The sequence below is a fragment of the Nocardiopsis sp. NPDC006198 genome, from assembly GCF_040613895.1.
Classification (GTDB): Bacteria; Actinomycetota; Actinomycetes; order Streptosporangiales; family Streptosporangiaceae; genus Nocardiopsis; species Nocardiopsis tropica.
The window spans coordinates 1-54,122 of sequence record NZ_JBEXSY010000046.1; the positions used below are offsets into that span (position 1 = coordinate 1).

Genomic DNA, 54,122 nt, shown 5'->3' on the forward strand with positions numbered 1-54,122 from the left:
CTTCAGCGACGGGAGCGGCACCGCGGGCGCCCCCTCCCTCACCCTGGTCTTCACGTCCGGCGCCGACCGCACCCCCTCGCGGAGGACGGACCCGGCCCGGGAGCTGCGCCCGGGCACTGGCCGGGGGCCCTACGGGGCCAGTGCCTCCACGACGACCTCGGTCGCCCCCGAGACCAGGGCGTTGTCGAATTCGGCGTCCTCCTGCTCACGGGTGGACATGACCGCGATGACGATGGGGTCGTCCTCGGGGGGCCAGACGACGGCGATGTCGTTGCGCGAACCGTGGCTGCCGCCGCCGGTCTTGTCACCGACACGCCAGTCCTCGGGGACCCCGGCGCGGATCAGCTCGTCGCCGGTCGTGTTGTTGAGGAGCATCTCGGTGAGCACGTCGCGCGGGCCCTCCTCCAGGACGTCCCCGAGCACGAACGCGTCCAGGCTCCCGGCCATGGCGCGCGGCGTGCTCGTGTCCCGGGTCTCGCCGGGCGGCACCTCGTTGAGCTCGGTCTCGATCCGGTCCGCCGAGATCACGTCGTCGCCGATCTCCCGCATGTCCTCCTCGAACCCCTCGGGACCGCCCAGCTCCTCGAACAGCAGGTTCGCGGCGGTGTTGTCGCTGTGGCGGACGGCGGCGTCGGCCACCTCCAGCAGGGTCATCCCCGTGTCGACGTGCTGCTCGGTGATGGGGGAGTAGTCGACCAGGTCCTCTTCGGTGTAGGTGACGACCTCCTCCAGCTCCTCGGGGGTGTTCTGCCCCAGGACCAGGGCCGCCGTGAACGCCTTGTGGGTGGAGGCGTAGCCGAACCGCTCGTCGGCGCGGTGGAAGACCTCCTCCCCGGTCCCGGTGTCCACCGCGTAGACCCCGAGACGGGCGTCGAACTCCGACTCCAGCCGCTCGAACTCACCGGAGAGGTCCTCGGCCGTCACCTCCGCGCTCGCCGGCTCCGCCTCGGCGGGCGCGGCGGAGCCGGAGCAGGCCGCGGCGGGGACGAGCGCGAGCGCGGCCAGGGCCGCGAACCCGGTCCTGCGGGCCGTGGGGAACAACATGTGCGTCTCCTCGTGGTCTGGTGCGCGCCGCCCGGAGGACCGGGCGGCGCGGAACGGACAGGGTCGGAAAGGGCGGACACGGCGGGACACGACCCGCTGCGACCTGCCCCTTTCCGGGCCCTGTCCGTAGTCTGGGCCCGGACGCCGATACCGTCCAAGACGGAAACGACCAGTCCCATGCGGAAACGACATGAACCCAGCCTGTGGCGGTCGGCCGCGGTCGGAGTCGCCCGTCCCGGCCGCCTCAGGCCTTCTCCTCCTGGCGGCGCGGGCGCTCGAACAGGGCGTGCCAGCGCCCGGCCGGGCCCAGCGGGGAGCGGATCCGGGAGCTGCGGCCGACCGGGAGCGCGGCCGCGGAGCACGCCGGCGCCTGCGTCCGCGTGGCGCACGGCACGAGCCGGAGCGTCGTGGAGGCCGCCTGGTCCCCGGTCACCGTGTCGAGGAAGGCCGCGGCGTAGTGGCCGTACTTGAGCCGGTAGGCGGCGTCGACCCGTTCACGAGTCCCGGGGTCGGCGGGCTCGAAGACGACGTTCCTGCGCAGGCCTGCGGCCCGGACCGTGCCCTTCCGGTGGATCCGCGCGCTCCGGTACCAGTCGGAGGCGTGGCCGCCCAGGGAACGGACGTAGAGGTCGTCCCCCTCGCGCACCACCCAGACCCTCCGGCCGCGCCTCAGCACACGCCTGCCGTGCGCGACCGTCAGGACGATTTCCTCGGTGGAGGAGTACAGCGTCAACTCTTCGGGAGTCCACGTCATCGGCGTCTCGTCATCTCGCTTTCCGTTCGAGGTGTCCTACAGGGGGGAATCGCATGTGCGCGGTGGCGGGGCGCGGTCCGGCGGACCGCGCACGGTCCGCGCCCCCGCGGGGCCGGTCCCCGGCCGGCCGCCCTCCCCCGCGCCGGGGTGCGGGTGAGGGCGGTACGGCGTTTCGGAGGGCGCCCGGGGGCAGGGGGCCGTGCTCCCCGCCGGGGGAGCGGTGCTGACGGCGCCCGGACCGCCCGCGCCCCTCCAGGCTAGGATCCGGGGACCCCCGGAGGGAGGCCCTGCCACACCCACCCTTGCGCCGTCCCGGCCGGGACCGGCGCACGCGCGGGGGGCGCCCGTGTGGACCCGCAGGTCACAAACACATGGACCGGCGCGTCCCGTGTTGGGATCATCGGACGGTCCGACGCCCCACGACCCGAGGGATACCCCGCCATGTCCGTGCCCGCCGACCCGACCGTGCTCCACCCGATGCCCGGGCAGCCGCGTGTGGTACTGCTCAAACCCCTGGTGACGTCCCCGCTCATCGAGGTCGGGGAGTACTCCTACTACGACGACCCCGACGACCCGACCGCGTTCGAGACGCGCAACGTGCTCTACCACTACGGGCCGGAGAAGCTGGTCATCGGCCGGTTCTGCGCGCTGGGCACCGGGACCCGGTTCATCATGAACGGCGCCAACCACCGTATGGACGGCCCCTCGACCTTCCCCTTCCCCACGATGGGCGGCTCGTGGTCGGAGCACTTCGACCTGATCACCGGGCTGCCGGGCCGGGGGGACACGGTGGTCGGCCACGACGTGTGGTTCGGCCACGGGTCGACGGTGATGCCCGGCGTGCGGATCGGCCACGGGGCGGTCATCGCCTCCGGCTCCGTCGTCACCTCCGACGTGCCCGACTACGGGATCGTCGGCGGCAACCCCGCCCGGCTCATCCGCACCCGCTTCGACGCCGGGACCGTGGACCGCCTGCTGGCGGTGGCCTGGTGGGACTGGCCCGCCGAGCACATCACCGAGCACGTGCGCACGATCATGTCGGGCAGTGTCGACGACCTGGAGGCCGCGGCGCCGGGCGGGTCCGGCGGCTGAGGCCCGGCACGGGGGCCGCTGCCGGTCGGGGGCCGGACCCCGTGCCGCGGCAGGGCACGGCCGGGGCCCACCGGTACCGCCGTTCACCGGCGCCCCGCCGGGGCGTGCGGGAGCGTTCGGCGCACCGCGGGAAGCGGCGGCCCGGCGGGCAGGGCTCTGCGCGCCGACCGGTGCAGCGGGCGGCCCGCGGGGAGGAAGCGCCGCGTCACGTGGGACGTGCCCGCCCAGGCCACAGGGGCGACCGCCGTCACGAGGGCCCACCGCCATGTAGCTTCCATGGAAGCTATAGTAGCTTCCTCGGAAGCTACACTGGGGGCATGGAGCAGTACGACCGCGTCACACGTATCCAGGCCGAGTGGGAACGCGAGCGCCCCGACCTGGACGTGTCCCCGCAGGGGGTGATCGGCAGGCTGCACCGCATCGGCTCCCACCTGAGCGACCGCCTGTGCGTCGTCTACCGCCGTCACGGGCTGAGCGAGGGAGAGTTCGAGGTCCTCGCCGCTCTGCGCCGAGCGGGAGGGCCCTGCGAGCGGGCGCCCGGCGAACTCGCCCGGTTCACGATGGTCACCACCGGGGCCATGACCAAGCGGCTCGACCGGCTGGAGGAGGCCGGACTCGTCACCCGCCGCCGGGCCGAGGGGGACGGCCGGGGCCGGACGGTCACGCTCACCGAGGCGGGCAGGACGCTCATCGACCAGGCCTTCACCGAGCACATGCAGGACGAGCGGCGCCTTCTGGAAGCCCTCACCGCCGAGGAGGCCGAGCGGCTCGAAGCGCTGCTGGCCACCTGGCTGTCGCGCATCGAGGGGACCTGAGTCCCCGCCGGGCGACCGCCACCGGCCCCGGCCGCCGCTAGGGCGCCGCGGCCGGGGGCTCCGCGCCGGGCGCCCGCTCCCCGTGGAGCGGGCCCGTCGCCACGTGCGGGGACAGGGCGCGCAGGAAGTCCGCCGCGTCGAACATCTCACCCGCGGAGGCCACACCGGTGGCGGCCCCGGTCCGCCCGGTGAGGATCCGCTCCACCGCCTCCACCGCGAGCGGCGCGGACACGGCGTAGATGTCCCGACCGGTGGCGAACGCGCGCCGCTCGGCGCCGCCCGAGCGCATGAGGACGTCCACGAGGAAGGTCTCCGCAGGCCGGCCGGGACCGTCCGCCCCGGCCGGCGTCCGCGCGGCCGGGGCCGACAGGCCCGTGGCCGCCTCGACCGTCATGTACGTGTGCACCTCGCGGACGTCCAGGTGGCGGGGGATCGTGGTGACCTCGGCCATCGTGAACTCGCCGACCACCGCACGTGTGCCCAGCGGCTCGGGGAACGCCCATTCGGCGGCCGGAGGGGCGCCGTCGCGGTACTCCAGCCTCCCGTTCGCGAAGACGACCCGCCGGCCGTCCCTCCTCCGCCGGGACACCCGCCCCGCGGCGCGGGTCCCCTCCGTGGGGGCCCAGCCGCTCAGCCCGTAGGCGACGTGCACCTCGTCGGCCCCGCCCCAGTCACCCGCCGCCGCCGTGGCCAGCAGGTCGCCGAGCCCGCCGAAGAACGCCATGGCGGGCACCACAGCGACCCCCGCCTCGCGGGCGTCCTGCTCGAAGTGCGTGAACGTGTCCCTGTTCGCCTCGATCTCGGCCGCCACGTCCACGTACGGGACGCCTGCGCGCAGCGCCGCCCCGACCACCGGCGCCGCGGTCACGGCGAAGGGCCCGGCGCAGTTGACCACGGCGTCCGCGCCTTCCAGCGCCCGGTCGAGGGAGGCCGGGTCGTCCATCGACGCCGTCCGGGCGGGCGACCCGGGGTGGTGGGACGCCCGCAGGTCCCGCAGCCTGCCCGCGTCGCGTCCGACGAGGACGGGGGTGTGGCCGCGGCGGCGCAGCTCCGCCGCCACGAACCGCCCGGTGTGCCCGGAGGCGCCGACCACCGCCACCGCGAATCCTGATCCCATCGGTTCTCCCTGGGGCTCGAACTGTCCGTCAGGAAGATCATGGCCGTGCCGGCGAACCGCCGCCAGCGTCTGTAACGCCACCATGCGTACACTTTCGGACATGCCCTCGATCGCGTTCGCCCTCACCGACGGAATGCTGCACTTCGAGCTCGCCGCCGCGTGCGAGGTCTTCGGCACCGCGCCGCCGGGCACGGCCGCCCCCTGGTACGACATCGCCCTGTGCGGCTCCGGAACGGTGCGGGCCGGACGGTTCCTGTTGGAACCGGACCACGGGCTCGACCGGCTGGCGAGTGCCGGGACGGTGGTCGTGCCCGCCCTGGCCGACGTGGACGAGCGCCCGCCGGCCGTGCTGGTCGACGCGGTGCGCGCCGCCCACAGGGCCGGAGCGCGTGTGGTCTCCCTCTGCACGGGCGCGTTCGTGCTGGCCGAGGCCGGCCTCCTCGACGGGCTGCGCGCGACCACCCACTGGGCCCACACCGGTGAGCTCGCCTCCCGGTACCCGCGGGTGGAGGTCGACCCCGCCGTGCTCTACGTCGACAACGGCAGGGTGCTCACCTCCGCGGGCAAGGCCGCGGCCGTGGACCTGTGCCTGCACCTGATCCGCGTCGATCACGGCTCGGCGGTCGCCAACGCCGCCGCCCGCCGCCTGGTCGTGCCCCCGCACCGGCCCGGGGGCCAGGCCCAGTTCGTCGCCGCCCCGGTCCCCGTGCGGGACGGCCACCCCGTCGCGGACCTGCTGCCCTGGGCGGCCGAACGGCTGGAGCTACCGCTGACGGTGGAGGACCTGGCCCGCCGGGCGAACATGAGCTCGCGCAACCTGGCGCGCCACTTCCGGTCGCTGACCGGCACCACGCCCCTGCGCTGGCTGCTGGAGCAGCGCATCCGCCGCGCCCAGGAACTGCTGGAGACCACGGACGACGGTGTCGAGCCCATCGCGGCGGCCGTGGGCATGGGCACCGCCGCGACGCTGCGCCGACACTTCCACCGCACCGTGGGCGTGCCCCCGGACGCCTACCGGCGCGCCTTCCGCGGCCGGGTCCCCCGGCGCGGCTGACGGGGCGGCCCCGGCCCCGGGGCCGCAACGGGCACAGGTGAGCCCGCCGCGGCCCTCGTGGCGGTCGTCGGCACCTTCCGCCTCGTCGGCAGGATCGGCACGGGCGGGAGGGGCGCCGTCTACGCGGTCCCGCCCGACGCCGATGCCCGAACGGGCCCCCGGCCGGACTCCCGCCGCCGGGCCGGTGATAGGACCGGATCCGAGCGCGGGCCCGCCGCCGCACCGGCGGCGGGGCCCGCGTCCCCGCCCGACCACAGGAGGAGCACCCGTGACGACGACGGCACCGCGCCCGGAGGACAGGCCGACCCCCGCACCCCATCGGACCGCGGTCGACGAGGCGCACTGGGGCGAACGCCTCCGGGTGCTCGCCGCCGAGCACGGGGTTCCCGGGGCCCAGCTCGGCATCCTGGCGCTGGGCCGCCCCTCCGATGAAGGGGAGGGGCGGGAGCCCGACCGGATCGCCCTCGCCGCCTGCGGCGTGCTCAACACGGAGACCGGCCACCCCGTGGACACGGGTTCGGTGTTCCAGATCGGGTCGATCACCAAGGTGTGGACCGCCACCGCGATCATGCGGCTGGTCGACGAGGGGCGCCTCACCCTCGACACCCCGGTGGCGGAGGTCCTGCCCGAACTGCGGCTCTCCGACCCCGCGACGACGGGGCGGCTGCTGGTGCGCCACCTGCTGACCCACACCAGCGGCATCGACGGCGACCTGTTCACCGACACCGGCAGGGGGGACGACACCCTGGAGAGGTACGTCGCCCTGCTCGCCGACGCGGCGCTGATCCACCCGCTCGGAGCGACCTTCTCCTACTGCAACTCCGGGTTCCCGGTGCTGGGCCGCGTCATCGAGAGGCTCACCGGCGGCACGTGGGACGCGGCGATGCGGGAGGCGCTGTTCGCCCCCCTCGGCCTGACGCACACCGGCACGCTCCCGGAGGACGCGCTGCTGCACGGCGCGGCCGTCGGACACGTGCGGGGGCTCCCCGACCCGGTGCGCGCCCCGGTGTGGGGGCTGCCCCGGTCGATGGGGCCGGCCGGGCTCCTCACCTCGACCGCGCGGGACGTGCTGCGCTTCGCCCGCATGCACCTGGACGGCGGACTCGCCGAGGACGGCACACGCGTCCTGAGCGAGGAGGGCGTGCGCGCCATGACGGAGTTCCAGGTCGACGTGCCCGGCGCGCACGCCCTGGGCGACTCCTGGGGGCTGGGCTGGATCCGCCACGACTGGAACGGGCACCGCCTCGTCGGCCACGACGGCAACACCATCGGGCAGTCCGCGTTCCTGCGCGTGTCCCCGGAGACCGGCCTGGCCGTGGTCCTGCTCACCAACGGCGGCCACGCGTCCGATCTGTACCACGATCTGTACCGCGAGGTCTTCCGCGACCTGGCCGGGATCGGGGTCCCCGACAGGCCGGCGCCGCCCCCGGTCCCCGCCGAGGTCGACCCCGCCCCCGTCCTGGGGACGTACGAGCACGCCGCGCTGCGCATGGAGGTGTTCGCCAGGGACGGCGACACCGTGATGCGGACCACCGTCCTGGGGCCCCTCGCCGACGTGGACCCCGAGCCCGAGCAGGAGCACGTCCTGGTCCCGGTGGAGGAGGGGTTCTACGTCGTGCGCCCCGGCGGTATGCGGTCGTGGGCCCCGGTCACCTTCTACGCCCTGCCCACGGGCGAGCGCTACGCGCACTACGGCTCCCGCGCGCTCCCGCGCCTCGAAGAACCTCGCCTTCCACCCTCAGAATCCACGATCCCCGCAACTCCCTGAGATCCAGGGTGTTGCGGGGATCGCCAGAACCCGCGAAGGGGGCGGGGCCGTCCCCGTGCCTGGAACGGGGGGACGTGAGGGGCCGCATCCCGGAGCGGTACACCGTGGTGCCCTCGCCGCCGCACCGGTCTCCCGGCGCACGCGCCCCTTTCGGGCCTGCTCGGCCCCTCCGAAAAAGGTTCTCCCCCGGTGTCGATCGGGGGAGGTCCCGTTCGACGTGTGGGTGAGGAAACAGACTGAGCAACCCTGGAGTCACCTGTGCGCACCCTGATCGTCACCGCGTTCGTGTCCGTCGACGGAGTCATGGAGGCCCCCGGCGGCGAGCCCGGCTACCGCAACGCGGGCTGGACCTTCAAGGACATCGAGACGGACGAGGCGGCCTACGGGATCAAGGCCCGCGAGCAGGAGGAGGCCACCGCCCTGCTCGTCGGCCGCCGCAGCTACGAGGCCTTCGCCCCGGTGTGGCCGACGATGGTGGAGGAGTTCGCCGGCTACAACGCCATGCCGCGGTACGTGGTCTCCACCACGCTGGAGGAGGACGACCCGCGCTGGCCCGCCACGATCCTGCGCTCGGTCGAGGACGTGGCCGCGCTGAAGGAGACCGGGGGCGGGCCGATCTCCGTCCAGGCCAGCGCCACCCTGGGCCGGGCCCTGGCCGACGCCGGGCTGGTCGACCGCTACCACCTGCTCGTCTTCCCGGTGCTGCTGGGCGCGGGCAAGCGGTTGTTCAGCGACACCGACAAGGACGCCCAGAAGCTCAGGCTGGTCGAGCACGAGGCGTACTCCAACGGCGTCCAGAAGCAGGTCTTCGACGTGGTCCGCTGAGGTCGGGCCCGGCGGGTGCGGCGCCTGGCGTCCGGGGGCGTCCGCCGGGGGACGCCCCCGGACACGGGGCAGGCGCCATCGGAACGGGCCTCTCCCACACCTCACAGCGGGGACGCCCCCCGGCGCGGGGCGGGCGCTCCGCCGTCCCGGACGCGGGCGACCGCGCGGTGGCCCGTGCCGGGGCCGGAGCGCTACGAGGAGAGCTTCTCCTCGATCAGGCGTTCGGCCTTCTCGACATCGCCGACGCCGGGGTGCTGCGAGAGCTCGTTGACGAGCATCTCCCTGCCGCTCAGGAACAGGCGCTTCTCTCCCGCGGAGACCTTCCTGGCGCGCTGCCGGTCGCTGATGCTGCGGACCAGTTCGGCGATCTGGCGCGGGTCCCCGCTGCCCAGCTTGGTCTCGTAGTTCTTGAACCGGCGCGACCAGTTGGGCGGGTCGTCCGTCGGCGGCCGGCTCAGGGTGTCGAGGATCGTCTGCAGTCCCTCGTCGTCGACGACCTTGCGCAGTCCCACCAGTTCGACGTTGGCCACCGGGATCTGGATGTCCATCGCCGAGGCGCGCACGGTCAGGGTCAGGAACTCGACGTCGCCGGCGGGGGTGGTCCGGGTCGAGCGGCCGGTGATGGTCACCAGCCCGTGGCGGGGGTGGATGAGGGCGTGCCCCACGGTCAGGTCCACCGGTTCACCACCGCCTCCCCCAGCGGTGCCCGGTCCGCCGTCCGTTCGGAGGGGAACACTGTCGCGCGCACGTCCGGAACACGAGAATGGCGCGATTCATCCTCATGGTGCCCGTTCAGTCGGTTGATCACCGGCGGAGACTATAGGAGTCTCGCGTCAGGTCAAGGTGAAATGCGGGAAACCCCGCTCCGGACGCGTCCGCCCCTCCCGTTCCACGGGTCGGACCCGGCGGGAGGACGCTCCGCCGTGCCGGGCGCCGGGCACGGCGCGTCAGCGTGCGGGGACCAGGCGGATGTCGCCGTTCTCCGTCTCGGCGGCGATCACGTGGCCGCTTCCGGGCACCACCTCCACGTCGGTCACCACCTCGCCGTTGTCGGAGGAGGACGACACGTCGTACCCCGCCTCCGGCAGCTCCACCGTCGCGGACCCGTTCGCCGTGCTCACCCGGACGTCGTCGGGCGCCCTGGCGAAGGACACGTCGATCGCTCCGTTCTCCGTGTGCGCCTCCAGGGTGGGCGAGACGATCCCGCGGGCGCGCAGCCCGCCGTTCCCGCTGCGCAGGACGAGCGGGCCGGACACGTTCTCCACCGTCACCTGCCCGTTGTCGGTGCCGATCTCCAGCGGCTCCGCGAAGCCGGTGGCCGTGGTGTCGCCGCTGCCGCCCTCCACCGTGAGCGAGGTCCCCTCGGGGACGGTCACCTCGTAGCGGGCGTCGCAGCCGGCCCTCGGGCCGCAGCGGAGCTGGAGCGACAGGGTCTCGCCGTTCAGCTCCCAGGTGGCGCGCGGCGGGCCGACGACCGCCCCGCCCGATACCCACCGCTTCACCTGGATGTCGTCCACCTCGGCGGGGACGACCTCCAGGTCCCCCCGGCCGACCGCGATGGTGAGCACGTCGGAGGACGGTGAGAAGCTGCGGTGCTGCGCCTCGGCCTCGTCGACCGTCGCGGCGGAGGCGCATCCGGACAGCAGCAGGACGGTCGCGGCGGCGCACGCCGGGGCCAGGACGGCCGGTTTCGTGTTCACTGCGGCTCCTCGCGGTCGGGCGGTGGCACGGAGGCCAGGGCTGCGATGACGGCGCCCAGCGCCCTCTCGATCGTTTCCGTGTCGACCGCCCCGGGGTCGGCCAGGTGCTCCATGGACAGGCCGTTGGTCAGGCAGTGCAGGATCAGGGCGGTGAGGCCGGGGTCGGCGCCCAGGGGCACGCCCCGGGCGGCGAACCGGGAGACGGCCTCGGCGACCGCCTCCCGCTGGGCGCGCCGCATCCGGCCGACCACGTCGCGGGTCTGCGCGTCGCGGGTCGCCCGGGCGGCGAACTCCAGGCCCAGACGGCCGCGCTCGGGGTCCTCGGTGATGCGCCGGGCCACGCCGCGGACGGTGTCCGCGACGGCGTCGGCGGGGTCGGCGGACTCGCCGATCCGTGCGAGCAGGGTGTCGATCTCTGCGTCGGAGCGCTCCCGCAGGACCGCGCCGAACAGGTCGCGCTTGCCGCCGAAGTTGGAGTAGACGGCCCCCTTGGTGAAGCCCGCCGCGTGCGCAATGTCCTCCAGGCGGCTGTCGGCGTAGCCGTGCTCGGCGAACGCGCGCACGGCGGCCGACAGCAGGCGGCGCCGTACCTCTTCGCGGGGGGTGCGGGGGACCGGGCCCCCGGGGTCGTCGGCCATGGGAGCGAGGTTAGCATACCCATGGGTATTGGATACTTTAGGTACTGAAGACTTCCGTGTCCTCCGGTCCGCCCTCGTTTTCCGGCGCGGGCCCACGGGTAGTGGGCGGGCACGGCCGCCCCCGGGGGCAGCACGGGCCCCGGGCGCCGGCGCACAGGAGGCGACACCAGGGGGAGTCATGAAGGCAGTCGTGTGGAACGGCACGAGGGACGTCAACACCGTCAACGTCCCCGATCCGCGGATCGAGGATCCCGGTGACGCCGTCATCCGCGTCACCAGCTCGGGCCTGTGCGGATCCGACCTGCACCTGTACGAGGTGCTCGGCCCCTTCATGAACCCGGGCGACGTGCTCGGCCACGAACCCCTGGGCGTCGTCGAGGAGGTCGGGCCGCAGGTCACGTCCCTGTCGGTGGGGGACCGCGTCGTCGTCCCCTTCCAGATCTCCTGCGGGCACTGCGCCATGTGCGGCACCGGCCTCCAGACCCAGTGCGAGAACACCAGGGTCGAGGAGCAGGGCATGGGCGCGCGGATCTACGGCTACAGCTCGCTGTACGGTTCCGTGCCCGGGGCACAGGCCGAGTACCTGCGGGTCCCCCGCGCGCAGAGCAACGCCATCCCGGTCCCCGCCCAGGGGGACGACGACAGGTACGTGTTCCTGTCCGACGTCCTGCCCACGGCCTGGCAGGCCGTCCGCTACGCGGACGTGCCGCAGGGCGGCTCGGTGGCGGTCCTGGGGCTGGGGCCGATCGGCGACATGTGCTGCCGGGTCGCCCGCCACCTGGGGGCGGGACAGGTGTTCGGCGTGGACCCGGTGGCCGAGCGCCGCGCACGCGCCGCCGCCCGGGGGGTGGAGGTGTTCGACTCCTCCGGCGGCACCGACGACCTGATCGGGGAGATCCGCGAGCGCACCCGCGGCGAGGGGCCGGACGCGGTCATCGACGCGGTGGGCATGGAGGCGTCCGGGCACGGGACCGCGAGGTTCGCCCAGAGGGTGGCCTCCTTCCTGCCCCAGAGCGCGGGCGCGAAGCTGATGGAGACGGCGGGGGTGGACCGGCTCTCCGCCCTGCACACCGCCATCGACCTGGTACGGCGCGGGGGGACGGTCTCGCTGATCGGCGTGTACGGGGGCATGGCCGACCCGATGCCGATGCTGACCCTCTTCGACAAGCAGATCCAGCTGCGGATGGGGCAGGCGAACGTGCGCCACTGGGCGCCCGAGATCCTCCCGCTCCTGGACGACGCCGACGTGCTGGGGGTGGAGGACTTCGCCACCCACCACCTGCCCCTGGACGACGCGCCGCACGCGTACGAGGCGTTCCAGAAGAAGGCGGAAGGCATGGTCAAGGTGGTCTTCCGGCCCTGACCGCGCGGACCGGCGGCGCGGCGCCCGCACGAGGGTCCCCGCGAACGCCGAGGACCCCGCCGTGCGAACGCACGGCGGGGTCCTCGGGGTGAGGGGCCGGCGGGGCGCCGACCGCGGGGGGCGTCAGCCCCCGAGGGCCTCCCGAAGCAGCGGGACGACCCCTTCCAGGGCGTGGGTGACGCCCAGGGTCGAGCCGCTGGAGAAGGCGTTGGCCAGCTCCGGGTCGTCCATGATCAGCAGGCGGCCGTCCTCGGCGGACGGGATGCCCTGGAGCACCGGGTCCTCCTCCAGGAAGCGGGTGGTCTCCTCGTCGCCGATGGGGAAGACGACGGTCAGGTCCGCGTCCAGGACCTCCACCAGCTCCGGGCTCAGGTCCACGTAGAACGCGCCCTCGGCCATCTCGGTGATCTCGGGCTTGTTCTCGAAGCCCAGGTCCTCCAGCAGGTCGACCCGCGCGTCCCCGGGGACGTAGGCGCCGTACTGCCCGTCGAAGTAGGCGCCGACCGCGATGGTCGTGCCCTCGAAGTCGGGGTTGTCCTCGCGCGCCTGCGCGAAGCGGCCCTCCAGCTCCCCGATGAGCTCCTCGCCCCGCGCGTCCTCGCCGAGCACCCGGGCGACCTGGCGGGTCTGCTCCTGCCAGGTGGTGCCGTAGGTGACCTCGACGCCGGGCGGCGGGCCGACCACGGGAGCGACGGGGGAGAGCAGGTCGTGGCGCTCCTGGGTGTGGTCGGAGCGGGTGTCGAGGATGACGTCGGGCTCCAGGGAGGCGACCGCCTCCAGGTTCGGCTCCATGGTGCCGATCTGCACCGGCTCCTCGTCGAACAGGTCGGCGGCCCAGGGGCCCACGCCGGCGCCGCCGTAGCCCTGCCAGTCGGCCACGCCGACGGGCTGGACGCCCAGGGCCAGCGCCGTCTCGGCGTCGGACCAGCCGAGGGCGGCGACGTTGGCCGGCCGGTCCTCGATCTCCACGTCGCCGAACAGGGTCTCGACGGTGACGGGGAAGCCCTCCGCGGCCTCGCCCGTCCCCTCCTGTCCGGCATCGGAGGTCTGGCCGCCGCAGGCGGCGAGCATCAGGATGGACAGCGCACCGGCGGCGATCGTGCCGCCGCGGGTCAGCGGACCGCGGTTCATGGGGCCTCATTCGGTCGAGGAGATGAGCTTAGGCTCACCTAAGCAAGTCTCATGGTGGAGCAGGCGGAGCCGATGCGCAAACCGGACATCACGGGTGGGGGCAGGTGTGGTCCGCGGAGGACGCCGACGGCGCGGGGGTGTCGGCGCCGCCGGAGGCCCCCGCGCCGCGCGCCGGGTGACGGGGTTCACGTCCCCCGGCCGCGGGGACGGGTCAGGCGTAGGCCTCGGCGCCCGCGCGCCAGTACCCGATGAACGCGATGTCCTCCTTGGCCACGCCCCTCTCCTTCACCAGGAACCGGCGCAGCCCGGTGGGGAGCCCGTTCTCGCCCGCCACGAAGCAGTAGGGGCGGCCCTCCGGCAGCGCGGCCCCGCTCGCCGCCTCCAGCGCCAGCTGCCCGGGGACCGTGTGCGCGCCGTCGCGCGCCAGCCAGCGCACCTCCACCCCGGCGGGGGCGTCGACCTCGCGGACGTCGGCCGAGGAGGGCACCTCCAGGAACGCCAGCCCGCGCAGGTCGCGCGGGGACTGCTCCAGGATCGAGAGGATCGCGGGCACCGCGCTCTCGTCGCCGACCAGCAGGTGCCAGTCGGCGTCCTCGGGCGGCAGGTGGTAGATGCCCTCCGCCAGCAGCCCCAGCTCGTCCCCGGGCCGCGCGCCCAGGGCCCAGGCGGACGCGGGCCCCTCGTCCCCGTGGGCGACGAACTCGATGTCCATCTCCAGGGCCTCGGGGTCGAACCGGCGGGCGGTGTAGTTGCGCACGTGGGGCCGGTGCTCCTCGGGCATCGCGCGGAACTCGGCCACCCAGCCGTCGTCGGCGGAGGCGTGAGGCAGGTGCAGCCGCTCCTGGCCCGGCCGCGCGAAGAAGATCCGCGTGCACTGGTCCAGGCCCATGAACTCGAACCCGGCCAGCTCCTCGCCCCCGACCGTCACCGTGACGAAGTTGTCGGTGGTCCGCTCGGTGCGCACCACCCTGACCCGGACCATGCTCCGTCGACTCGGATACCTGATGCGCAACGGAAAGGCCTCTCGTTCGGGGTGCGGGGTTCGCCGGGCGCGTCCGGTCCGGGCCGCTGCGGGGATTCCGGCGGCGGACGGGGTCGCCGTCACGGCGGGCGAAGGTTAGCCTAACCAAGGTTGGGTGTGCCCGGGCGGCCGGGGTCGTGTTCGGCGAGGGCGCCCGGCCTGACTAGCCTGGCCAGGCCACGACACAGCAGGGGGAACAGGACATCGGATGAGTACACGTCTGCACGGGGTCACGCACCCCGAAGAGAGAGGAAGTGCCTGGTGAGCGCCTCCACCAGCACGGTCGGCGCCCCCGACACCGCTCCTCCCGCCGCTCCGGAGGCCCCCGCCCCGCGGCCCCTCGCCGACGGGACGCCCGGGAACGCGCCGGCCCTGCGCCGGCGCACCCTGCGGCGCAACCGCCGCCACGTCTCCCTGGGTGTGGTCCTCCTCTCCCTGCACCAGGTCGCCGAGGCCCTCGTCCCCGTCGCCATCGGCCTGACCATCGACCTGGCGGTCGACACCGGGGACGTCACCGCCCTGGCCTACTGCGTCGCGGGCATCGCCCTGCTCTTCACCGTCCTGGCCTTCGCCTACCGCACCGGGGCGCGCTTCACCCTGCGGGCGGTCGAGAACGAGGCCCACCTGCTCCGGGTCGAGGCCGCGCGCCGCGCCCTCGACCCGCGCGGCGAGCGCAGCGGGCTGCGCGCGGGCGAGGTCCTGTCCGTGGCCACCTCCGACGCCGAGCAGGCGGCCGTGTACGTGCGCGCCTGGTCGGCGGCGATCGCCGTCACGGTCGCGATCGTCGTCACCACCGTCGCCCTGCTGGCGGTCGACGTCCCGCTCGGCCTCGGCGTGCTCGTCGGCGTCCCCCTGCTCATGCTGCTCCTGCGCGTCCCCGCGGCCCACATCACGCGGCGCAGCGAGGCCAAGCAGGCCACGGCCGCCGGAGCGACCGCCCTGGCCACCGACCTGGTCACCGGGCTGCGCGTCCTCATGGGGATCGGTGCCCGCCACAACGCCGCCCTCCGCTACCGCTCCGCCAGCGCCCGGGCCCTGGAGGCGTCGGTCGGCGCCGCGGCCAGCAGCGGCGTCTACCGGGGCCTGGTCACCGCGGCCGGCGCCGTGTTCCTCGCCTGCGTCGCGGGCGCGGCCGGGTGGATGGCGCTGGAGGGCCGGCTCACCGTCGGCGAACTCGTCATCGTCATCGGCCTGGCCCAGTTCCTCTCCGAGCCGGTGCAGGGCCTGGGCATGGTCGGGCAGCTCTTCGCCACGGCCCGCGCCTCCGCCGACCGGTTGGTCAGACTGCTCAACGCGCCCGACGCCGTCACCCCCGGGGACCGCTCCCCGGGCGGGAACGCGCTCGTCGAGCTGGCCGGGGTCTCCCACCGCACACTGGACGACGTCGACCTGAGGCTCGCCCCCGGCGAGTTCGTCGGCGTGCTCGCCACCGACCCGCGCGACGCCGAGGCACTGCTGGAACTGCTCTCGGGCAGGGCCGGCACGGAGGGCGTGGAGGGTTCCGTCACCGTGGGCGGGGTGCCCGTCGGCGAACTGGACCTGGACGCCCTGCGGGCCGCGGTCCTGGTGGAGGAGCACGGTTCGGCCCTGTTCGAGGGCACCCTGCGCTCCAACCTGGTCACCGGCCCCGGCGCGGACGAGGAGCGGCTGCTCGACGCCCTGCGCGCGGCCTCCGCCGAGGACCTGGTCCTCGGCCACCCCGACGGCCTGGACCGCCCCGTCTCCGACCAGGCCGCCAACCTGTCCGGCGGACAGCGCCAGCGCGTGGCCCTGGCCCGCGCCCTGGCAGCCGACCCTCCCGTGCTCGTCCTGCACGACCCCACCACGGCGGTGGACGCGGTCACCGAGGAGGCCATCGCGCGCGGCGTCGCCGCCGCGCGGAGCGGGCGCGTCGCACCCGGGGCGACCCTGGTCGTGGCCGCGAGCCCCGCCCTGCTCTCCCGCGCCGACCGGGTCGTCGTGCTCGTCGACGGCCGGGTCCACAGCACCGGAACACACGCACGACTGGTCGAGGAAGACCGGCACTACGGCGAGGCGGTGCTCCGATGAGCACGACCACTTCCACGGGCGCGACGGACACGCCGCCCGCCGAGGACACGGCGGGCGGGGAGCTGCTCCCCACCGCCGGCGCACGCAGGACCTGGGCCGTGCTCGGGGAGGGGGTGCGCGCCACCGGATGGGCCACCCCCCTCGCCCTGCTGACCGTGCTCGCGGGCAGCGGCGCCGGACTGGTCGCCCCCTGGGTGCTGGGCGCCATGGTCGACGACATCTCCGCCGGGGCGGACCTGGACGCCGTCCTGCGCTCGGCCGGGCTGATCGCCGCCGCCGCGGTGGTGGGCGGGCTGCTCGTGGGCCTGGGCGCGTGGCTGGTCAGCAGGGTCGGCGAGACCGTCCTGGCGCGGCTGCGCGAGCGGGTCATGGACCGGGTGCTGCACATGCCCGCCACACGGCTCGAGAGGGTCCGCATCGGCGACCTGCTCTCCCGGGTCGGGGACGACGTCGCCGTGGTCACCGCCAGCATCGCGCGCACCGGCCCCGACGTGGTGATCGCCCTGGCCACGGTGGTGCTCACCGCCGCGGGCATGACCGCCCTGGACTGGCGCCTGGGCCTGGCCGGGCTCTGCGCGCTGCCCGTGTACGCCATGGCCCTGCGCTGGTACCTGCCGCGCTCGGGCCCCTACTACGCCCGTGAGCGGATCGCCATGGGCGAGCGCTCGCACGCGATGATGGGCGCCCTGCGCGGGCGCGGCGCCGTGCGCGCGTACCGCCTGGAGGACGAGCACGAGGAACGGGTCGCCCGGCGGTCCCGTGCGGCCAGGGACATCACCGTCGAGGTGTTCCGCCTGTTCACCCGCTTCGGGTCGCGCCTCAACGGGGCCGAGTGCGTGGGGCTGACCGCCGTCCTGGTCACGGGGTTCTGGCTGGTGCGCGGCGACCTCGCCACGGTCGGCATGGTCACGGCGGCGGCCCTGTACTTCCACCGCCTGTTCGGGCCGATGATCTTCCTCGTCATGAACTTCAACGAGGTCCAGTCCGCCGGGGCCAGCCTGGCCCGGCTCGCCGGTGTCGTCGACCTGCCGCAGGAGCGCGACCCGGGCGCCGAGGAGGGGCCCGCGGGCTCCACCGTGCGCGTCGAGGGCGTCACCCACTCCTACGGGAACGGCGCCCCGCCCGCCCTGGAGGACGTGACCCTGGAGGTCGCGGCCGGTGAGCGCGTGGCCCTCGTGGGGGCCAGCGGCGCGGGCAAGACCACGCTGGCCGCCCTCGTGAGCGGGCTGCGCACGCCCGGCCGGGGAACGGTGTACCTGGGCGGCGTCCCCCTCGACGAGCTCGGGGAGCGCCGGGTGCGCGAGCACGTCTACCTGGTCAGCCAGGAGACCCACGTGTTCGCGGGAACCCTCCTGGAGGACCTGCGCCTGGCGCGCGCCGATGCGCAGCCGGCCGACGCGGAGCGGGCCCTGGAGGCGGTCGGCGCCCTGGAGTGGGTGCGCGCCCTGCCCGAGGGGCTGGACACGGTCGTGGGCGAGGGCGGCCACCCCCTGACCGCCGAGCAGGCCCAGCACCTGGCGCTGGCCCGCCTGGTCCTGGCCGACCCGGACGTCGCCGTCCTGGACGAGGCCACGGCCGAGGCGGGCAGCTCCGGGGCGCGGCGCCTGGAGCGGGCCGCCGTCGCGGCCACCGCGGGCCGCACCACCCTCGTCGTGGCACACCGGCTCACCCAGGCCGAGGCCGCCGACCGGGTGGTGGTGATGGACCGGGGGCGGATCGTGGAGCAGGGGCCGCACGCCGAGCTGGTCGCCGCCGGGGGCCGCTACGCGGCGCTCTGGCGCAGCTGGCAGGGCGCCCCGGGGCCGGACACGGCCGCACCCGCCGTGTAGGGGCCCCTCGGGAGATCGCGGGCGGCCGCGGGCCGGAAAAGCGCGGGGAACACCTCCTGGCCGACACCGACGGGCCGGGCGCCGAGGAAGCGGCGCCCGGCCCGTCCGTCGTCCGGCGGACCCGGTCAGCCGATGGGCTCGGGGAGCGGGGCGACCCGGTAGGCCAGGCCGAGGGTGTCCCCGGAGGCGGGGTCGGTCAGCTCCACCCGCCAGGAGGAGGCGAACTGGTCCACGTCGGCGCGCATGGGGATCGTGCCCGACAGCAGGACGGCGCCGGTCACCAGCAGGCCGCGCTCCCGCAGGACCTCCAGCCAGTAGGAGGGGGGCAGGAGCTCGGCGAGGGTGCCGTCCTGGATCTCGGCCTCGCCGTCCCCGGTCCCGACCCACGCCTTCAGGGTGATGTCGTCCCACCGGTCCTCGACGTCGGTCAGGCGCCAGGCCCGAGCGCCGAGGACGTCGGGGCCCGCGTTCTTGCTCCACGCCACGCCGTGCGCCTCCAGCTCGCGGTCGGTGTGGTCGCAGGCCACCGTGACGAGCACGTCCCGCGGCTCGGGGCCGGTCACGACGAGGGCCCACTCGGCCTCGCCGGAGGTGCGGCCGTGCTGGGCCGGGACCTGCGACACCTGCGCGGCGAGGTAGGGGGACACCGGGTACAGGGCCGGTGTGGTGGTGGGGGCGGGGACGCCGAGGAGGGCCAGCTCCTCCACGTGGGCGCGCACGTCGTCCTGGCTGCGGCCGGTGTAGCCGGCGTTGAGCAGGTGCGTGACCTCCACGGCGACCGTGGTCCCGTCGTTGAGTTCGAATTGCAGTTCGGTCATCAAAATCCTCCGGGACTTGCGCATACCTCTTGTATACGACGAGTATAACCAGCATCTGCGCAACACGACCGGAAGGAACGAGATGGACCAGCCACAAGCAGCGACGACCCGCGCGAGAGAGGTGGGGCGCGGGACGGTGGCGCGCGCGTTCATCGCCAGCCTCTCGGGAACCGCCCTGGAGTGGTACGACTTCGCGATCTACTCGGCGGCCTCGGCGCTCGTCTTCGGGCACCTCTTCTTCCCCAGCCACGACCCGCTGGCCGCGACGATGCTCGCGTTCTCCACCTACGCCGTCGGCTACGTGGCCAGGCCGCTGGGCGGGATCTTCTTCGGCCGACTCGGCGACGTCGTCGGCCGCAAGAAGGTCCTCGTCAGCACGCTCGTGCTCATCGGCGTGGCCACCTTCCTCATCGGCCTCCTGCCCACGCACGCCAGCATCGGCGGCACCGCCGCCGTCCTCCTGGTCGCCCTCCGCTTCGCCCAGGGCGTCGGCGTGGGCGGCGAGTGGGGCGGCGCCGTGCTCCTGTCCAGCGAGTTCGGCGACCCCCGCCGCCGGGGCTTCTTCGCCTCGGCCGCGCAGGTGGGCCCGCCCCTGGGCAACCTCATGGCCAACGGCGTCCTGGCCCTGCTCGGACTGCTGCTCACCGAGGAGCAGTTCCTCTCCTGGGGCTGGCGCGTCGCCTTCCTCCTGTCGGGCGTCCTCGTCCTCTTCGGGCTGTGGATCCGGGCCAAGCTGGAGGAGACCCCCGTCTTCCAGGCCATCGCGGAGGAGGGGGAGCGGCCCTCGGCGCCCCTGCGCGAGGTCTTCACGAAGCAGGCACGGCCCCTGACCGCGGCGGTCCTCAGCCGGGTCGCCCCCGACGTCGTCTACGCCCTGTTCACGGTCTTCGTCCTCACCTACGGGACCCAGGTGCTCGGGCTGGAGTCCGGCACGGTCCTGGCTGCGGTCCTGACCGGGTCGGCCTTCCAGGTGGCCCTCATCCCGCTCGCGGGATGGCTCTCCGACCGCGTCAACCGGCGGCTGCTCTACGGCCTGGGCGCCCTCGGCGCCGGGATCTGGCCTTTCGTGTTCTTCCCGGCCATCGCCGACGCCTCGTTCCTCGCCCTCACCGGCGGCATCGTGGTCGGCCTCGCCCTGCACTCGGTCATGTACGGCCCGCAGGCCGCCTTCGTCTCCGAGCAGTTCCACCCGCGCCTGCGCAACACGGGCAGCTCCCTCGCCTACACCCTGGCGGGGATCATCGGCGGCGCCGTCGCGCCGCTCGTGTTCACGTACCTGCTGGCCGCCACCGGCAGCTGGGTGCCGCTGGCCGTCTACGTCGCCGTCACGGCCGCCGTCACGGTGGCGGGCCTGGTGCTGGGCCGCGACCCCGCGCCGCACGAGGACGAGGAGCTCCTCGCCGGCGCCGGGGCCTAGACCGGTGGCGTCCGGGGCCTGCGCGCCTCCCGGGGCCGGGCGTCCGCGCCACGGGGTCCCCCGGCCGCCGTGCGCGGCGGCCGGTCCGGCCCGGTGGGCGCCCGGACCGCCACCGGGCCCGAGCGCACCCTCCGGGGCCCCGGAGGGCGGTCGCTCAGCTCTCCAGCAGGACCTTCAGCGTGGCGTCCAGGTGCGAGTCGATGGCCGCCGCGGCCGCGGCCTCGTCGCCCGAGCGCAGCGCGTCCAGGATGACGGTGTGCTCGTCCAGGACGGACGCGTACCGGTCCTGGGTGGAGAACAGGGCGACCATGCCCGCCCGGACCTGTCGGGCGCGCAGCCCGTCGTAGAACTTGATGAGCATGTCGTTGCCGGTCGAGGCGACCAGGGCCGAGTGGAAGCGGTGGTCCCAGTCGATGAACGTGCGGGCCTCCTCGGGCACCGTGAGCTCCTCCTGGTGCCGCAGCGCGTCCTCCATCGGCCCGACCGGCGCCGCGCCCCGGCGCAGGGCCTGCTCGGCCGCGTGGCGCTCGACCATGCCGCGCATCTCCATCAGCTCGGAGAGCTCGCGCCCGCTCATCGGGGCGACGTAGGCGCCGCGCTTGGGGATGAGCTGCACCAGGTCCTCGGCGGACAGGAGGAGGAGCGCCTCGCGGATGGGGGTCCGCGACACCCCGATCAGGCTGGCGACCTCCTGCTCGTTGATGAAGCCCCCCTGGCGCTCCGGATCGCTCAGGTAGGAGTCCTTCAGGAACTGGTAGGCCCTCTCCCGACCCGATGCGGCCACTGCCCCTCCTCACGTACACAACATGTATGCACGACCTTACTGTCCCGGGGCGCGCCGTCGGCGCGCACTCCATGAGCCAAGAAACACAGGGGAAACACGATGCGCGTAGCACTCTGCCAGATCTCCTCCACCGACCGGCCCGAGGAGAACCTCGCGATCGCGGAGACCGCCGTGGCCGAGGCCGCGGCCTCCGGGGCCGAGCTGGTGGTCCTGCCCGAGGCCGCCATGGTCCACTTCGGGGCCGACCTGGCCGGGGCCGCCCAGCCGCTGGACGGGCCCTGGGCGACGGGCCTGCGCGGGATCGCCGACCGCCACGGGGTCACCGTCCTCGCCGGGACGTTCGCCCCGGCCGGTGACGGAAGGGTCCGCAACCTGCTGCTGGCCACCGGGGACGGCGTCGAAGCGGCCTATCAGAAGATCCACGTCTTCGACGCCTTCGGGCACCGGGAGTCCGACTCCGTCGCCCCCGGCGCCGAGCCGGTCGTCATCGAGGTCGGCGGGGTCCGCGTGGGCCTGGCCGTCTGCTACGACGTCCGCTTCCCCGAACTCTTCCGGAGGCTCGCCCTGGCCGGGGCCCAGGTGATCGCCGTGTGCGCCTCCTGGGGAGCCGGCCCCGGCAAGCGGGAGCAGTGGGACCTGCTCACCCGCGCCCGCGCCCTGGACTCCACGTCGTGGGTGCTGGCCTGCGGACAGGCCGACCCCGGCCCGGTGGAGGGCACCGCGCCCCGGGGTATCGGCCACAGCGCCGTCATCGGCCCGGACGGCACCCGCAGGGCCGGGCTCGACGGGGCGCCGGGGCTCCTGGTCGCCGACATCGACGTGGCGGAGGCCGCCGCCGTGCGCGAGGCCGTGCCGGTCCTGCGCAACGCCCGGATGTGAGGCAGGGGGCCTGCGCGCGCGGCCCTTCCGCGCCGCCGGCGTCCGGCCCCTCCCCGGGGCGGGCGCCGGCGGCACCTGCGGCACCGGTGCGCGGCCCGGCCGCCTGCCCGCCCGGCGGCCTGTCCACCCGCCCGCCCGGCGGCCCGTCCTGACGTCCGCCCGCCCGGCGGGCCACGGCGTCGCGTTCGTGTACCTGCGCCGCCCCGGCCCCTCCGGCCGTCGCGGTTGCCGCCGTTCCGGGGCGGGCCCGCCCGCGCGGGCACGGTCGGCCGCCCCGGCCGGGCCCGCCGCCGTGCCGGAGCCGGTCCCCGGACGGGTGGTCCGGGTAGAGGAACCTCGACCCCCGGGGTGGGGGGAGCACCCCTCTTCGCCTCCGGAACCCCCTTTCCCGCGAGGGGCGGCATAGGATTCCCCGGTGCGAGACAACGACGCCGAGACGGCTCTGTGGCCGGCGCTCGTACGCCGTCCGGTCGCGGTGCTCCTCACCCCCTGGCCGTGGCGTGCCCTGCTCTACCTGGCCACGTCGGCCCCGGTCGCCGCGGTGTGGTCGCTCCTGTGCTGGCCGCTGCTCACCCTGGCGGGCCTCCCCCTGGGGGCGGTCGAGCGCCGCAGGCTCGCCCTCGTGGACGGGGCGCCCGCGCCCTCCCCGCACACGCCCCCGCCGCCGGGGGCCGGGCCCGCGGGCTGGATCCGGTGGCGCTCACGCGAGGCGGCCTCCTGGCTGGAACTGGCCCACGGGCTGCTGCTGGCGCTGCTGTGCGTGGTCGAACTGACCGTGGCGGTGGTCCTGGCGGGGGTGCCGGCCGTCCTGCTGGCCTCGCCGGTGCTGCGCGCCGCCGGGGTCGCCGACGGCCCGTCCCCGGTCGCCCCCGCCGTTCTCCTCGGCCTCGGCACGCTGCCGGTGAGCGCCTACACGGCCATGGTGCTGGCGGCGGGCCGCGCCCGGCTGGCGCGTGCGCTGCTGACCGCGCCGCGCGGGGAGGAACTGGCCGAGCTCGGAGAGCGGCTCGTCCTGGTGTCCCGGTCCCGCACGCGGATCGTGGACGGGTTCACGGCCGAACGGCGGCGGATCGAGCGCGACCTGCACGACGGGGCCCAGCAGCGGCTCACCGCGCTGGTCGTGCGCCTGGGCATGGCGAGCAGCCGGTTCGACGACGACCCCGAGCAGGCCAGGGCCCTGGTCGAGCAGGCGCACGCCGACGCCCGCGCCGCCCTCGTCGAGCTGCGCGAGCTGGTGCACGGCATCCATCCGGCGGCCCTGACCGAGCGCGGGCTCGTCGCCGCGCTGGAGGAGCTGGCGGACACCCAGCAGGTGGAGGTGGCCGTGGAGGCGGGGGACGTGGGGCGGCTGCCCGACGCCGTCGAGTCCACCGCGTACTTCTGCGCCGCCGAGGCCGTGGCCAACGCCGCCCGCCACTCCGGGGCCGACACCGTCCGGGTGGGCCTGCGCGTGAACGGAGGGGCGCGGCGCGGGACCCTGCTCCTCACGGTCACCGACGACGGCCGCGGCGGCGCCGACCCGGACCGGGGGAGCGGGCTGACCGGCCTGGCCGACCGGGCGGCAGCCCTGGGCGGGCGGGTGTCCCTGACCAGCCCCGGCGGAGGGCCGACGACGGTGGAGGTGAGGATCCCGTGCGGATCGTGATCGCCGAGGACTCGGTCCTGCTGAGGGCGGGCCTGGAACAGCTCGTCGCCATGGTCGGGCACGAGGTGGCGGCCTCGGTCGGCGACGCACCCGCGCTCATGGCGGCGGTGGACGCGCACCGCCCCGACCTCGTGGTCACCGACGTGCGCATGCCGCCCGGCCACAACGACGACGGGCTGCGCGCCGCGATCGCGCTCGCCCGCGCCCACCCCCGCACGGGGATCCTCGTCCTGTCCCAGTACGTGCTGGGCGCGGCCGCCGCCGAACTCCTGGAGAGCCGCGCCGAGGGGGTCGGCTACCTGCTCAAGGACCGGGTCGGGGACGTGGACGAGTTCCTGGGCACCCTGGAGCGGGTCGCCGCCGGGGGCACCGTCGTCGACCCCGGGGTGGTGCGCCGCCTGCTGGGCCGGCGCCGCAACAGGTCGGTCCTGGAGCGGCTGACCCCGCGCGAGCGCGAGGTGCTGGAACTGATGGCGAGGGGCCGCACCAACGCCGCGGCGGCGGAGGCCCTGGTGGTCACCGAGGCGGCGGTCGCCAAGCACGTGAGCGGGATCTTCACCAAGCTCGACCTGCCGGTGAACCCGAACGACAACCGCCGGGTGCTCGCGGTCCTCGCCTACCTCGCGGGCTGACGGGGGCGCCCGTCCGGCGCCCTGTCGGCACGCCCCGTCAGTCCATGGCCGAGGTGCCGTGGCGCCAGTAGCCGACGAACGCGATGTCGGACTTGGGCACCCCGCGCTCGCGGACGAGCACCCGCCGCAGGCCGGTGGGCAGGGCGTTCTCCCCGGCGACGAAGCAGAAGGGGCGGCCCGGCGGGAACTCGGCGGCGCGCACGGTGTCCAGGGCGAGCCTGCCGGGCAGGGCGTGCGGGTCGGTGCGGGGCAGCCAGTGCACGTCCACGCCGGGCAGGTCGGGCAGCGGCCGGACGTCGTCGGAGGAGGGGACCTCCAGGTAGACCCGGGCCCGCAGGTCGGCGGGGGCCTGCTCCAGGATCGACACCAGGGCGGGCACGGCGCTCTCGTCGCCCACGAGGAGCTGCCAGTCGGTGTCCTCGGAGGGCACGTAGTAGACGGCGTCGGCGAGCAGGCCCGCCTCGTCGCCGGGGGCGGCCGCAGCGGCCCAGGCGGAGGCCGGGCCGGCGTCGCCGTGGTCCACGAACTCCAGGTCGAGTTCGAGCGCCTCCGGGTCGAAGCGGCGCACGGAGTAGCTGCGCACGTGCGGCTTGCGGTCGTCGGACATCGCGTACAGCTGCTCCACCCAGCGCTTGTCGGCGTCGGCGGGCATGTGCAGCCGGTCCTGGCCCTCGCGGGGGAGGAAGAGGCGCACGAACTGGTCGCGGCCGAGGAAGTCGAACCCCTCCAGTTCCCCGCCGCCGAGGGTCACCGTGACGAAGTGCTTGCTGACGCGGGTGGTGCGCACCACGCGGGTGCGGATCATCGCGCGGTGGCGGGGGTGTTCGATGCGCACGGGCCCATGTACTCCTCGGTCGGACGGACGGGCGGAGAACGCCCCTCGTTAGGTTAGCCTCACCAACCGCCCGGCGTCGAAGCGGCGGCGGAGCCCGGAGGCGACCCGCGTCGCGCGGGCGCGGCCGGACCGGTCCGGGGAGCGGGCGGCGTCCCGCACCGCCGGCCGCCGGACCGGTCCGCCCGGCCCCTCAGACCGCGGACCACTCCTTCCGGTGGGCGCGGGCGAAGTCGGCGAAGGCGCGGGGCGGGCGGCCGGTCAGACGGTGGACCGTGTCCGTGACGCGGTCCTCCTCGCCTCGGGCGATGCCGGAGTCCACCCCGACCAGCGCCGAGGCGAAGGGCTCCGGCATGCCCGCGTCCAGGTTGCGCCGGACCAGCTCGGCCGCCGGCGCCGGCGTGTGGCGCACCGGTCGGCCGGCAGCGTCGGCGATGACCGCCGCCGCCTCCGTGTACCCGAACGACTCCGGCCCGGTGAGCACGTGGTCGCCGGCCACCGGCCCCGGCGCCGTCAGCACCTCCGCCGCGACGGCCGCGATGTCGGCGGCGTCGATCCATCCGAGCCGCCCGCCGCCGGTCGCCGAGCGGATCTCGCCGCGCTCGCGGATGCCCACCGCCACCGGGTGCGCACCGGTGAAGTTCTGCATGAACCCCGACGGCCGCAGCACCGCCCACTCCGGGAACGACCGCACGGCCCCGCCCAGCTCCGCGGCGCCCGGGGCGCCGGGCAGCTCCGCCAGCGAGCCGAGCAGCACCACGCGCCGCACCCCGGCGGCCCTGGCGGCCGCCAGGAACGGCCCGGCCGCCGGCATGGGGTCCAGGGTCAGCGGCGGAGGCACCAGGTACAGGGCCTCCGCCCCGGCGAGGGCGCGGGCGTGCGTCCCCGGGTCCGCCCAGTCGAAGGGCACGCCCCCGGGGCCCGGCCTGCGACTGGCCACGCGCACGTCCGCGCCGCGGGACCGCAGCGTCTCGGCCAGGGGGCGGCCGGTGTTGCCGGTGCCGCCGGTGACGAGGATCGTCATGCCCCGAGCCCCTTCCGCAGTGCTTCCAGCCCGCCGCCGGCGCGTGCCGCCTGCACGGGACTCCAGTAGTCGCGGAACTCGGTGATGAACCCGTCCCGCACCGTGACCACGGTGATGTAGTCCATCCGGTAGGGCACGCCCGTGCGCACCGTCCGGCCCTCGGCGCTGTACTCGGCGACGACGGTCTCCGGATCCCCGGTGCGGTGCACGCGCATCGCCGGGACGCCGGTGACGTCGTACACATCGGTGTATCCGGACAGGTAGTCGCGCACCGCCTCCCGGCCGTCCAGCCGCGTGGGCGCCCCGGCCTCCGCGAACGGGAACGCGGCCGTCCCGTCCGGCGCCCACATCCCGGCGATGCCGTCCATGTCCTTGGCCTCCAGCAGCTCCAGCATCCGCCGGAGCACTTCTTCGGGTGATCGTTCCATCTCCGCCTCCGTTGTCGGGTCCCTCGTCCACCACAGTGGCGGGGCGCGCCGTGCGGGGGAACGGCCGCGTCGTCCCCGGACCACTGGTCCGTGGCTCGCCGTCCGCGCGCATGGCAGGCTGGGAGTGTGGACAAGCGAGAACTCGGCGGTTTCCTGCGCGCCCGCCGCGAGGCCCTGAGCCCGGCCGACGCCGGCCTTCCCGTCCGCGCGGGCGGGCGCGCACGGCGCACGCCGGGGCTGCGACGCGAGGAGGTCGCCGACCTCGCCGGGGTCTCGGTGAGCTACTACGAGCGGCTGGAGCAGGCCCGGGCGCCGCGTCCGTCACCGCAGGTGATCGACGCGATCGGGCGGGCCCTGGCGCTGTCGGGGGCGGAGAGGGCGCACCTGTCCCGGCTGGCCGGGCACGCGCCGTCCGCACGGCCGGGGCCGGCCGAACAGGTCCCGCCGGGGGTGCTCGCCCTGCTGGACCGGCTCGGCCCGGTCGCCGCCTACGTCTGCGACGACCGGCACGACATCGTGGCCTGGAACGACCTGGCGGCGGCGCTGGTCACGGACTTCGGCGCGCTGCCCCCGGCCGAGCGCAACGTGCTGCGCCTGGCCGCGCGCCTGGGCGGGACGGTGTGCTCGGCGCCCCAGGGGGCGGCGGGCGGGTTCGAGGCGCAGGCGGCGGCCCACGCGCGCGAGGCGCTGTCCCGCCGCCCGCACGACGCCGCGCTCCGGCGGCTGGTCGGCGAGTCCGCCGAGCGGATGCCCGGGTTCGCGGCGGAGTGGCGGCGGCACGACGTCCGTCCGCGTACGACGCTGCGCAAGCGCGTCGAGCACGCCGAACTCGGAGTGCTCGACCTCGACTCCCAGACCCTCGCGGTGCCGGGCTCCGACCTGCGCGTGGTCATGCTCAGCGCCGAACCGGGCACCCCCGCCCACGAGAAGCTCACCCGTCTCCAGCTCCGGCTCGCGGTCCCCGAGCCCTCCTCGCTCCCGTAGCGGCGGGTGGACGCGGCGGAGGCCGGACGTCCGCTGCGGTTCCCGGCGGCCGGTCCGACCCGGCTCGCGCGGTCGACCGGCCACGCACGGGGCCGCCTGTCGAGCAGGGTGGCGAAGACCGCCGCCGGCAGTGTGAGCGACGCCGGCGGGTCCGGCAGGGAGGAGGCCACGGCCTCACCAGGCGGCCGGGTCGCCGGGCGGATGCGGCGGGGAAGCGTCGGACGCCAGGGCGGCCTCCAGCTCCGCCCGGTGCCCGGCCGTCCACTCACGGGCCTCCCGCACCTCCTCCACGACACCCCGGTCGCGGAAGTGGCGCATCTTCGGGTCGCCCTTCGCGGCCAGGTCGAGGATGCCCCGACGGCAGCGGTCCTGCCACCACAGGACCGTCTCCACGACGTCCCCGCGTTCGGCGAGTCCGTAGGAGTCGCAGACCAGCCGGATCCGGGCGCCCGCGCCGACCGCCCCGGGGCCCAGGCGCGCGAACTGCCAGCACAGGTGGGCGACGTCGTGCACGCGCCGGCCCGGGGCGGCCAGCTCCCAGTCCACGAACGCGTAGGGCACGCCGTCCAGGTCGATGGTGTTGCGGGGGTCCAGGTCGTTGTGGCAGACGACCTCCTGGTCCCCGGCGAGCGCGGTCCCGGCGGTCAGGTCGTGGAACTCCCGGGTGAGCCGGGCCGCACGGGCGATGTAGTGGCGGGGGAGGGGGGCGCGGTGGTGGACGGCCCGGCCGGGGAGGAAGTCGTACACCAGGCGTCCGCGGTGGTCGTGGCCGTACTGGCGGGGCGCGCCCCGCCACCCCCGGTCGTGGAGGTGGTCCAGGAGGGCGCGTTCGAACTCCCGGGCGGGGTGGTCGGGCCGGTGGACGCTCCTTCCGTGGGAGTCGAACTCCACCGACCACGGACGGCGGTCCCCGGCGCCCCCGCGAACACCGGACATTGTTCCCCTTTGGTAGATCTACGTCGTCAAGGTGCGAACTCGGTAAAATCTCAACCGGAGGTGGAAAACCCGGTTCGGTTTCTCCCTAAACGGTCTCGGCCACCCGCAGCGTCAGCGACCCCAGCCGGTCGAACTCGGCCGTGAACACGTCCCCCGCCTCCAGGGCGATCGGCGTGTGCAGGGCGCCGGTCAGGACCAGCTGTCCGGGCTCCAGGACCCTGCCGGACCCGGCCAGGGAGTTGGCCAGCCACGCGAGCACGGCCACCGGGTCGCCCAGCGCCGCGGCGCCGACCCCGGTGTCCACGACCTCGCCGTTGCGGCTCAGGACCATGCCGACCAGGCGGGGCTCGAACCCCTCCAGGGGGACCGCCGTGTCGGAGACGGCGATGGCCCCCGTGGACGCCAGGTCGGAGACCGTGTCGGCGATCCGGATCCGCCAGTCCTCGATGCGGGAGTCGACGATCTCGACCCCGGCCCTGACCTCCGACACCGCCGCCCGTGCCTGCTCGACGGTCACGCCCGGCCCCTTCAGGGGGGAGCCGAGCCTCAGGACGATCTCCGCCTCGATCTTCGGCGCGATGAAACGGTCCAGCGGCAGGGTGTCGCCGTCCCGGTACACGGCGGAGGCCAGGAGCGGGCCGTGGTCGGGGGAGTCGATGCCCAGCAGCTTGCGTGCCGGGGCCGAGGTCAGCCCCACCTTGTAGCCGATGACCTCGTCGCCGTCGGCGAGCAGCAGTTCCAGCAGCTCCGCCTGCGTCTCGTACCCCTCCGCCTCGCCGAGCGCGGGGTCGGCGTCGGTGAACGGGGGGACCGGCTTGCGCGTCCGGCGGGCCTCGTGGAGGGCGCGGGCGCGATCGTGTGCCTGGGACATGGCTGACCTCGGACTCTCGGGACGGCGCGGCCGGGGTCGGGAACGGCTGTCCGCCCGCGCGGGTTCTCGTCTGCGCCGACACCGTAGCGCTCCGCGGCGCGTTCCGGAACGGGCGCCCCCGCCCGCGACCGCACGCCGCTGGGCCGTGGACGCCTCGCGTGCGGCCCGCCTCTGTGGCGCCCCCCGGTGATTGTGCGACAATCTTCGCACTATCATTGTGCGAAAATAGTCGAACGATTGCGGAGGCGACGCCGATGGCTGCGGTACGGACCTACGTCCACCCCGAGACCGGGGAGATCTCGCTGGCGCGCGTGCTGTTCGCGCTGAGCGAGCCCCTGCGCCTGGAGATGGTCCGCACACTCGCCCGGGAGGGCGAGGTGGACAGCATCGACCTGGGGCCCGACCTGCCCAGGTCGACCCTGACCCACCACACGAGCCTCCTGCGCGAGTCCGGCGTCGCCTTCGTGCGGGCCGAGGGGCGCAAGTGCATGATCAGCCTGCGCGCCGAGGACCTGGACGCCAGGTTCCCCGGCCTGGTCGGCACCGTCCTGGCGGGCTACGAGTCGGAGCCGGCCGACGGGAAGGCGCGCGGTGGGGGCCAGGAGCAGGCGGCCGGGCAGTGATCCGCCGTCTGTGGCCGCTGGTGGCCGCCACCGTCTCCCTCGGGATCGACGCGTACGTGCTGGCCGGGGTCCTGCCCCGGATCGCGGAATCGCTCACGGTGTCCGTGGCCGCCGTCGGCCTGGGCGTCACGGCGTTCACTGGCGCCTACGCGTTCGCCGGGCCGCTGCTGTCGGGGCCGCTCGTCGCCGGCTCCACCAGGCGAGCCCTGGTCGTCGCGCTGGCCCTGTTCAACCTCGGCAACCTCGTCACCGCGCTGGCCCCCGGCATCGCGGTGTTCCTGGCGTCACGTGTGGTGGCCGGGCTCGGCGCCGGCGTCCTGACCGCGGTGGCGACAGCCACGGCCGCCGCGATGGTCGCCGACCGCGAGCGCGGGCGCGCCATGGCGCTGGTGACCTTCGGCCTCTCGACCGGAACGGTCGCGGGCGTACCGGTCGGCATGCTCATCGGCCAGTGGGCTGGATGGCGCTGGACCATGGGGCTGGTCGTGGCGATCGGCGCCGTCAGCATGGTCGCGGTCCTGGCCCGGCGGGCGCCGTACCCGGCCATCGCGGTGGTCCGGCTCGGTGAGAACCTGCGCCTCCTCGGGTCCCCCGTGCTCGCCACGGGCGTGGCCCTGGCCTTCCTCCTTGGACTGGCGAGCCTGGGCCTGTACACCTACCTGGTCCCCATGGCGGACGAGCGCGGACTGGCCCCGCTGGTGTTCGCCCTGGTGTGGGTGTGGGGCATCGGCGGCGTCGCCGCCTCGGTCCTGATCGGCAGGCCCCTGGACGCCTGGGGGTCCCGGAGGCTCCTTCCCGCGGTCGTGGCTGTCCTGGTCCTGGCGCTCGGGGCTCTGGCGCTGCTGGACCAGGCCGCGGTGTGGGTGGTCGCGGTCGCCCTGTGGGGAGCCGCGGGGTGGGCCGGCGTGCCCGTTCTCCAGCACCTGCTCGTCCACGGGCGCGAGCGGCAGGCCATGGCGGTCGTCGCGTTCCAGATGGCCGCCATGTACCTGGGCTCGGCGGTCGGCGCGGCCCTGGGCGGCCGGCTGCTGGACCAGGGCGCGTCCGCCGGAGCGCTCCCCGGCTGGGCGGGCGGCGTCGCGTTCGTGGCACTCGTGCTCGCCCTGGCCGTCACCCGCCGAAGGGCCGTGCGGCCGTCCGCGCGGGTCGGGGAGGGGTCCGGCCGCCCCTGAGCCCGCGCAGGCGGCCGACCGGAGCGGCCCGTACCGCCGGGAGGTGCGGGGAACGGGGCGGAACCGTGCTGCCGGGCACCGGATCCTGTTCCGCCCTGTTCCCGTTCTCCGGCTCCACGCTCCACCGGGGTGCGTGGGGGTGCGGTCCTGTCGAGGCGGGTCGGCCATGGCAATGCGGGCGCGGCGTCGACGGGGCGGATCAGGGGGAGAAGGCGACGGACGCTGCGAGGTCCTTCTGGGACACGAGCGCCGTGAGGCGTTCGGTGAGTGCCGCGTGGACGGCGTCGTAGGTGTCCGAACCGAGGGCCAGGCGCAGGGGCGGGTCGGGGTGGCGGGTGGTGTCGTGGACGACGGCGGCGATCCTGGCCGGGTCGCCGGTGAAGGCGCTCCCGTCGGCAGTCTCCAGATGGCGCCGGATCAGTCCGACGGCGCTGTCGCGATAGGCGGCCGTTGCGGTGGTGTAGTCCAGGGCCGACGCGAAACCGGTGCGGGTGGCGCCGGGCTCGACGAGGGTGAGGTGGATGCCGAAGTCGCGGACTTCGCGGCTGACGCTCTCGGTGAAGCCCTCCAGCCCCCACTTGCCCGCGTGGTAGGCGCTGTGCGTGGGGACGCCGACCTGGCCGCCCACGCTGGAGATCTGGATGATCCGGCCGCCGCCCTGCTCGCGCATCGGCTTCAGGAAGGCCCGGGTGATCATCATGGGGGCGAGCAGGAGGACCTCGATCTGGTCGCGGATCTGCTCGGCGGTCATCTCCTCGGCGGCGCCGACGACCGCGTATCCGGCGTTGTTGACCACGATGTCCACGGGGCCGGCCCGGAGCGTCCTGCCGACCACCTCCTGGACGTCGTCCGGCCGGGCGAGGTCGAGGACCTCGACGGACAGCCGGTCGCCGTAGGTCCGGCGCAGGTCGTCCAGGGCCGAGGGGCGGCGGACCGTGGCCGTGACGCGGTCGCCGCTCCGGAGGGCGTGCGCGGTGAGGTGGCGGCCCAGGCCGCCGGAGGCTCCGGTGACGAACCAGTGGCGTACGGCCTTGTCCGGGACAGGGGGCATGGAAGTCTCCTGGAGTAGGGTTCTACCGGAACGTGTTCCGTTTGGACCTTAAGCGGAACGCGTTCCGGAATGCAAGCCGAGACGGACACGAAGGAACTCGCATGCCCGCCACCCCGCGCCGGACCAGGAGCGACGCGCTGCAGAACCGAGAGCGCCTTCTGGAGGTGGCCGCGCAGGTCTTCGCCGAACAGGGTCTGGACACCGCGCCGGCGGCCGTCGCCAGGAAGGCGGGTGTCGGCGTCGGCACGCTCTACCGGCACTTCCCGACCCGGGAGGCCCTCATCGAGGCCGCCTACCGGCGTGAACTCACCCACGTGTGCGAGAAGGCGGACGTCCTCCTCGACCGGCACCCGGCCGTCGAGGCGACCCGTGCGTGGATGGAGGACTTCATCCGCTACGCCACGGCCAAGAGCGGTATGTCCGAAGCCCTCAACACGGTCATCGCCTCCGGGGTCGACCCTTACCGCGACAGCCGCGCACTCCTCCTCGGCGCTGTCTCCACGCTCATGGAGGCCGGCGCCCGGGACGGCAGCCTGCGAACCGATGTCTCCCCCGACGACGTCCTGCTCCTCATGGGCGGTGTCGCCTATTCCGTACGGCACGCCACCGAGGAGCGCGCCCGCCCCCTCGTCGGCCTCCTCGTGGACGCGCTGGCCAAGGGCCCGGCGGAGCGCTGAGCCCGGGCTCCGGGACCCGGGCCCGGAGCGCCGGAGCCCGTCCGGGGGCCGGTGGCGACCGCGCCCTGCGTTCCGCGGGGCAGCCGAGCCGACACCGCGCCGGGCCACACGCCGGGGCCCCGGAACACCGCTCCGGGGGCGCCCGGCTGTACTTTGCAACGGGGGACACAGCCGCCGTCGGACAACAGGGGGACGCACGATGGACGCCACCGCGCAGATCGGTGTCACGGGCCTCGCGGTCATGGGACGCAACCTGGCCCGCAACCTCGCACGGAACGGGTTCACCGTCGCCGTGCACAACCGGTCGGAGGCCAGGACGCGCGACCTGGTCGACGGGTTCGGGGACGAGGGCTCCTTCGTCCCGGCCTACTCGGCGGAGGACTTCGTCGCCTCGCTCGAACGGCCCCGCCGCCTGGTGGTCATGGTCAAGGCGGGCGGGCCGACCGACGCCGTGATCGAGGAGTTCGCGCCCCTGCTGGAGGAGGGCGACGTCATCGTCGACGGCGGCAACGCCCACTTCCTCGACACCCGGCGCCGCGAGGCGGAGCTGCGCGAGCGCGGCATCCACTTCGTCGGGGCCGGTGTGTCCGGGGGAGAGGAGGGCGCCCTGAACGGCCCGAGCATCATGCCGGGCGGGTCGGCGGAGTCCTACCGGTCCCTCGCGCCGATGCTGGAGCGGATCGCGGCCAGGGCGCCCGACGGCGCCGCCTGCGTGTCCCACGTGGGACCGGACGGCGCCGGGCACTTCGTGAAGATGGTGCACAACGGCATCGAGTACGCCGACATGCAGCTGATCGCGGAGGCCTACCAGCTGCTGCGGTCGGTCGCCGGGTACTCGCCCGAGCGGATCGCGCAGACCTTCCGCTCGTGGAACACCGGCCGCCTGGACTCCTACCTGATCGAGATCACCGCCGAGGTGCTCGCCCACCGCGACGGGGCCACGGGCGACCCGTTCGTCGACGTGGTCCAGGACCGGGCGGAGCAGAAGGGCACCGGCCGCTGGACCGTGCAGACCGCCCTGGACCTCGGGGTCCCCGTGCCGGGGATCGCCGAGGCGGTCTTCGCGCGCTCGCTGTCGGGCGGGGCGGAGCTGCGGGAGGCCTCCCGCGCACTGCCCGGCCCCGTGCCCGAACCGCTGGGCGAGGAGGAGGCGGCCCGATTCGCGGACCGGGTCGAGCAGGCGCTGTACGCGTCCAAGCTGGTCTCCTACACCCAGGGGTTCCTGCAGATCGCGGCCGGGAGCGCCGAGTACGGCTGGGACGTGGACCCCGGCGCGGTGGCGGCGCTGTGGCGTGCGGGGTGCATCATCCGCGCCGTGTTCCTGGACCGTGTGCGCGACGCCTACGCCGCCCGCCCGGACCTGCCCAGCCTGCTGTCCGACGACGCGTTCGCGGAGGAGATGGGCCGGGCCCAGGGCGACTGGCGGCACGTCGTGGCCACGGCCGCCGAGCAGGGGGTGCCGACGCCGGGGTTCTCGGCGGCGCTGGCGTACTACGACGCGCTGCGCGCGGAGCGCCTGCCCGCGGCCCTGGTCCAGGGCCAGCGCGACTACTTCGGGGCGCACACCTACCGCCGTGCGGACCGCGAGGGTGTGTTCCACACGCTCTGGGCGGGGGACCGGTCCGAGGAGCGCGTGGACGGCTGAGCCCCGGCCGGGCGGGTCGGAGACTGTTCCCCGCCCCGCCCCGGCCCGCCCCGACCCGGACCCGGCCTTGCCGCGCGTCGCCGCCCTGGGCACCCATGGCGTACCGCGTTCAGGGCGTGCGGGCTCTCGGCGGCGGGGCGGAGGAGTGCTGCGGCAGCCCGGAGATCTGGGTGTCCACCCGACTGCCCTCGGTCACACAGCCCGCCCGGATCACCTCGCTGACCGGCAACAGGACGAGGGCTCCCTCGCCACATCGGGTGACCAGGTGCTCCACGCCTCCGACCCGGATGTGGTCACCGTAGCCGCGCGCTCCGTCGACCAGCCCGGAGCTGGTCGCGGCGATCTGTTCGACCATTTGGGCGTAGTACCCGGGGCCGGCACCGATGAGGCGCCCCTCGGTAGCGAAGACGAACACGTCGAGACCCTGTTCAACAGCCAGTGCAGCGATCTCTTCGTGCAGGCACTGTGGGGGTCATCAGTGCTTGGTCGGTTCGGTGTCTGGGGGCGGGCTGTGTTCATGCGCCCCATCGTGGAATTCCACACGTCCCAGAGGTATCGGTGAGCCGATAAAGAATATCGGCACCACCGATGGCTAATCTGCGGACGATATGGTATTAGCGGAATGGCTTGGCGGCTGGCGTTGGTCCTTTTTCGGACAAACACGGCGCAGTATCTAGTGTGTGGTTACCGTTGTTCCATGCGCCCCCGCCTCTCGCCCGGAAGGTCTAGGTCCACCATGGCGACGTCCCCCAGTGGTCGTTCATCAACGTCAGCGGCAGAGGCTGTGGTGTGCCGGGCGTGTGGCCGCCCGGTGGCAGGAACCCTCAGATCCGGATGCCGGTGTATCCCGCCTGAGGTGTGGGAACTCCCCGAGATGCAGCAGGCATGGGCTGAGAGGGATGCCACTGCGGTGATTCGCTTGGTGCGGTGGAACACCGACCTGTCCCTGACGGCGCTGGTCAAGCTCACCGGTCTGGCTCAGTCGACGCTCTCCGACGTCATCTCCGGTAAGACCGTCCTGAAGAACCTCGACAAGATCAACACCGCACTCGAAGGGGTCGGGACACTTCGACCCCACCCAACGGCACATTGCTTTCCGGATGAGACCACGGTCACCCAGATCGAACCAGTTGGAGATGTCCCTGACACAGCTTCAGCGGGGAAGCTGGAGGATGTGAAGCGACGACGTTTCCTCGAAGTGGCCGGCACCGGCGCAGTGACCGCCCCCGTCCTCGGGCTCCCCGACCTGCGAACAGACTTCGCCACCGTCCACCCCAGAGACCTCGACCAGATCAACCAAGCCTCCACCGTCTTCTCCGGATGGGACCACACCTACGGGGGCAGCAGCGCACGCGCCGCCGTCAACGCCCACCTCGGCTGGGCGATCGGCCTGCTGGATCGCCACATTCCCACCCGCCTGCGCTCAGAGACCTTCTCAGCCGTCGCCCGACTCGCCATGGTCTGCGGATTCATGGCCTTCGACGCCTACGCCCACGACGATGCCCGCAAGATGTTCGCCTTCGCCACCCAGGCAGCCGAACACGCTGACGACTGGCACCTGCGCGCCAAGATCCTCTCCCACCGCTCTCGCCAGGAGATCTGGTGCGGTGACCCCGATGCCGGCCTCACCTACGCCGAGCTTGCCCTGGTGCGCTCCGACCGGCTCTCCCCATCCGAAGTCGCGATGCTCCTCACTGCTAGAGCCCGAGCCTTCGCCAAGCTCGGGGACAAGCAACAGACCCTGGCCGCGATCGGCGGCGCCGATGAAGCGTTCGTCACCGAAAGCCGGGTGTCACCCCCGGTGTGGATGGGCTATTACGACGCCGCCCAACACGCAGGAGACACCGGACACGCCCTGTGGGACCTGGCCGTTGCCCGGCTTCATCCGATGTCCGCGGCGCAAGAACGGCTCCAGACTGCGGTCGAGGGCCACACCGACGCCTACCGCCGTTCCCGCGCCATCTCCGGCATCAAACTCGCCTCTCTCCAGATGCGCACCGACCCCGAGCAAGGACACAGGACCACGCTGCGCGCTTTGGACGACATAGGCCAGGTCCAGTCCCGCCGTGCCGAGGACGACCTGAGAGAACTCGCCACGACCACATTTCAGCACTCCGCCGACCTGAGCCGCCACATCACGGACCGCATCGAGGCCCACCCATGACACCCCCACACGCAACCGCCTACGACCACATCCTCGACCAGGCCCTGACCCACGCGGGCCTGAACCGATCCCTCGCCACCGCTTCCCCCATCCGACTCGGTGAGAACGCGATCATCGGCTTCCCCGACCTGGTTGCCCGCATAGCCCGCCCCGGACAGGAGAAGGCGGCCCGCCGAGAGGTCGTAGTCGCGCGCTGGCTCACCGATCACGGGTTCCCCGTCACCACACCCTTGAACGTGGAGCAACCCGTCGTGGTCGAAGGCCGCGCGGTCACCTTCTGGGAAGTACTGCCCGAACACACCCCCGGAACCGTCGAGGACGTCGCGCATCTCCTACGCGACCTCCACGCACTCCCACTCCCCACCCACCTCGACCTGGGGCACCTCGACCCGTTCGTCCGCCTGCCCCAGCGCATCGATGACGCCGTGGGCCTGGCCGACGACGATGTGGCTTGGCTGAGGAATCGTCTGGACTCCCTGCGCGAAGCCTGGTCCCGACTTCCCGCCGGTCGCCCCCACACCGTGGTCCACGGCGACGCCTGGATCGGCAACGTCGCCCGACATGCCCACGGCGCCGTTCTGCTCGACCTGGAGCGCTGCTCTGTCGGCCTGCCCGAATGGGACCTCGTCTCCACCGCCATCAAGACCAGCTCGGTGCCCTGGCTCAGCAGGGGAGCGTACGACCGCTTCGTCCGCGTCTACGGCGGGCACGACGTCACCGACTGGCCCGGCTTCACTCTCATGCGCGACCTCCGCGAGTTGCGGATGACCTTGTATTTCGTCCAACACTCCGTCCAGGAGCGGATGCGCACCGAAGCCCAGATCCGGATCGACTGTTTGCGAGGCCGCCGCGGGAAGCGTCCATGGCCGTGGACGCCCGCCGCGTGAGTGCGATCACCAGGCAGTGCCTGATCAGACCCCGGAGGCTGGGGCCTCAGGGCTCCTCCTTGTCCTGCGCGCGCTCGCCCGTGTCGCCGCTGGTCAGGGTTCCGATGTGGTGTGGCCTGAGGTGAGGGGAAGGCTTCGCCAGAAGGAAATGGTGCTTCCCGGGGTGCTCTCCAGCCGGACCAGCTCACCGTGGCGCTGCATCAGGGGCAGCACGTGTTCGTGGTCCAGTTGAGGGTGCAGGTCGGCGAGCCCGTAGCGGTGGCGATCGTCGTGGGGCGGCAGCGTGACGCAGACGTACCGGCCGGCGTGGAACAACGCGACGATAGTGGTGTCCGGGGCGGAGCTGTGGCCGATCACGTCGGCCGCGTACACCAGGTCGTAGGCGCGCCCGGGGAACTCTGCCAGGTCGTGGACGCGTTCGCCTGCTCCCATGTCCAGGTCGAAGCGCCACCGCGCGTAGGCCAGGGAGGGATTGTCCAAGTCGTAGGCGTGGACGTCGTAACCCGTGTTCAGGAGTGCCTGTGCATCCAGGCCGATGCCGCAGCCCACGTCCGCGATCGTGGTGAGCCGGTGGTGGTCGGCGAAGGCCCGCAGGGCATGGAGGAAGGTACGTTTGGCCTGCATGTAGTGGAAGTGGGTCAGGTCGTAGAGGTAGCCCTGGCTGTGGGTGTAGAAGTTCGGGCCGAGGTCGCACCACTCCCGGTCGAGGTGCCGGCGGAGTTCGTCGAAGTCCAGCAGGCGGGGTTGGAAGGCCTCGCCCAGGTACTGGGACAGGCGGCACCAGGCTGTTTCCTGCGGGTAGGCGTGGGCGCTGTCCCGCAGGTGGGGTGCAGAGCGATGGACCATGGTGCCTCTTCTGTCATCGGGGGTGGGCGGGAACCGGGTAGGGCTCGCGGGTGGCCGCGTGCTCGATGGCTTCGATGAGGTGGAGGACGTGGAGCGCCAGCTCGGCGCTCTCCCACTGGGGATGGGGTGTGGTGAGGTGGCTGGCGGTGGCCAGGACACCGATGCCGCGGCCGGGCGGTGGGTCGGCTGCGGGCGGGTGGAGTTCCTCCCAGGGTTCGCGCCAGGAGCGGCGCAGCCTCAGGGCGCCGTGGTGGAAGTTGGGGTCGGGGAGCGCCAGCGTCGCGTCGGTTCCGCGGATCTCCAAGTGCGGTGTAGCGGAGACGGACCCGTCCCAGCCGACCGTGAGCGTGGCCGAGGCACCGGAGGCGAAGCTGAGCAGGGAGTTGACGTGGGTCGGGGACTGTGCCGGGAAGCTCTCGCCGCCAAGGGTGCGCCGGGGTGTGCGGTGGTGCTGCGCGGAGCCGTGCACGGTGGAGACGGGGCCGAGCAGGTGGACCAGCATGCTCAGGTAATAGGGCCCCATGTCCCGCAACGGCCCGACGCCTTCCGCGTAGAGGGTCTGGGGTGTCGGGTGCCAGCTCTCCGGGCCCGGCCCGACCAGCGTGGCGCCGGCGCTGGTGACGCTCCCGAGTCTCCCCTCCTCGATCAACTGCGCCGCCAGGCGTGCCGGCGGGGCCAGGGTCGTATCCGGTGCGCACCCGATGGGCACGCCCTGTGCCTGGGCGCGGTCCAGAAGGCGGCGCGCGGCCGCCGCGTCGTCCCCGAGGGGTTTTTCCAGGTACACCGCGACCCCCGCGGTCACCGCCCGTTCTGCCAGCGCAAGGTGGGTGTGGGGTGGGGTGAGGATGACGACGAGGTCGCCCGCCATCCCCTCCACGGCCTGTTCGACCGTGACGGGTGTCAGGTCGTGGCGGTCGGCGAAGACGCGGGCCCGTTCGGGGTCCAGGTCCGCACACGCCGTCACCCGCACCTGGTCGGGGTGGGCGGTGAGGGTGGCCATGTACTCCTGGGCGACCATCCCGCACCCCACGATCACGCACCGGACGGGGAGCTGATCAGGCATGCGCACCGCCTCGGGTGTGGGCCACTTCGGACAGGGTGGCGGTGAACGCGGCCAGGAACGCGTCGTGGTGCTCCTGGGGCAGGTAGGGGACACCCATGTCGAGGTAGGAGCCGAGGTCGACGCGCGATCCTTCGGCGCGGGTGGGCCAGGAGGAGGCCAGGTGCAGGTCGCCCTCGCGCGGATGCCAGGAGGGGACGCCCAGGGAGAAGAACCGGTCGGACAACTCCCGCGCCGTGTCGGCGTCGTGCACCCACATCCCCAGCAGGGACCCGTTCGCCTCCCCACACTCTCCCGGCTCGGGGAGGATGTGGGTGGTGAGCGCTGAGGCCGAGGCGGCGACGCCGAGCCGGTGTTGGAGCCGGCGCAGGTGCCCGGTCAGCTCGGGGAGGAAGTCGAGCTGGGGCAGGGCCAGGGCCGCGTGGAGTTCACTGAGGCGCAGGCTGGTCCGCCACCGGCCGGGCAGGGCGATGCGGGTGTCCCCGGCCAGGGCCCGCAGCCGCTCCAGCAGGACGGTGTCGTCGGTGACCACGAGGCCGCCCTCGCCGGTGGAGACGAGCTTGTGGTGGTTGAGGGAGAAGACCGCGACGGTACCGCGAGCACCGGCGGGGCGCCCGGCGACGGTGACCCCCCAGGCCTGGGCGCAGTCCTCGATCAGGAGGATGCTGCGGCGCTGGAGCTCTCCGGTGATGCGTTCGGTGTCCGGTGCGGGGCGTCCACGCAGGTGCGCGAGGATCACGGCCCGGGTGGACGGGCCGATGAGCGCGGCCAGGTCCTCCCACCGGGGGGTGAGGTCCCTGCCCACCGGCGCGACCCGCACCCGTGCGCCGACGTGGTCGATGGCGGCCCCCAACGACACCCACGCCACCTCGGGAATGATCACCTCATCGCCCGGCCCCAGGTCCAGGGCGCGCAGGGTGAGTTCGAGGGCGGCGGAGGCGCTGGCGCAGGACATCGCCCCGGAGCGGCCGGTCAGGTCGGCCACGCGGTCTTCGAGCTGTTGGAGGTGGTGGCCGCCGATCGAGTCGAGCGTGCCGGAGGTGAGCAGGGACTGGGCAGTAATGGCCTGGGCAGAGGAGGTCAGGGTGCTGTACTGGTACACGGCAGAGCCGGGTCCGGGCATGCGGAACTCCTGTGTGGTTCGCGGGGGAACGATTACAGGTGGGTGGCGTGGGGGAGGCGTCCCAGGACGGGCAGCGGGGTGTAGTTCTCCGCGTGCGTCACACCGATCCGCCCGCCCCACAGGCGCGCGAGGGTGCGGGCCATGGGGCCGAAGTGCTCGGTGATCGGCTGGGACCGGTGCTGTGCCAAGGCCTGGAGCTTGGTCTCGAAGGTGTCGCTGACGTCGACCATGGTCGACGGGGCGATCGCACCGTCCAGGGTGAGCCCGTTGTAGGAGTCGGCGGTGTAGACGCGCCGGGGGTGCCCTGTGGAGATCACCACCTCGGGGAGCGCTTCGAGCAGGGCCTCGGCCACACGGCGGTGGTCAGGGTGGGCATCGCGCACCGGGTGCGTGATGACCACCTCGGGCCGCTCCTGCTCCAGAAGGGCGGCCAGGTCGGCACTGTCGGCGTGGTCGAGCCACCGCACCCGCGCGCCGAGCACGGCGGCCCCGGCCTCGGCCTCGGCGTCGCGTTCGGGGTCATGGCGGGGCAGGGTAACGGTGACCTGGGAACCGGTGCGGGCGCACAGGGCCAGGTACCCTCCGGCCCACAGTTCGGCGTCGTCGGGGTGGGCCATGACCGTCATCACCGACCCGGGCGGCCTCACCACAGCTCCAGCTCCTCCACGACTGCGGCGGGCGCGGGCAGCGGAGGAGACGGAGCGTTGGAGGGTTTGGCCGGGAGGGGGACGGAGGTGTCCATGGTGATCATCCGGTGCCAGGTGAGGACCTGCTCCCACTGGGCGCGGACACGTTCCCCGGCCCGGCCAGTGAGCCGCTCCGTAGCGGGCAGGTCCTGGACCTGGGCGCCGTTGGCGAGGAGCTTGGCGGCGGTCTTGTCCCCGATGCCGGTGACGCCGGGGATGTTGTCGCTCTTGTCCCCGCTCAGGGCACGCAAGGACGCCCACTGCGCCGGGGTGATGCCGTACCGTTCGCTCACCTGGGCGGGGCCGATGTGGCGTTTGCCGGGGTGCATGCAGGTGTTGAGCACCTGTACCTGGTCGGTGAGCAACTGGTAGTAGTCGCGGTCGGTGGAGAAGATGCGGGTCGGTCGTTGCGGTTCCAGGTGCACCAGGCTGGCGATGACGTCGTCGGCCTCGGCGTTCTCGATCTCGACCCACGTAATGCCGTGCAGGTCCAGGCCCTGTTTGACGTGCGGCAGGGCCAGGATCGGCTTGAGGGCCGCATCGTCGGCGGGGCGGTTGGCCTTGTAGTCGGCGTCGTCCTGCTTGCGGTCGTCGCTGCCGTGCTCGCCGTCGAACACCACCAGGACCTCGGGCAGGTCGGGGAATTCGTCGCGGACGGCCACACGCAGCAGGGCGAAGAAACCGAAGACGGCGGTCAGGTCGCGCGTCTTGTCGCGGGAGCGGATCTCGGCGGGGAAGCCGAAGGCCGCGCGCCACAACAGGTTGTGGCCGTCGACCAGGAGCAGGGGCGTGTTCGTCATCGGGGTACCGCTTTCAGGCATGACTCAGCGACGGTGGACGGCCGGAAGTCCCGCGCGCGGTAGTACGCAGCCTGTGCTCTGGCACGGTACGTTACCGGATTCGCGAGCAGGTCGCGGGCGGCTTCCCACAAACCCTCCGCACCACGGCCGAGGGGCACGAGGACGCCTCCGGCTGCCTCTTCGGTGCCGATGAGGTCGGGCAAGTGGCCCACGTCGTGGGCCACCACGGGAACCCCGACGCTCATGGCCTCCAGGGCGACCAGGCCGAAGGTCTCCTGGAGGGAGGGCACGACCACGACCCCGGCCTGACCCAACCACACCGGGACCCGCTCCCACGGCACGCCACCGACGACGCGGACCTGCGGTTGGCGATCGGCCAGGCGCCGGCACGTGTCCAGGAGCCGCTGCTGGAACCCAGCGGAGGAGGCGAAGGGGGCGGGCACCAGGGCGATGTCGACCCTGTGCCCGCGGGGAGCGGGGCAAGCCAACAGGCGGTCGACCCCCTTCTCCACGCCCAGACGCGCGAGCACGCGGATAGGACCCCGGGTGCGCCGTTCCTCGATCCGGGCGGGCGACGGCGCGGACGAGGGCTCACGGTGCAGGCTGTTGGGCACCACCTTCCAGTCCCCGGCCCGGTACCCGCGTTCGGTGGCCTGGCGGATCACGGTGGAGGAGGGGGCGATGACGGCATCGGCCGCCGCGAGGGCCGGCCTAAGGTCTTCGTCGTGCCCGACCACGTGCACCGCCAGGACCCGACGCGCCGGGTGGTCGGCCATGGCCCGCCCCATGCCCCACAGGGCGTCGACATAGACGACCGTGTCCACCCGGTGGGCGGTGAACACCGCACCCAGTTCACGGTGGACGGCGTCCTGGTTCTCGACGATGGCCCGCCGAAGCTTGTCATCCTCTCCGGAGGAGGGAAGGGGCAGGGAGCGCAGGCGTTCGACCCCGGGGAGGCGGTCGGGCACCTGGGCGGCGGTGATGATGACGGCGTCATGGCCCGTCTGGGTGAGGCCGTGGGCGAGCCCGGCCGTGGCCCGCTCCATGCCTGCGGCGACGTCGGGGGCATAGGAGAGCAGGACGAACGCGAAGGAGCGTCGCATCAGGTCCTCCCTTGCGAAGGTGCGGGAAGCTCGACCAGTGGTAGGGCGGATGTGGGCCGGTGCTCCCAGGGGAAGAGCACCCAGTCATCGACCTCCCACACCACCAGGTCGGGGGCATGGGCGCTGCCGAGGTTGCGGCACAACACCGCCTCGACCGGAGCGGTGTCCGCGCCCAGGTGAGGGGACAGGGCACGGCGTAGGACCTGGAGGGTGGCGCCGCTGCCGCAGATGTCGTCGACCACCAGGACGTCCGTGCCTTCCGCCATGCCGGACAGGTGCGCGGGCAGGTCGGTGAGGTCGACCGTGACGTCACCGGAGGCGGGCAGGTGGGTGTCCTCGCTCGTGTTGTGGCGGGCGAAGACGAGGGCGGACGGTATGCCCAGGAGCCCGGCGAGGGCCGTGGCGGCTCGGGTGCCGCCTCGGGCGATGCCGACGACGAGTCCTACCCGCGGGTGGGCCAGGCGCACCTGCTCAGCGAGATTGGTGATGGCCTGGGCGAACCGCCTCTCGGTGACATGGTGGATCCTGCGGTGCCCGAAGTAGCGGCGTCCGGTAGGAGTGGGGGAAGGGCGCGTCATGCCGAACCGTCCCTGCCGTCGAGTGTCAGATCCTCCACCTCGCGCAGCACCCTCAACGCGCCGATTCCTTCGGCGGAGGGGGCGTTGCGCCACAGCCGCCCATCGGCGCGGATCACACTGAACCCGCCCGCGGCATCGCGCCGCCGCAACCGGACCTGCGCCCCCTTGGGGGTGGCGAGGCCGTCCACGACCCTCTGAGCGTCGGTGTCGTCGAGCATCTGGGAGGGGGCGAGCGCCGCGCCGTCGCCGATGGGCAGCATCTGCAAGAACGTCACCCCACCTGCCCCCAGGTCGGCGGCCAGGTCCACCACCTGCTGGGCGTGGTTGGTGGTGTCGGCCATGAGCACGGTCTGGAGCTGGACACGCAGACCCAGTCGGGTACAGGTGCGCACACCCGCGAGGGCGCGCTCGAAACTCCCCTTCCCGCGCCAGGAGTCGTGCACGTGGGCGGTGGGGCCGTCCAGGCTGACGGCGACGGCGTCCACCCGCCCCCGCAGCTCACGGGCACTGCGCTCCAGGTGCCACCCGTTGGTGGTGAGGCTGACGACCAGGCCGGCCCCGGTCAGCACCTCGCACAGTGAACTCAGGTCCCGTAGCAGGAGCGGTTCGCCGCCGGAGATGTCCACGCCCATGACCTGGGATCCGGCAAGGAGCCGCGCGATGCGCAGCCGGTCGGCCGACGACTGCTCGGCCAGTGTCTTGTCGTCCAGGCAGTGCGGGCAGCTCAGGTTGCAGCGCACCAGCGGGGACCAGCACACGCTGATCGGGGCGCGGGCACCGGTCTCGCCGGGGTGGACGGTCGGCCATGAGGACACGGTGCCCTCGTCCAACTCCACCCGTCCCACCGGGACAGGGGAGGGGCTGGTGTGGGTGAGGCCGGTCGCAGGGTCGTGCACCAGGCAGTGCCCGCCTCGGTAGGCGGCGGCGAAGACGCGCTTCATCGCAGCACCTCGCACACGTCCGTCAGCGGGCGCACCTGCTCGTCGAACATCGCCGCGCCCCGGTCGGGCACGGGCCGGTCCAGGTGGCGGCGGTAGTGGGCCACCGTCGCGGGCAGGGAGGCGAGCTTGCCCTTCCACTGGTCCTCGGCGTCCGGAGGATCCAGGTGGAACCCGACCGCCTGGCGCAGAGGCACCACGAGCAGCCCGTGGGCGATGAGCTTGGCGCCCAGGTGCGTGTCCTCGCACCCCCACCCCACCTGTCCGAACTGCGGATCGAAGCCGCCCACCTCCAGAACGGCCTGGCGGGGCACGCCCACCAGCGCCGTGACGACCATGCGGGGCAGGTCCCAGTCGTGGAAGAGAGCACCGTGGCCCAGGGCCCGCAGGTCCTCGGTCTCGTCCAGCGGGTGGAAGACGCGCCGCTCTTCCACCACGGTCCCCGAGTACATGAGGGGGACGCCGGCCGGGGGCCGCCAGCTCACCCGGTGGTCGGCGTTCAGGTCGGGCCGATCCCCTGGAGCCGGGGGCGGCAGGTGGGCGGGATGGTTGTGGCGAAAGCCCACCAGGACCGCCTCGGCGGTGGCGCGTGCGCTCATGTCGGCCAGCACGTGGTCGGGCAGCACCATGTCGGCGTCCACGAACACCACCGTCTGCGCCGAGGACAGCGCGACACCGAGGTTGCGGGCCGAGGCGGCACCGACCCGTCGGGGCAGGTGTCGCGCGAGGTCCACCCTCGGATGGCCGGTGATGATGCGGGGAGTGTCGTCGGTGCTGGCGTCGTCGACCACGATCACCTCCACCTGACCGGCCGTGCGCTGGCACTGGAGGGCATCCAGGACCTGTTGCAGGCTGTGGGCGACGTTGTGGGCGGGGATGACGACCGAGACCGGGGCCGCCGGGGCGTCGGGCGGGGTGGGGGCGTGCCAGCCCAGGCCGGTGCGGCGTTCGAACGCCGCAGTGTGGGTGCGGTGGTCGTTGCCTCGCGTGGCGAGGACCTGTTTCAGGGAGGGCGGGTTGGTCATGTCCAACTCCAGGAGTCCAGGACCCGGGCGATGTCGGCCCAGGCGCAGGGGTCGAAGATGCGGGTGATGCGTGTGCGCTCCCACGTGGCGAGGATCGGTTCCAGCAGAGCCTGGTAGTCGGCCTCAGCGACCAGAAGCACCTGTTCGGGGCCCCCTTGCAGGTGGGAGAACGCCAGCAGGCGGGAGCAGGAGGCCTCGCTGATGAGGTCGGTGTCCTCAGGGCGCAGGCGCCGGTCGTAGGGGAGCAGGAGGGCATCGGCGGGGATGAGGCCGTGCAGCCCCGAGAGGAAGAGGGTGCGGGACAGGCGCTTCGGGGTCAGGCGGTTGCGGACCCGGGGCACGCTGTCCCCGGTGTACAGCTCGATCGCGGGGACGGGGCGCGTGGTCGTCAGCTTGTCGCGGGTGCACCCCAGGATCAACAGGCGGCCCGTCATGGCTCTCGCACCACCCGCACGCCGATGCCGGGCGAGCGCAATTCGCGCGGGGCGGCGTTGAGGAAGGTGCAGCGGGCGTAGAGGGGCTGGGAGACGTAGGAGCCACCGCGGATCACCGCCCCGTCGCCCATGGTGGTTCGGCTGGTCCACTCCCACACGTTGCCCGCCACATCCAGCACCCCCTCAGGGGTTGCACCCGCGAGGTGCGCACCGACCGGGCTGGGCCCTCCCATCCCGGTCGGGGCCAGGTTCGCCAGACCGAGTCTCCAGGGCTCCTCGCCCCAGGGGTAGAGGCGACGCCGGGCCCCTGTGGCCATCCACTCCCACTCCACCGAGGTGGGCAGGCGTCCCCCGAACCGGCGTGCCACGGTGGCGGCTTCGGCGTGGGTGATGCCGGTTTGCGGGAGGGCCGCACGATCCGGCCGGTCCTGTTCGACCCAGCCGTGCGGCACCGGAGTGGTGGACCACAGCAGGGTCGGCACCGGTAGGGGCTTGGCGTTGTCACCGAACAGGCAGGTACCGCCGGGCACCAAGATCCAGGTCGGCTCCGAGAACGCAGGTGTCACGCTCAGCCTCCGATCAGGAACAGGTCTTCGGGGTTGACCACCGCCCGGACGCGACTCTTGTCCGGGTGGTGGGACAACCCGGCCGAGGCCAGCGCCTGGACGATGCGCGCCATCGACCGCTCGGCCTCGGCCTCGTCGGAGGCGAAGACGCAGTAGTTGTCCGCGAAGCGCACCACGGGCAGGTCGGACAGGGGGACATCGACCTGGTGCAGCCGCAGGTTCAGCAGCAGCGGCCACAACCCGGTCCCCGGGACGAGCGGTGAGGGCAGTTCCCGGAGTGCGGTGGCGAACCGGGCCAGGAAGGCGCCGTCCTTGATGTAGGAGGCCAACCACCCGATCACCTCCTCCACGTCGCCGCCCTCGCTCACCCGCTGCACATCCACATCAGCCACCCACCCCAGGCCGGCCCCTCTATGGCGTGCGGCGTGGCGCACGGCGGTGATGCGGCTGCGCTTGGGCCGGTAGCCGGACACCCAGTCGTGGAACGCCCATGCCTCCAACACCGGCTCCGCCGCCGCTCGCAGTGCGCCGTGCACGACGCGGTCCTGCACGGTCGGGATGGCTGCGGGCATGAGCTTGCCGGTGTAGGTGGTGACGGTGAGGGGACGTACCGGCTGCGGCTCCCACGTGCCCTCGCGCAGGGCACGGGCCAGCTCGGGGATGCGCTGCCCGGCGATCTTGCGGAACTGCCCCCACGTCATCCCGTCCGCCCCTGGGGAGGAGGAATGGCGGGCAGCGCGGCGCAGGGCCTGGGCGAGCTGGCGTTCGCCCAACAACGGCATGAGGGAGTGGCGCGCGGGCCGGGCGTGGGCTACGGTGGGGCTCGTCTGGGCGGCAGGAACGATCCCCACACCGCCGCTTTCGGGTCTGCACCACTGCACGCGCGACCCGCGGTGAGAGGAACGACGGCCCCGTCCAGGCCCGCCGTTGGACTCAGCGTCCACGCTCATCACCCCACAGCAGCGTGTGCAGGCGCGTGGTGAGGTTCCATCCCCGCTCCAGCACCGGATCGGCCAGTTCCCGGCCGCGTTCGAGCACGGCCTCGGCCGTCGTGCCCTCGGGCATGATCCAGATCGGCGCCAGCCCCAGGTCACGCTCCAAAGCCGCCACCTCCTCCAAGTCGCCCCGGTCGGCGGCCACGAACTTGAAGACGGCCTTGCCGCTGGACATGTACCGGCGCAGGGCCTGTGGGCGGATTCGCTGGGTGTAGGGAACCGCGCTGCCCGCCAGCTTCGGACTGACCGTGAACCGTTGGACCACACCCACCAGGGCTTCCCTGGGGATGCGCGTGCCGTTGGTCTCCACCTCCACCCGCATGCCACTCGCGCGGCACATGTCCATCACCCAGATCAACGCCTGCTGTTGGAGCAGCGGCTCACCGCCGGTGAAGACGACCAGGTCGGCCCCGAACGCACGAATCTTCTCTACCACCTCCATCTGGGGCGTGCGGTGGCTGTGGTTGCGCTTGTCGAACGCCTCCCAGTTCCAGGAGTAGGGGGTGTCGCACCGCATCGTGGTGGCCTCGAAGCCCTGGCTGAAGCCACAGTCGAGGTTGCATCCGGCCAGCCGGACGAACGCGGCCCGCTGCCCCAGGGACGCCCCTTCTCCTTGGAAGGTCGGCCCGAAGATCTCGCTGATGAGCAGGTCTCGCTGATCGGGAGCCTTCTCCGCCTCCTTGTGCCTACTCACGATGTCCCTCCCGTCGCTCCGCCCGTAGAGGGCGAGCCGGGTGGACCGGGGCGGTACTCGGCCCAGGTGGAGTGGGACTCCGACACCCGCACCGCGTCCAACGCCTGCACATCCGGGAGAGGGAGGTTGTCCCGGCACCAGTTGAACAGGAATCTCGCCAGGTGCTCGCTGGTGGGTGGGACGGGAACGCAGTCGTTCAGGTGCCGGTGGTCCCAGCAGGCCTCCAGGAACGCCTTGACCGGGGCCAGTTCGGCGAAGTCGACGATGAACCCCCGTTCGTCCAGGGCGGGCGAGGACAGGATCACGGTGACGGTGTAGTTGTGTCCGTGCAGGCGCGCGCACTTGTGCTCAGGACCCAGGTGGGGGAGCTGGTGGGAGGCGCTGAAGCCGAACTCCTTCGCGATGCGGTACACAGGCTCACCGTCCCGACAAGGAGTCGTCGGTGCTGGCGTAGGTCGTCGGGTCCTGGATTCCGGCCAGGGAGAACGCCTCCCGCCGCTCCACGCACGTCCCGCACCGGCCACAGTGCGCCACCTGGCCGCGGTAGCACGACCACGTCTCCTCGAACGGCACCCCGAGCTCGGCGCCGAGGGAGACGATCTGCGCCTTCGTCATGGCCAGGAACGGAGCCAGTACCTGGAACCCGGGGGCGAGGAACCCCTCGTTGGCCACACGCGCCGACTGCTGGAACGCTTCGACGAACGCCGGGCGGCAGTCAGGGTAGACGGGATGGTCGCCGGCGTGCGCACCGAACGCGACAGCGGATGCGCCCCTGGACACGGCGAGGGCGATCGCCAGGTCCAGCATCAGGGCGTTGCGGTTGGGCACGACTGTGCTGGCCATCCGCTCGTCGGTGTAGTGGCCGTCCGGTACCTCCACGGACGGGTCCGTCAATGCCGAACCTGCCAGCACCGGGGTCAGGCCGGACAGGTCGACCTGCTCAAATTCCGCACCGAGCCGGGAAGCGGCGCATGCGGCGAAGGCCAGTTCGACGCGGTGGCGCTGACCGTAGTCGACGGCCATGAACGTGAGCCGGGAGCCGCGGGCATGGAGGAGGTGGGCCAGAGTCGTGCTGTCCAGGCCGCCAGAGGCGACGAGAACGACATGGTCGGGGGGAGTATCCATCGGCAGTCCTCAGGAGTTCCGATTTCAAGGATGGGGTTCGTGTGCAGTGCCGGTGTCGAGGGGAGGTCGGCCTCCTGGCCAGCTCGCTTCCGGCGGCTCCGTGTACGACGTGCAGCAGAGGTGGTCACGGACCGTTGGAACTCTCGCCTGGTCCGCCAGGGGCTGCCGCACCCGTTCATCGTCAAGGAACAAAAGGGCCTGAGGTATCGGTGTGCCGATATTATTTATCGGTGCTGCCGATGGTCATTCATTAACCGATGTGATAATGGCGTACCTGATTGGTTAGGGGCAGGCTGAGGAAGTCACATCAGTGGTCGGCCGGACCGCAACATCAGAAGCCGTGGAGGGGGTGAGCCATGAGCGGTGATGGGGCGGCAGAGGAACCTCTGTATGTACGTGACCCCGGCGCGTGGCGTGAGCAACTGGCCGAGGGGAACCGGATCCAGGCCCGCAAACGGGTGGCCGCGAAGGTCCTGCTCCAAGATGAACAGGGCCGCATGCTCTTGGTCGATCCCGTCTACAAGCCCTTCTGGGACCTGCCCGGCGGTATGGCTGAAGCCAACGAGTCACCTCACAACGCAGCTCGGAGAGAGGTGAATGATGAGGTGGGGCTCATTGTCGAAATAGGGGAGCTATTGAGTGTGGAGTGGGTCGCCCCGCACGGGCCGTGGGACGATCTGATCATGTTCGTCTTCGACGGAGGGGCGGTCACCCCACGGGTGGCGCGCGAGTTGCGGCCGAGGGATCCCGAGCTGCAGGCCGTTGGCTGGTACACGCTTGAGCAGGCGGCCAGGCCTCTACGCGAGGATGTGTGGGAACGCACGCGCCATGCCCTATGCGCGCTGGAGGACAAAGCCAGCGTCTACCGGTATCGACAGTGAACCTCGGCGTTTCGGAACAGTCCATCCCGTCGAGGTGAGAGACATGGACGACCTTGTCAATGCAAAGCACCATTTGCGCCAGAAGGTAGGGAATTGCCTGGACTCCGTGCACGCTTGGGAAAGGTGGTGCCCCAAAAGACGGTTCGAGGCGATCGCGGTGATGGCCACCGAAGGCCATCCGGTCCAGGTCGTCCTCCGGGTGCTGGGGGTGTCGGAGTCGGGGTTCTGCGCCTGGCGCGACTGCGGCCCTTCGGCCCGTTCGGTCCGGCACGTGCTGCTCATCGGCACCATCCGCCAGATCCACGCCGTCACAGGCGGCGTGTCCGGGGTGCGGCGTGGGCACACCGCTTGACCTCACCGCCAGGTGCGGTTCTCGTTCACCGTTTCCTTGTCGCGCAACGCGTGACTCAGGTCGATGCCCGCCCTGTTCGCGAGAGCCGCGACGTAGATCAGCACGTCGGCCAGTTCCTCGCCCAGAGGGCCCACCGTGCTGTGGGGGTCGACGCCGAGGACGGAGTGCTTGCGCACGGCCTTGCACACCTCGCCCGTCTCCTCCGCCAGTTTCAGAGCCTGCTCGATCAGCGTGCTGTCGGAGAACCCGCGCTCCACCTCCATCCTCGCCACGTACCCCTGGATCTCTTCCAGGGTGAGCGGGCGTTCGGGTAGCGGCTCCATCGGAGACCCCCTCTCGGCTGTGGGAGCACGGACGCTACCAGCGGGAGGCGTGCGGCAGGAGGAGAACAGGCCGGCTCGCGTCCAACGCGCGGCCCAGGTCGGCCCGCGCCTGGGACCGGGGCCTCCCCGGGTACGGCCCGGGGGCGGACCCGGCGGCCCGTGGATCAGCGCTGCTTCTTGTCGTAGTCCATGCGCATGGACTGAAAAATGATCCTCTCGAGGAATTCGGGCAGGTTGTGGAATCGTTTGTTCCGGTCCATCGCGGTGATCCGGTCCATCTCCTCGGGTGTCAGCTCGAAGTCGAACAGCTCGAAATTGGACCGGATATGGGCCGGGTTCGTGGAGCCGGGGATGACGATGCCGTCGTCCTGGACGTGCCACCGCAGGATCACCTGCACGGGTGACTTCCCGTACTTGCGTCCGAGCTCCGCGAAGAGGGGTTCCGCCAGCAGCCCCTTGTCCCCGCGCCCGAGGGGGAACCAGGACTCAACGACGATGCCGAACCGCTCGAGGAACGCCTTCAGCTCCTGCTGCTGGAAGTAGGGGTGACGTTCCAGCTGCGCCACGGCGGGCATGATCGTCGCCCTGCCGGTGAGATCGGTCAGCCTTGTGAGATTGAAGTTGCTGATGCCTATCGAGCGCACCCTGCCCGCGGCGACGGCCTCCTGCAGCGCTCTCCACGCACCGTTGTAGTCGCCGTACTGCTGGTGCAGCAGCAGGAGGTCCAGGTAGTCGGTGTCGAGCCGCTTCAGAGTGCGGTCGATCGCGGTCGAGGTCTTCGTGTACCCGGAGTCGGTGGACCACAGCTTGGTGGTCAGGAAGATGTCCTCTCGCGGCAAGCCGCTGTGGCGGACGGCCTGGCCGACAGCACGCTCGTTCAAGTACGTGTTGGCGGTGTCGACCGAGCGGTAGCCGACCTCGAACGCGTAGGACAGCGCTGGCCCGACGTCGGCGGAAGGGACCTGGTTGAGGCCGATGCCGAGTTTGGGCATCTCGCGGCCGTCGTTCAGGGCGAAGGTCTCCACAAGGGGCTCCTCGGGGATGTGCCCGCGCGGGCACTCACATCACGAAAGCTGTTCCGTGTGGGCCTCAGCCGGCATCGGGCCAGCGGCTCGGGGGAGACACGGTCCGAGAGCACTCGGAATGGTGCTCGGCGGGGTCGGGTTCGGCATCGCACACCAGCAGTTTTCTGCCGGACGTGTGGTGACGAGTCGCCGAAATCCGGGGCCGGGGATCACTCCGCCGCACGGCACGGTTGACGAGGTCGTCGGCCTCGCTCTGCGCCACGCCGGGGTTCCCGGCGGCGACGGCGTACGACGACACGCGGCGCGCGGAGCGCCTGCCCGCGGCCCTGGTCCAGGGCCGCCGCGACCGCTTCGGGGGCGCACGCCCACCGCGGTGCGGGGGCCACGCGCTCCGGGCGGGGCCGGTCCGGGGAGCGCGTGGACCGGCGGCCCCCGCAGGGGTCAGCCGCGCGGGTCGGCGAGGGCCCCGACCGGTCCCTCGACCCGGTAGTCGTCCAGGGCGGTGACCGCGTACGCGGTTCCCTCCGGGGCGTCCTCGCCGGAGGGGAGCCCCTCCAGGGAGGTGCGGCCGGTCACCTCGACGAGGTTGTCGGCGGACAGGGCCTCGCAGCGGTCCTCCGCGTCCCCCGACGCGATCAGGGCCGCCTCGTCCGGGTCGAGCCGGTAGACGGCGTAGGACCGGGCGCCGTTGACCTCGTCCCACTCCAGCCCGGTGCCGTCGCCGTCGGCGGTGGCGGTCAGCCCGGTCACGGCGCCGGTCAGGGGCTGCCCCTCGCGGGAGGGGTCGGCCACGGGCGGGAGCGCCGGGTCGGCGTAGTGCTCCTCGGCCAGGTGCTCGTAGGCCTCTTCGGCGGCGCCGGTGAGGGAGGTGAAGGAGAAGTAGACGTCGCCCCCGACCTCGGGGAAGTCCTCGGAGTAGTCGAGCTGGGTACTGAGGGAGTCGTCCTCGCGCCAGCCGCTCTCGCCGACCCGGTAGGCGGCCTGGCCGATGTAGAGGTCCACGCCGGTGCCCTCGACCTCCGAGGCCCACCAGGGGACGAGCTCCTCGTAGTCGGCGGCACCGAACCCGCGCTCCCAGTACAGCTGGGGGACGACGTAGTCGACCATCCCCTCCCTGATCCAGGTGCGGGTGTCGGCGTGCTGGGCGGCGTAGGACTCCAGGCCGGAGGTCGCCGACCCGGTGGGGTCGCTGCCGTCGTTGCGCCAGATGCCGAACGGGGAGATCCCGAAGCGGACCCACGGCTCGGTGTCCTGGATCCGGTCGTGCACGCCCTCCACGAGCCGGTTGACGTTGTCGCGCCGCCAGTCCTCGCGGTCGTCGAAGCCGTCGCCGTGCTCCTGCCAGCTGGCGTCGTCGTCGAACTCCTCCCCGTCCTTGGGGTAGGGGTAGAAGAAGTCGTCGAAGTGGACCCCGTCGATGTCGTAGCGCTCGACGACGTCCATGATGACGCCGGTGACCCACTCCCGGACCTCCGGGTTGCCCGGGTCGAGGAAGCCCTCGCCGCCGTACTCGACCAGCCAGTCCGGGTTCTCCTCGACCGGGTGGTCCTCGGCCATCTCCTCGATGTCGGAGTTCAGGCCGACCCGGTAGGGGTTGAACCAGGCGTGCAGCTCCAGCCCGCGCTCGTGCGCCTGCTCGACGGCGTACTCCAGAGGGTCGTAGCCGGGGTCGCCGCCCTGCTCGCCGGTGAGGTAGCGGGACCAGGGCTCCAGCTCGGACTCGTAGACCGCGTCGGCGGTGGGGCGCACGTGCAGGAAGACGGTGTTCAGTCCGAGTTCGTCCGCCTCGTCGAGGCGCTCGTCCATCTCGGCCCGCTGCTCGTCGGCGCTCAGCCCGGGTTCGGAGGGCCAGTCGATGTTGCCGACGGTGGTGAGCCACGCGCCGCGCATCTCCCGTTT

General features: G+C 73.1%; 57 protein-coding genes (1 of these 57 running past the window's edge). 21 read left to right on the plus strand and 36 right to left on the minus strand.

Translation table 11 applies throughout. The annotated features are described in order from the left end of the window. Positions 1–129 precede the first annotated feature (129 nt). Positions 130–1,044 (minus strand): class A beta-lactamase, encoded by a 915-nt coding sequence (bla, locus tag ABZ234_RS24685; protein ID WP_355013599.1) that lies wholly within the window; start codon positions 1,042–1,044, stop codon positions 130–132. Between the two features lie 244 nt (positions 1,045–1,288). Further along, entirely contained in the window at positions 1,289–1,798 is a 510-nt protein-coding gene (locus ABZ234_RS24690; protein WP_355013600.1) for a DUF2255 family protein, read from the minus strand. Between the two features lie 441 nt (positions 1,799–2,239). Between ABZ234_RS24690 and ABZ234_RS24695 the strand changes: the two genes are divergently transcribed. Further along, complete coding sequence (locus ABZ234_RS24695) at positions 2,240–2,890, plus strand: CatB-related O-acetyltransferase (RefSeq protein ID WP_355013601.1); 651 nt, start codon at positions 2,240–2,242, stop codon at positions 2,888–2,890. 83 nt (positions 2,891–2,973) lie between these two features. Here the strand turns inward: ABZ234_RS24695 and ABZ234_RS24700 are convergent, their stop codons facing one another. Then, complete coding sequence (locus ABZ234_RS24700) at positions 2,974–3,168, minus strand: hypothetical protein (RefSeq protein WP_355013602.1); 195 nt, start codon at positions 3,166–3,168, stop codon at positions 2,974–2,976. Between the two features lie 39 nt (positions 3,169–3,207). Here ABZ234_RS24700 and ABZ234_RS24705 point away from each other — a divergent pair, with 39 nt between their 5' ends. After that, the gene (locus ABZ234_RS24705) at positions 3,208–3,705 is read left to right on the plus strand and encodes a MarR family transcriptional regulator (RefSeq protein ID WP_267949546.1); all 498 of its coding nucleotides are present in this window, start codon (positions 3,208–3,210) and stop codon (positions 3,703–3,705) included. A 37-nt stretch (positions 3,706–3,742) separates the two neighbouring features. On the opposite strand, the gene ABZ234_RS24710 is transcribed toward ABZ234_RS24705, so the two are convergent. Continuing rightward, positions 3,743–4,822 carry a saccharopine dehydrogenase NADP-binding domain-containing protein gene (locus ABZ234_RS24710; RefSeq protein ID WP_355013603.1) on the minus strand — a complete coding sequence of 360 codons (1,080 nt, stop codon included), beginning with the start codon at positions 4,820–4,822 and terminating at the stop codon, positions 3,743–3,745. A 100-nt stretch (positions 4,823–4,922) separates the two neighbouring features. Between ABZ234_RS24710 and ABZ234_RS24715 the strand changes: the two genes are divergently transcribed. From ABZ234_RS24715 to ABZ234_RS24725, 3 genes are all read left to right on the plus strand, one after another. Then, positions 4,923–5,876 (plus strand): helix-turn-helix domain-containing protein, encoded by a 954-nt coding sequence (locus ABZ234_RS24715; RefSeq protein ID WP_344184268.1) that lies wholly within the window; start codon positions 4,923–4,925, stop codon positions 5,874–5,876. A gap of 268 nt (positions 5,877–6,144) precedes the next feature. Continuing rightward, positions 6,145–7,644: a serine hydrolase domain-containing protein gene (locus ABZ234_RS24720; protein ID WP_355013604.1), complete on the plus strand. Its 1,500-nt coding sequence runs from the start codon at positions 6,145–6,147 to the stop codon at positions 7,642–7,644. Between the two features lie 258 nt (positions 7,645–7,902). Then, on the plus strand, positions 7,903–8,469 hold the full coding sequence (locus ABZ234_RS24725; RefSeq protein ID WP_355013605.1) for a dihydrofolate reductase family protein: 567 nt from the start codon (positions 7,903–7,905) through the stop codon (positions 8,467–8,469). Positions 8,470–8,660: 191 nt separating this feature from the next. On the opposite strand, the gene ABZ234_RS24730 is transcribed toward ABZ234_RS24725, so the two are convergent. The 3 genes from ABZ234_RS24730 to ABZ234_RS24740 form a co-directional block, all read right to left on the minus strand. After that, the gene (locus tag ABZ234_RS24730; protein ID WP_267949551.1) at positions 8,661–9,146 is read right to left on the minus strand and encodes a CarD family transcriptional regulator; all 486 of its coding nucleotides are present in this window, start codon (positions 9,144–9,146) and stop codon (positions 8,661–8,663) included. 270 nt (positions 9,147–9,416) lie between these two features. Continuing rightward, entirely contained in the window at positions 9,417–10,169 is a 753-nt protein-coding gene (locus ABZ234_RS24735; RefSeq protein ID WP_355013606.1) for a DUF4097 family beta strand repeat-containing protein, read from the minus strand. Beyond that, positions 10,166–10,807: a TetR family transcriptional regulator gene (locus tag ABZ234_RS24740; RefSeq protein WP_355013607.1), complete on the minus strand. Its 642-nt coding sequence runs from the start codon at positions 10,805–10,807 to the stop codon at positions 10,166–10,168. Before ABZ234_RS24740 ends, ABZ234_RS24735 begins: the two co-directional genes overlap by 4 nt. A 178-nt stretch (positions 10,808–10,985) precedes the next feature. On the opposite strand from ABZ234_RS24740, the gene ABZ234_RS24745 reads away from it, so the two are divergent. Next, positions 10,986–12,170 (plus strand): alcohol dehydrogenase catalytic domain-containing protein, encoded by a 1,185-nt coding sequence (locus ABZ234_RS24745; RefSeq protein WP_355013608.1) that lies wholly within the window; start codon positions 10,986–10,988, stop codon positions 12,168–12,170. A gap of 123 nt (positions 12,171–12,293) precedes the next feature. Here the strand turns inward: ABZ234_RS24745 and ABZ234_RS24750 are convergent, their stop codons facing one another. Next, the gene (locus tag ABZ234_RS24750) at positions 12,294–13,301 is read right to left on the minus strand and encodes an iron-siderophore ABC transporter substrate-binding protein (protein WP_355013609.1); all 1,008 of its coding nucleotides are present in this window, start codon (positions 13,299–13,301) and stop codon (positions 12,294–12,296) included. A gap of 211 nt (positions 13,302–13,512) precedes the next feature. Further along, a complete protein-coding gene (locus ABZ234_RS24755) occupies positions 13,513–14,283 on the minus strand; it encodes a siderophore-interacting protein (protein WP_355013610.1) in 771 nt (256 codons plus the stop codon). A 411-nt stretch (positions 14,284–14,694) separates the two neighbouring features. Here ABZ234_RS24755 and ABZ234_RS24760 point away from each other — a divergent pair, with 411 nt between their 5' ends. Beyond that, positions 14,695–16,371 carry an ABC transporter ATP-binding protein gene (locus ABZ234_RS24760; protein ID WP_355013653.1) on the plus strand — a complete coding sequence of 559 codons (1,677 nt, stop codon included), beginning with the start codon at positions 14,695–14,697 and terminating at the stop codon, positions 16,369–16,371. Continuing rightward, the gene (locus ABZ234_RS24765) at positions 16,368–18,200 is read left to right on the plus strand and encodes an ABC transporter ATP-binding protein (protein ID WP_355013611.1); all 1,833 of its coding nucleotides are present in this window, start codon (positions 16,368–16,370) and stop codon (positions 18,198–18,200) included. The genes ABZ234_RS24760 and ABZ234_RS24765 overlap by 4 nt, the downstream gene beginning before the upstream one ends. A gap of 125 nt (positions 18,201–18,325) precedes the next feature. Here ABZ234_RS24765 and ABZ234_RS24770 read toward each other — a convergent pair whose 3' ends face one another. Next, on the minus strand, positions 18,326–19,018 hold the full coding sequence (locus tag ABZ234_RS24770; RefSeq protein ID WP_355013612.1) for a DUF2848 domain-containing protein: 693 nt from the start codon (positions 19,016–19,018) through the stop codon (positions 18,326–18,328). A gap of 82 nt (positions 19,019–19,100) precedes the next feature. Here ABZ234_RS24770 and ABZ234_RS24775 point away from each other — a divergent pair, with 82 nt between their 5' ends. Beyond that, complete coding sequence (locus ABZ234_RS24775) at positions 19,101–20,435, plus strand: MFS transporter (RefSeq protein ID WP_355013613.1); 1,335 nt, start codon at positions 19,101–19,103, stop codon at positions 20,433–20,435. A gap of 154 nt (positions 20,436–20,589) precedes the next feature. Here ABZ234_RS24775 and ABZ234_RS24780 read toward each other — a convergent pair whose 3' ends face one another. Then, a complete protein-coding gene (locus ABZ234_RS24780; RefSeq protein WP_267949560.1) occupies positions 20,590–21,219 on the minus strand; it encodes a GntR family transcriptional regulator in 630 nt (209 codons plus the stop codon). 99 nt (positions 21,220–21,318) lie between these two features. On the opposite strand from ABZ234_RS24780, the gene ABZ234_RS24785 reads away from it, so the two are divergent. The 3 genes from ABZ234_RS24785 to ABZ234_RS24795 all read left to right on the plus strand — a co-directional run bounded on the left by ABZ234_RS24785 (position 21,319) and on the right by ABZ234_RS24795 (position 24,375). Next, a complete protein-coding gene (locus ABZ234_RS24785) occupies positions 21,319–22,098 on the plus strand; it encodes a carbon-nitrogen hydrolase family protein (protein WP_355013614.1) in 780 nt (259 codons plus the stop codon). A 415-nt stretch (positions 22,099–22,513) separates the two neighbouring features. Further along, on the plus strand, positions 22,514–23,743 hold the full coding sequence (locus tag ABZ234_RS24790) for a sensor domain-containing protein (RefSeq protein ID WP_355013615.1): 1,230 nt from the start codon (positions 22,514–22,516) through the stop codon (positions 23,741–23,743). Then, positions 23,731–24,375, plus strand: coding sequence for a response regulator transcription factor (locus ABZ234_RS24795; protein ID WP_355013616.1), 645 nt, complete (start codon positions 23,731–23,733; stop codon positions 24,373–24,375). Before ABZ234_RS24790 ends, ABZ234_RS24795 begins: the two co-directional genes overlap by 13 nt. 37 nt (positions 24,376–24,412) lie before the next feature. On the opposite strand, the gene ABZ234_RS24800 is transcribed toward ABZ234_RS24795, so the two are convergent. From ABZ234_RS24800 to ABZ234_RS24810, 3 genes are all read right to left on the minus strand, one after another. Beyond that, the gene (locus tag ABZ234_RS24800) at positions 24,413–25,210 is read right to left on the minus strand and encodes a siderophore-interacting protein (RefSeq protein ID WP_355013617.1); all 798 of its coding nucleotides are present in this window, start codon (positions 25,208–25,210) and stop codon (positions 24,413–24,415) included. A gap of 190 nt (positions 25,211–25,400) precedes the next feature. Continuing rightward, the gene (locus tag ABZ234_RS24805; protein ID WP_355013618.1) at positions 25,401–26,231 is read right to left on the minus strand and encodes an ergot alkaloid biosynthesis protein; all 831 of its coding nucleotides are present in this window, start codon (positions 26,229–26,231) and stop codon (positions 25,401–25,403) included. After that, a complete protein-coding gene (locus tag ABZ234_RS24810) occupies positions 26,228–26,659 on the minus strand; it encodes a nuclear transport factor 2 family protein (RefSeq protein ID WP_355013619.1) in 432 nt (143 codons plus the stop codon). Before ABZ234_RS24810 ends, ABZ234_RS24805 begins: the two co-directional genes overlap by 4 nt. Positions 26,660–26,785: 126 nt before the next feature. Here ABZ234_RS24810 and ABZ234_RS24815 point away from each other — a divergent pair, with 126 nt between their 5' ends. Next, positions 26,786–27,643, plus strand: a complete 858-nt coding sequence (locus ABZ234_RS24815; RefSeq protein WP_355013620.1) for a helix-turn-helix transcriptional regulator — start codon at positions 26,786–26,788, stop codon at positions 27,641–27,643. A 174-nt stretch (positions 27,644–27,817) separates the two neighbouring features. Here ABZ234_RS24815 and ABZ234_RS24820 read toward each other — a convergent pair whose 3' ends face one another. Together ABZ234_RS24820 and ABZ234_RS24825 are read right to left on the minus strand one after the other, a co-directional pair. Continuing rightward, positions 27,818–28,579, minus strand: coding sequence for a phosphotransferase (locus ABZ234_RS24820; RefSeq protein WP_355013621.1), 762 nt, complete (start codon positions 28,577–28,579; stop codon positions 27,818–27,820). A gap of 85 nt (positions 28,580–28,664) precedes the next feature. Then, the gene (locus ABZ234_RS24825; RefSeq protein ID WP_355013622.1) at positions 28,665–29,450 is read right to left on the minus strand and encodes a fumarylacetoacetate hydrolase family protein; all 786 of its coding nucleotides are present in this window, start codon (positions 29,448–29,450) and stop codon (positions 28,665–28,667) included. Between the two features lie 254 nt (positions 29,451–29,704). Between ABZ234_RS24825 and ABZ234_RS24830 the strand changes: the two genes are divergently transcribed. Beyond that, positions 29,705–30,073: a helix-turn-helix transcriptional regulator gene (locus ABZ234_RS24830; protein WP_355013623.1), complete on the plus strand. Its 369-nt coding sequence runs from the start codon at positions 29,705–29,707 to the stop codon at positions 30,071–30,073. Next, positions 30,070–31,245, plus strand: a complete 1,176-nt coding sequence (locus tag ABZ234_RS24835; RefSeq protein WP_355013624.1) for an MFS transporter — start codon at positions 30,070–30,072, stop codon at positions 31,243–31,245. The genes ABZ234_RS24830 and ABZ234_RS24835 overlap by 4 nt, the downstream gene beginning before the upstream one ends. Before the next feature lie 199 nt (positions 31,246–31,444). On the opposite strand, the gene ABZ234_RS24840 is transcribed toward ABZ234_RS24835, so the two are convergent. Further along, positions 31,445–32,296, minus strand: a complete 852-nt coding sequence (locus ABZ234_RS24840; protein ID WP_355013625.1) for an SDR family oxidoreductase — start codon at positions 32,294–32,296, stop codon at positions 31,445–31,447. Positions 32,297–32,397: 101 nt separating this feature from the next. On the opposite strand from ABZ234_RS24840, the gene ABZ234_RS24845 reads away from it, so the two are divergent. Continuing rightward, a complete protein-coding gene (locus ABZ234_RS24845; protein WP_355013626.1) occupies positions 32,398–32,973 on the plus strand; it encodes a helix-turn-helix domain-containing protein in 576 nt (191 codons plus the stop codon). A gap of 199 nt (positions 32,974–33,172) precedes the next feature. Beyond that, the gene (gndA, locus tag ABZ234_RS24850; protein WP_355013627.1) at positions 33,173–34,618 is read left to right on the plus strand and encodes an NADP-dependent phosphogluconate dehydrogenase; all 1,446 of its coding nucleotides are present in this window, start codon (positions 33,173–33,175) and stop codon (positions 34,616–34,618) included. Between the two features lie 109 nt (positions 34,619–34,727). Here the strand turns inward: gndA and ABZ234_RS24855 are convergent, their stop codons facing one another. Then, positions 34,728–35,033, minus strand: coding sequence for a hypothetical protein (locus tag ABZ234_RS24855; RefSeq protein ID WP_355013628.1), 306 nt, complete (start codon positions 35,031–35,033; stop codon positions 34,728–34,730). 459 nt (positions 35,034–35,492) lie between these two features. Here ABZ234_RS24855 and ABZ234_RS24860 point away from each other — a divergent pair, with 459 nt between their 5' ends. Next, positions 35,493–36,782 carry a hypothetical protein gene (locus ABZ234_RS24860; RefSeq protein ID WP_355013629.1) on the plus strand — a complete coding sequence of 430 codons (1,290 nt, stop codon included), beginning with the start codon at positions 35,493–35,495 and terminating at the stop codon, positions 36,780–36,782. Beyond that, the gene (locus tag ABZ234_RS24865) at positions 36,779–37,669 is read left to right on the plus strand and encodes an aminoglycoside phosphotransferase family protein (protein ID WP_355013630.1); all 891 of its coding nucleotides are present in this window, start codon (positions 36,779–36,781) and stop codon (positions 37,667–37,669) included. Before ABZ234_RS24860 ends, ABZ234_RS24865 begins: the two co-directional genes overlap by 4 nt. A 93-nt stretch (positions 37,670–37,762) precedes the next feature. On the opposite strand, the gene ABZ234_RS24870 is transcribed toward ABZ234_RS24865, so the two are convergent. The 15 genes from ABZ234_RS24870 to queC form a co-directional block, all read right to left on the minus strand. Beyond that, positions 37,763–38,515, minus strand: a complete 753-nt coding sequence (locus ABZ234_RS24870) for a class I SAM-dependent methyltransferase (RefSeq protein WP_355013631.1) — start codon at positions 38,513–38,515, stop codon at positions 37,763–37,765. A gap of 13 nt (positions 38,516–38,528) precedes the next feature. Further along, positions 38,529–39,578, minus strand: a complete 1,050-nt coding sequence (locus tag ABZ234_RS24875) for a Gfo/Idh/MocA family oxidoreductase (RefSeq protein WP_355013632.1) — start codon at positions 39,576–39,578, stop codon at positions 38,529–38,531. Then, positions 39,571–40,698: an aminotransferase class I/II-fold pyridoxal phosphate-dependent enzyme gene (locus ABZ234_RS24880; protein ID WP_355013633.1), complete on the minus strand. Its 1,128-nt coding sequence runs from the start codon at positions 40,696–40,698 to the stop codon at positions 39,571–39,573. Before ABZ234_RS24880 ends, ABZ234_RS24875 begins: the two co-directional genes overlap by 8 nt. A 32-nt stretch (positions 40,699–40,730) precedes the next feature. Then, positions 40,731–41,348, minus strand: a complete 618-nt coding sequence (locus ABZ234_RS24885; RefSeq protein WP_355013634.1) for a PIG-L deacetylase family protein — start codon at positions 41,346–41,348, stop codon at positions 40,731–40,733. Next, positions 41,342–42,184: a 5'-3' exonuclease H3TH domain-containing protein gene (locus ABZ234_RS24890; protein WP_355013635.1), complete on the minus strand. Its 843-nt coding sequence runs from the start codon at positions 42,182–42,184 to the stop codon at positions 41,342–41,344. The genes ABZ234_RS24885 and ABZ234_RS24890 overlap by 7 nt, the downstream gene beginning before the upstream one ends. Continuing rightward, positions 42,181–43,287: a glycosyltransferase family 4 protein gene (locus tag ABZ234_RS24895; RefSeq protein ID WP_355013636.1), complete on the minus strand. Its 1,107-nt coding sequence runs from the start codon at positions 43,285–43,287 to the stop codon at positions 42,181–42,183. Before ABZ234_RS24895 ends, ABZ234_RS24890 begins: the two co-directional genes overlap by 4 nt. After that, a complete protein-coding gene (locus ABZ234_RS24900; RefSeq protein ID WP_355013637.1) occupies positions 43,287–43,865 on the minus strand; it encodes a phosphoribosyltransferase family protein in 579 nt (192 codons plus the stop codon). Before ABZ234_RS24900 ends, ABZ234_RS24895 begins: the two co-directional genes overlap by 1 nt. Continuing rightward, the gene (locus tag ABZ234_RS24905) at positions 43,862–44,806 is read right to left on the minus strand and encodes a radical SAM protein (protein ID WP_355013638.1); all 945 of its coding nucleotides are present in this window, start codon (positions 44,804–44,806) and stop codon (positions 43,862–43,864) included. The genes ABZ234_RS24900 and ABZ234_RS24905 overlap by 4 nt, the downstream gene beginning before the upstream one ends. Further along, a complete protein-coding gene (locus ABZ234_RS24910) occupies positions 44,803–45,828 on the minus strand; it encodes a glycosyltransferase family 2 protein (protein WP_355013639.1) in 1,026 nt (341 codons plus the stop codon). Before ABZ234_RS24910 ends, ABZ234_RS24905 begins: the two co-directional genes overlap by 4 nt. Beyond that, entirely contained in the window at positions 45,825–46,262 is a 438-nt protein-coding gene (locus ABZ234_RS24915) for a DUF6884 domain-containing protein (RefSeq protein WP_355013640.1), read from the minus strand. The genes ABZ234_RS24910 and ABZ234_RS24915 overlap by 4 nt, the downstream gene beginning before the upstream one ends. After that, a complete protein-coding gene (locus ABZ234_RS24920) occupies positions 46,259–46,828 on the minus strand; it encodes an SUMF1/EgtB/PvdO family nonheme iron enzyme (RefSeq protein WP_355013641.1) in 570 nt (189 codons plus the stop codon). The genes ABZ234_RS24915 and ABZ234_RS24920 overlap by 4 nt, the downstream gene beginning before the upstream one ends. Before the next feature lie 2 nt (positions 46,829–46,830). Further along, on the minus strand, positions 46,831–47,679 hold the full coding sequence (locus ABZ234_RS24925) for a reverse transcriptase domain-containing protein (protein WP_355013642.1): 849 nt from the start codon (positions 47,677–47,679) through the stop codon (positions 46,831–46,833). Positions 47,680–47,761: 82 nt separating this feature from the next. Continuing rightward, the gene (locus ABZ234_RS24930; RefSeq protein ID WP_355013643.1) at positions 47,762–48,517 is read right to left on the minus strand and encodes a 7-carboxy-7-deazaguanine synthase QueE; all 756 of its coding nucleotides are present in this window, start codon (positions 48,515–48,517) and stop codon (positions 47,762–47,764) included. Next, positions 48,514–48,930, minus strand: a complete 417-nt coding sequence (locus ABZ234_RS24935) for a 6-carboxytetrahydropterin synthase (RefSeq protein ID WP_355013644.1) — start codon at positions 48,928–48,930, stop codon at positions 48,514–48,516. Before ABZ234_RS24935 ends, ABZ234_RS24930 begins: the two co-directional genes overlap by 4 nt. A gap of 4 nt (positions 48,931–48,934) precedes the next feature. Further along, positions 48,935–49,642, minus strand: coding sequence for a 7-cyano-7-deazaguanine synthase QueC (gene queC / locus ABZ234_RS24940; protein ID WP_355013645.1), 708 nt, complete (start codon positions 49,640–49,642; stop codon positions 48,935–48,937). A gap of 356 nt (positions 49,643–49,998) precedes the next feature. Here queC and ABZ234_RS24945 point away from each other — a divergent pair, with 356 nt between their 5' ends. Further along, positions 49,999–50,523 carry an NUDIX hydrolase gene (locus ABZ234_RS24945; protein WP_355013646.1) on the plus strand — a complete coding sequence of 175 codons (525 nt, stop codon included), beginning with the start codon at positions 49,999–50,001 and terminating at the stop codon, positions 50,521–50,523. Between the two features lie 43 nt (positions 50,524–50,566). Then, positions 50,567–50,875 (plus strand): hypothetical protein, encoded by a 309-nt coding sequence (locus tag ABZ234_RS24950; protein WP_355013647.1) that lies wholly within the window; start codon positions 50,567–50,569, stop codon positions 50,873–50,875. Between the two features lie 2 nt (positions 50,876–50,877). Here ABZ234_RS24950 and ABZ234_RS24955 read toward each other — a convergent pair whose 3' ends face one another. The 3 genes from ABZ234_RS24955 to ABZ234_RS24965 form a co-directional block, all read right to left on the minus strand. Further along, positions 50,878–51,198 (minus strand): MazG nucleotide pyrophosphohydrolase domain-containing protein, encoded by a 321-nt coding sequence (locus ABZ234_RS24955; protein WP_355013648.1) that lies wholly within the window; start codon positions 51,196–51,198, stop codon positions 50,878–50,880. 164 nt (positions 51,199–51,362) lie between these two features. Beyond that, positions 51,363–52,223 carry an aldo/keto reductase gene (locus ABZ234_RS24960; RefSeq protein ID WP_355013649.1) on the minus strand — a complete coding sequence of 287 codons (861 nt, stop codon included), beginning with the start codon at positions 52,221–52,223 and terminating at the stop codon, positions 51,363–51,365. 441 nt (positions 52,224–52,664) lie between these two features. Beyond that, positions 52,665–54,122, minus strand: the 3' portion of a protein-coding gene (locus tag ABZ234_RS24965; protein ID WP_355013654.1) for a family 10 glycosylhydrolase. The gene runs 135 nt beyond the window's last position; only the last 1,458 of its 1,593 coding nucleotides appear in the window; its start codon lies beyond the right edge, outside the window; the stop codon is at positions 52,665–52,667.

Excerpts from the sequence above, each read along its gene's own strand:
- bla (WP_355013599.1), bottom strand. The coding sequence starts at position 1,044 with ATGTTGTTCCCCACGGCCCGCAGGACCGGGTTCGCGGCCCTGGCCGCG.
- ABZ234_RS24690 (WP_355013600.1), bottom strand. The coding sequence starts at position 1,798 with ATGACGTGGACTCCCGAAGAGTTGACGCTGTACTCCTCCACCGAGGAA.
- ABZ234_RS24695 (WP_355013601.1), top strand. The coding sequence starts at position 2,240 with ATGTCCGTGCCCGCCGACCCGACCGTGCTCCACCCGATGCCCGGGCAG.
- ABZ234_RS24700 (WP_355013602.1), bottom strand. The coding sequence starts at position 3,168 with ATGGAAGCTACATGGCGGTGGGCCCTCGTGACGGCGGTCGCCCCTGTG.
- ABZ234_RS24705 (WP_267949546.1), top strand. The coding sequence starts at position 3,208 with ATGGAGCAGTACGACCGCGTCACACGTATCCAGGCCGAGTGGGAACGC.
- ABZ234_RS24710 (WP_355013603.1), bottom strand. The coding sequence starts at position 4,822 with ATGGGATCAGGATTCGCGGTGGCGGTGGTCGGCGCCTCCGGGCACACC.
- ABZ234_RS24715 (WP_344184268.1), top strand. The coding sequence starts at position 4,923 with ATGCCCTCGATCGCGTTCGCCCTCACCGACGGAATGCTGCACTTCGAG.
- ABZ234_RS24740 (WP_355013607.1), bottom strand. The coding sequence starts at position 10,807 with ATGGCCGACGACCCCGGGGGCCCGGTCCCCCGCACCCCCCGCGAAGAG.
- ABZ234_RS24745 (WP_355013608.1), top strand. The coding sequence starts at position 10,986 with ATGAAGGCAGTCGTGTGGAACGGCACGAGGGACGTCAACACCGTCAAC.
- ABZ234_RS24750 (WP_355013609.1), bottom strand. The coding sequence starts at position 13,301 with ATGAACCGCGGTCCGCTGACCCGCGGCGGCACGATCGCCGCCGGTGCG.
- ABZ234_RS24755 (WP_355013610.1), bottom strand. The coding sequence starts at position 14,283 with ATGGTCCGGGTCAGGGTGGTGCGCACCGAGCGGACCACCGACAACTTC.
- ABZ234_RS24765 (WP_355013611.1), top strand. The coding sequence starts at position 16,368 with ATGAGCACGACCACTTCCACGGGCGCGACGGACACGCCGCCCGCCGAG.
- ABZ234_RS24770 (WP_355013612.1), bottom strand. The coding sequence starts at position 19,018 with ATGACCGAACTGCAATTCGAACTCAACGACGGGACCACGGTCGCCGTG.
- ABZ234_RS24775 (WP_355013613.1), top strand. The coding sequence starts at position 19,101 with ATGGACCAGCCACAAGCAGCGACGACCCGCGCGAGAGAGGTGGGGCGC.
- ABZ234_RS24785 (WP_355013614.1), top strand. The coding sequence starts at position 21,319 with ATGCGCGTAGCACTCTGCCAGATCTCCTCCACCGACCGGCCCGAGGAG.
- ABZ234_RS24805 (WP_355013618.1), bottom strand. The coding sequence starts at position 26,231 with ATGACGATCCTCGTCACCGGCGGCACCGGCAACACCGGCCGCCCCCTG.
- ABZ234_RS24810 (WP_355013619.1), bottom strand. The coding sequence starts at position 26,659 with ATGGAACGATCACCCGAAGAAGTGCTCCGGCGGATGCTGGAGCTGCTG.
- ABZ234_RS24820 (WP_355013621.1), bottom strand. The coding sequence starts at position 28,579 with ATGTCCGGTGTTCGCGGGGGCGCCGGGGACCGCCGTCCGTGGTCGGTG.
- ABZ234_RS24825 (WP_355013622.1), bottom strand. The coding sequence starts at position 29,450 with ATGTCCCAGGCACACGATCGCGCCCGCGCCCTCCACGAGGCCCGCCGG.
- ABZ234_RS24830 (WP_355013623.1), top strand. The coding sequence starts at position 29,705 with ATGGCTGCGGTACGGACCTACGTCCACCCCGAGACCGGGGAGATCTCG.
- ABZ234_RS24840 (WP_355013625.1), bottom strand. The coding sequence starts at position 32,296 with ATGCCCCCTGTCCCGGACAAGGCCGTACGCCACTGGTTCGTCACCGGA.
- ABZ234_RS24845 (WP_355013626.1), top strand. The coding sequence starts at position 32,398 with ATGCCCGCCACCCCGCGCCGGACCAGGAGCGACGCGCTGCAGAACCGA.
- gndA (WP_355013627.1), top strand. The coding sequence starts at position 33,173 with ATGGACGCCACCGCGCAGATCGGTGTCACGGGCCTCGCGGTCATGGGA.
- ABZ234_RS24860 (WP_355013629.1), top strand. The coding sequence starts at position 35,493 with ATGCAGCAGGCATGGGCTGAGAGGGATGCCACTGCGGTGATTCGCTTG.
- ABZ234_RS24865 (WP_355013630.1), top strand. The coding sequence starts at position 36,779 with ATGACACCCCCACACGCAACCGCCTACGACCACATCCTCGACCAGGCC.
- ABZ234_RS24870 (WP_355013631.1), bottom strand. The coding sequence starts at position 38,515 with ATGGTCCATCGCTCTGCACCCCACCTGCGGGACAGCGCCCACGCCTAC.
- ABZ234_RS24875 (WP_355013632.1), bottom strand. The coding sequence starts at position 39,578 with ATGCCTGATCAGCTCCCCGTCCGGTGCGTGATCGTGGGGTGCGGGATG.
- ABZ234_RS24880 (WP_355013633.1), bottom strand. The coding sequence starts at position 40,698 with ATGCCCGGACCCGGCTCTGCCGTGTACCAGTACAGCACCCTGACCTCC.
- ABZ234_RS24890 (WP_355013635.1), bottom strand. The coding sequence starts at position 42,184 with ATGACGAACACGCCCCTGCTCCTGGTCGACGGCCACAACCTGTTGTGG.
- ABZ234_RS24895 (WP_355013636.1), bottom strand. The coding sequence starts at position 43,287 with ATGCGACGCTCCTTCGCGTTCGTCCTGCTCTCCTATGCCCCCGACGTC.
- ABZ234_RS24900 (WP_355013637.1), bottom strand. The coding sequence starts at position 43,865 with ATGACGCGCCCTTCCCCCACTCCTACCGGACGCCGCTACTTCGGGCAC.
- ABZ234_RS24905 (WP_355013638.1), bottom strand. The coding sequence starts at position 44,806 with ATGAAGCGCGTCTTCGCCGCCGCCTACCGAGGCGGGCACTGCCTGGTG.
- ABZ234_RS24910 (WP_355013639.1), bottom strand. The coding sequence starts at position 45,828 with ATGACCAACCCGCCCTCCCTGAAACAGGTCCTCGCCACGCGAGGCAAC.
- ABZ234_RS24915 (WP_355013640.1), bottom strand. The coding sequence starts at position 46,262 with ATGACGGGCCGCCTGTTGATCCTGGGGTGCACCCGCGACAAGCTGACG.
- queC (WP_355013645.1), bottom strand. The coding sequence starts at position 49,642 with ATGGATACTCCCCCCGACCATGTCGTTCTCGTCGCCTCTGGCGGCCTG.
- ABZ234_RS24945 (WP_355013646.1), top strand. The coding sequence starts at position 49,999 with ATGAGCGGTGATGGGGCGGCAGAGGAACCTCTGTATGTACGTGACCCC.
- ABZ234_RS24950 (WP_355013647.1), top strand. The coding sequence starts at position 50,567 with ATGGACGACCTTGTCAATGCAAAGCACCATTTGCGCCAGAAGGTAGGG.
- ABZ234_RS24955 (WP_355013648.1), bottom strand. The coding sequence starts at position 51,198 with ATGGAGCCGCTACCCGAACGCCCGCTCACCCTGGAAGAGATCCAGGGG.